Origin of the sequence: Streptomyces sp. NPDC048018, from assembly GCF_043202995.1 — a bacterium.
GTDB lineage: Bacteria > Actinomycetota > Actinomycetes > Streptomycetales > Streptomycetaceae > Streptomyces.
The window spans coordinates 618710-674124 of sequence record NZ_JBIDBK010000005.1 but is presented as its reverse complement, the minus strand read 5'-3'; the positions used below and the strand labels follow the sequence as shown (position 1 = coordinate 674124).

Annotated in this window: 52 protein-coding genes, 2 tRNA genes, 1 other RNA gene and 2 pseudogenes (2 of these 57 running past the window's edge); 33 read left to right on the top strand and 24 right to left on the bottom strand. The window is 74.0% G+C overall.

Features of this window, described 5'->3' with window-relative positions:
- From ACGF1Z_RS23030 to ffs, 4 genes are all read right to left on the bottom strand, one after another.
- Positions 1–1800, bottom strand: partial view of a hypothetical protein gene (locus ACGF1Z_RS23030; protein ID WP_393006802.1) — the 5' portion only. The gene continues 288 nt to the left of window position 1, outside the view; only the first 1800 of its 2088 coding nucleotides appear in the window; the start codon lies at positions 1798–1800; its stop codon lies beyond the left edge, outside the window.
- A gap of 273 nt (positions 1801–2073) precedes the next feature.
- On the bottom strand, positions 2074–3324 hold the full coding sequence (purD, locus tag ACGF1Z_RS23025; protein ID WP_393006800.1) for a phosphoribosylamine--glycine ligase: 1251 nt from the start codon (positions 3322–3324) through the stop codon (positions 2074–2076).
- A gap of 61 nt (positions 3325–3385) precedes the next feature.
- Positions 3386–5542 (bottom strand): DNA polymerase III subunit gamma and tau, encoded by a 2157-nt coding sequence (locus ACGF1Z_RS23020; protein ID WP_393006798.1) that lies wholly within the window; start codon positions 5540–5542, stop codon positions 3386–3388.
- 36 nt (positions 5543–5578) lie between these two features.
- Positions 5579–5677, bottom strand: an RNA gene (ffs, locus tag ACGF1Z_RS23015) — signal recognition particle sRNA small type.
- A 116-nt stretch (positions 5678–5793) separates the two neighbouring features.
- On the opposite strand from ffs, the gene ACGF1Z_RS23010 reads away from it, so the two are divergent.
- The 3 genes from ACGF1Z_RS23010 (at position 5794) to ACGF1Z_RS23000 (ending at position 10002) form a co-directional block, all read left to right on the top strand.
- Positions 5794–5881, top strand: a tRNA-Ser gene (locus ACGF1Z_RS23010).
- A gap of 382 nt (positions 5882–6263) precedes the next feature.
- On the top strand, positions 6264–7538 hold the full coding sequence (locus ACGF1Z_RS23005; RefSeq protein ID WP_393006796.1) for a M23 family metallopeptidase: 1275 nt from the start codon (positions 6264–6266) through the stop codon (positions 7536–7538).
- Between the two features lie 211 nt (positions 7539–7749).
- The gene (locus tag ACGF1Z_RS23000; protein WP_393006794.1) at positions 7750–10002 is read left to right on the top strand and encodes a protein kinase; all 2253 of its coding nucleotides are present in this window, start codon (positions 7750–7752) and stop codon (positions 10000–10002) included.
- Positions 10003–10066: 64 nt separating this feature from the next.
- Here the strand turns inward: ACGF1Z_RS23000 and ACGF1Z_RS22995 are convergent, their stop codons facing one another.
- Both ACGF1Z_RS22995 and ACGF1Z_RS22990 read right to left on the bottom strand, forming a co-directional pair.
- Positions 10067–10627, bottom strand: coding sequence for a hypothetical protein (locus ACGF1Z_RS22995; RefSeq protein ID WP_393006792.1), 561 nt, complete (start codon positions 10625–10627; stop codon positions 10067–10069).
- Between the two features lie 334 nt (positions 10628–10961).
- Positions 10962–11279 carry a hypothetical protein gene (locus tag ACGF1Z_RS22990; RefSeq protein WP_393006790.1) on the bottom strand — a complete coding sequence of 106 codons (318 nt, stop codon included), beginning with the start codon at positions 11277–11279 and terminating at the stop codon, positions 10962–10964.
- Positions 11280–11431: 152 nt separating this feature from the next.
- Here ACGF1Z_RS22990 and ACGF1Z_RS22985 point away from each other — a divergent pair, with 152 nt between their 5' ends.
- Positions 11432–12061 (top strand): GNAT family N-acetyltransferase, encoded by a 630-nt coding sequence (locus ACGF1Z_RS22985; protein WP_393006788.1) that lies wholly within the window; start codon positions 11432–11434, stop codon positions 12059–12061.
- Between the two features lie 421 nt (positions 12062–12482).
- Positions 12483–12710 (top strand): DUF4287 domain-containing protein, encoded by a 228-nt coding sequence (locus ACGF1Z_RS22980; protein WP_393006944.1) that lies wholly within the window; start codon positions 12483–12485, stop codon positions 12708–12710.
- Positions 12711–12857: 147 nt separating this feature from the next.
- On the opposite strand, the pseudogene ACGF1Z_RS22975 reads toward ACGF1Z_RS22980, so the two are convergent.
- Positions 12858–13877: pseudogene (locus ACGF1Z_RS22975) on the bottom strand (MFS transporter); the annotation flags it as partial.
- Positions 13878–14013: 136 nt separating this feature from the next.
- On the opposite strand from ACGF1Z_RS22975, the gene ACGF1Z_RS22970 reads away from it, so the two are divergent.
- The 6 genes from ACGF1Z_RS22970 (at position 14014) to ACGF1Z_RS22945 (ending at position 19223) form a co-directional block, all read left to right on the top strand.
- Positions 14014–14991: a DUF5937 family protein gene (locus ACGF1Z_RS22970; protein ID WP_393006786.1), complete on the top strand. Its 978-nt coding sequence runs from the start codon at positions 14014–14016 to the stop codon at positions 14989–14991.
- Between the two features lie 179 nt (positions 14992–15170).
- Positions 15171–15950 carry an alpha/beta fold hydrolase gene (locus ACGF1Z_RS22965; protein ID WP_393006942.1) on the top strand — a complete coding sequence of 260 codons (780 nt, stop codon included), beginning with the start codon at positions 15171–15173 and terminating at the stop codon, positions 15948–15950.
- 10 nt (positions 15951–15960) lie between these two features.
- Complete coding sequence (locus tag ACGF1Z_RS22960; protein WP_393006784.1) at positions 15961–17022, top strand: aldo/keto reductase; 1062 nt, start codon at positions 15961–15963, stop codon at positions 17020–17022.
- A 275-nt stretch (positions 17023–17297) separates the two neighbouring features.
- Positions 17298–18494, top strand: coding sequence for a winged helix DNA-binding domain-containing protein (locus ACGF1Z_RS22955; RefSeq protein ID WP_393006782.1), 1197 nt, complete (start codon positions 17298–17300; stop codon positions 18492–18494).
- The gene (locus tag ACGF1Z_RS22950; RefSeq protein WP_393006780.1) at positions 18491–18679 is read left to right on the top strand and encodes a hypothetical protein; all 189 of its coding nucleotides are present in this window, start codon (positions 18491–18493) and stop codon (positions 18677–18679) included. Before ACGF1Z_RS22955 ends, ACGF1Z_RS22950 begins: the two co-directional genes overlap by 4 nt.
- A gap of 109 nt (positions 18680–18788) precedes the next feature.
- Positions 18789–19223: a YciI family protein gene (locus ACGF1Z_RS22945; protein WP_393006778.1), complete on the top strand. Its 435-nt coding sequence runs from the start codon at positions 18789–18791 to the stop codon at positions 19221–19223.
- A gap of 119 nt (positions 19224–19342) precedes the next feature.
- Here ACGF1Z_RS22945 and ACGF1Z_RS22940 read toward each other — a convergent pair whose 3' ends face one another.
- A complete protein-coding gene (locus ACGF1Z_RS22940; RefSeq protein ID WP_393006776.1) occupies positions 19343–20770 on the bottom strand; it encodes a DHA2 family efflux MFS transporter permease subunit in 1428 nt (475 codons plus the stop codon).
- A 96-nt stretch (positions 20771–20866) separates the two neighbouring features.
- Between ACGF1Z_RS22940 and ACGF1Z_RS22935 the strand changes: the two genes are divergently transcribed.
- A complete protein-coding gene (locus tag ACGF1Z_RS22935; RefSeq protein WP_393006774.1) occupies positions 20867–21514 on the top strand; it encodes a TetR/AcrR family transcriptional regulator in 648 nt (215 codons plus the stop codon).
- Positions 21515–21585: 71 nt separating this feature from the next.
- Positions 21586–21873 carry a metal-sensitive transcriptional regulator gene (locus tag ACGF1Z_RS22930; RefSeq protein WP_393006772.1) on the top strand — a complete coding sequence of 96 codons (288 nt, stop codon included), beginning with the start codon at positions 21586–21588 and terminating at the stop codon, positions 21871–21873.
- 106 nt (positions 21874–21979) lie between these two features.
- Here ACGF1Z_RS22930 and wrbA read toward each other — a convergent pair whose 3' ends face one another.
- Positions 21980–22591 carry an NAD(P)H:quinone oxidoreductase gene (gene wrbA / locus ACGF1Z_RS22925; protein WP_393006770.1) on the bottom strand — a complete coding sequence of 204 codons (612 nt, stop codon included), beginning with the start codon at positions 22589–22591 and terminating at the stop codon, positions 21980–21982.
- A gap of 157 nt (positions 22592–22748) precedes the next feature.
- On the opposite strand from wrbA, the gene ACGF1Z_RS22920 reads away from it, so the two are divergent.
- The 5 genes from ACGF1Z_RS22920 to ACGF1Z_RS22900 all read left to right on the top strand — a co-directional run bounded on the left by ACGF1Z_RS22920 (position 22749) and on the right by ACGF1Z_RS22900 (position 27536).
- Positions 22749–23408: a TetR/AcrR family transcriptional regulator gene (locus ACGF1Z_RS22920; RefSeq protein WP_393006768.1), complete on the top strand. Its 660-nt coding sequence runs from the start codon at positions 22749–22751 to the stop codon at positions 23406–23408.
- Positions 23409–23668: 260 nt separating this feature from the next.
- Entirely contained in the window at positions 23669–24244 is a 576-nt protein-coding gene (locus tag ACGF1Z_RS22915; RefSeq protein ID WP_393006766.1) for an RBBP9/YdeN family alpha/beta hydrolase, read from the top strand.
- A 10-nt stretch (positions 24245–24254) separates the two neighbouring features.
- Complete coding sequence (gene pip, locus ACGF1Z_RS22910) at positions 24255–25214, top strand: prolyl aminopeptidase (protein ID WP_393006764.1); 960 nt, start codon at positions 24255–24257, stop codon at positions 25212–25214.
- Between the two features lie 41 nt (positions 25215–25255).
- Complete coding sequence (locus ACGF1Z_RS22905; RefSeq protein WP_393006762.1) at positions 25256–25867, top strand: HhH-GPD-type base excision DNA repair protein; 612 nt, start codon at positions 25256–25258, stop codon at positions 25865–25867.
- 115 nt (positions 25868–25982) lie between these two features.
- On the top strand, positions 25983–27536 hold the full coding sequence (locus ACGF1Z_RS22900) for a M28 family metallopeptidase (RefSeq protein WP_393006760.1): 1554 nt from the start codon (positions 25983–25985) through the stop codon (positions 27534–27536).
- Between the two features lie 9 nt (positions 27537–27545).
- On the opposite strand, the gene ACGF1Z_RS22895 is transcribed toward ACGF1Z_RS22900, so the two are convergent.
- Complete coding sequence (locus ACGF1Z_RS22895; RefSeq protein ID WP_393006758.1) at positions 27546–29147, bottom strand: helicase HerA-like domain-containing protein; 1602 nt, start codon at positions 29145–29147, stop codon at positions 27546–27548.
- A gap of 95 nt (positions 29148–29242) precedes the next feature.
- Between ACGF1Z_RS22895 and ACGF1Z_RS22890 the strand changes: the two genes are divergently transcribed.
- Both ACGF1Z_RS22890 and ACGF1Z_RS22885 read left to right on the top strand, forming a co-directional pair.
- Positions 29243–29539, top strand: coding sequence for a type II toxin-antitoxin system VapB family antitoxin (locus ACGF1Z_RS22890; RefSeq protein WP_003949502.1), 297 nt, complete (start codon positions 29243–29245; stop codon positions 29537–29539).
- Between the two features lie 336 nt (positions 29540–29875).
- A complete protein-coding gene (locus ACGF1Z_RS22885) occupies positions 29876–30505 on the top strand; it encodes a LytR C-terminal domain-containing protein (protein ID WP_393006755.1) in 630 nt (209 codons plus the stop codon).
- A 57-nt stretch (positions 30506–30562) separates the two neighbouring features.
- On the opposite strand, the gene upp is transcribed toward ACGF1Z_RS22885, so the two are convergent.
- Positions 30563–31198, bottom strand: coding sequence for a uracil phosphoribosyltransferase (upp, locus tag ACGF1Z_RS22880; protein ID WP_393006753.1), 636 nt, complete (start codon positions 31196–31198; stop codon positions 30563–30565).
- 89 nt (positions 31199–31287) lie between these two features.
- Here upp and ACGF1Z_RS22875 point away from each other — a divergent pair, with 89 nt between their 5' ends.
- The 4 genes from ACGF1Z_RS22875 (at position 31288) to ACGF1Z_RS22860 (ending at position 32866) form a co-directional block, all read left to right on the top strand.
- Positions 31288–31491 (top strand): hypothetical protein, encoded by a 204-nt coding sequence (locus ACGF1Z_RS22875; protein ID WP_393006751.1) that lies wholly within the window; start codon positions 31288–31290, stop codon positions 31489–31491.
- Positions 31492–31691: 200 nt separating this feature from the next.
- Positions 31692–32225, top strand: coding sequence for a hypothetical protein (locus ACGF1Z_RS22870; protein WP_393006749.1), 534 nt, complete (start codon positions 31692–31694; stop codon positions 32223–32225).
- A 68-nt stretch (positions 32226–32293) separates the two neighbouring features.
- Positions 32294–32722, top strand: coding sequence for a tRNA adenosine(34) deaminase TadA (tadA, locus tag ACGF1Z_RS22865; protein WP_393006940.1), 429 nt, complete (start codon positions 32294–32296; stop codon positions 32720–32722).
- A gap of 56 nt (positions 32723–32778) precedes the next feature.
- Positions 32779–32866, top strand: a tRNA-Ser gene (locus tag ACGF1Z_RS22860).
- 52 nt (positions 32867–32918) lie between these two features.
- On the opposite strand, the gene ACGF1Z_RS22855 is transcribed toward ACGF1Z_RS22860, so the two are convergent.
- Positions 32919–36638, bottom strand: coding sequence for a hypothetical protein (locus ACGF1Z_RS22855; RefSeq protein ID WP_393006747.1), 3720 nt, complete (start codon positions 36636–36638; stop codon positions 32919–32921).
- 433 nt (positions 36639–37071) lie between these two features.
- On the opposite strand from ACGF1Z_RS22855, the gene ACGF1Z_RS22850 reads away from it, so the two are divergent.
- From ACGF1Z_RS22850 to ACGF1Z_RS22830, 5 genes are all read left to right on the top strand, one after another.
- On the top strand, positions 37072–37236 hold the full coding sequence (locus ACGF1Z_RS22850; protein ID WP_164986384.1) for a hypothetical protein: 165 nt from the start codon (positions 37072–37074) through the stop codon (positions 37234–37236).
- 28 nt (positions 37237–37264) lie between these two features.
- Entirely contained in the window at positions 37265–37564 is a 300-nt protein-coding gene (locus tag ACGF1Z_RS22845) for a Dabb family protein (protein ID WP_393006745.1), read from the top strand.
- Positions 37565–37814: 250 nt separating this feature from the next.
- On the top strand, positions 37815–38660 hold the full coding sequence (locus ACGF1Z_RS22840; RefSeq protein WP_393006743.1) for an RNA polymerase sigma factor SigF: 846 nt from the start codon (positions 37815–37817) through the stop codon (positions 38658–38660).
- 236 nt (positions 38661–38896) lie between these two features.
- On the top strand, positions 38897–39877 hold the full coding sequence (locus ACGF1Z_RS22835; protein WP_393006741.1) for an RNA polymerase sigma factor SigF: 981 nt from the start codon (positions 38897–38899) through the stop codon (positions 39875–39877).
- Positions 39878–39999: 122 nt separating this feature from the next.
- Positions 40000–40758 (top strand): hypothetical protein, encoded by a 759-nt coding sequence (locus ACGF1Z_RS22830; RefSeq protein WP_393006739.1) that lies wholly within the window; start codon positions 40000–40002, stop codon positions 40756–40758.
- On the opposite strand, the gene ACGF1Z_RS22825 is transcribed toward ACGF1Z_RS22830, so the two are convergent.
- Genes ACGF1Z_RS22825 through ACGF1Z_RS22815 form a run of 3 tightly spaced genes read right to left on the bottom strand, consistent with a single transcriptional unit; the run spans position 40739 to position 42597 of the window.
- On the bottom strand, positions 40739–41590 hold the full coding sequence (locus tag ACGF1Z_RS22825; protein ID WP_393006737.1) for an alpha/beta fold hydrolase: 852 nt from the start codon (positions 41588–41590) through the stop codon (positions 40739–40741). The genes ACGF1Z_RS22830 and ACGF1Z_RS22825 overlap by 20 nt on opposite strands.
- Positions 41587–42159 carry a TetR/AcrR family transcriptional regulator gene (locus tag ACGF1Z_RS22820; protein ID WP_393006735.1) on the bottom strand — a complete coding sequence of 191 codons (573 nt, stop codon included), beginning with the start codon at positions 42157–42159 and terminating at the stop codon, positions 41587–41589. The genes ACGF1Z_RS22825 and ACGF1Z_RS22820 overlap by 4 nt, the downstream gene beginning before the upstream one ends.
- A 45-nt stretch (positions 42160–42204) precedes the next feature.
- A complete protein-coding gene (locus ACGF1Z_RS22815) occupies positions 42205–42597 on the bottom strand; it encodes a hypothetical protein (protein WP_393006733.1) in 393 nt (130 codons plus the stop codon).
- Positions 42598–42721: 124 nt separating this feature from the next.
- On the opposite strand from ACGF1Z_RS22815, the gene ACGF1Z_RS22810 reads away from it, so the two are divergent.
- Both ACGF1Z_RS22810 and ACGF1Z_RS22805 read left to right on the top strand, forming a co-directional pair.
- A complete protein-coding gene (locus ACGF1Z_RS22810) occupies positions 42722–43672 on the top strand; it encodes a Scr1 family TA system antitoxin-like transcriptional regulator (protein ID WP_393006731.1) in 951 nt (316 codons plus the stop codon).
- Positions 43647–43745, top strand: a pseudogene (locus ACGF1Z_RS22805) (DUF397 domain-containing protein); the annotation flags it as partial. The gene ACGF1Z_RS22810 and the pseudogene ACGF1Z_RS22805, both read left to right, overlap by 26 nt.
- A gap of 4 nt (positions 43746–43749) precedes the next feature.
- Here ACGF1Z_RS22805 and ACGF1Z_RS22800 read toward each other — a convergent pair.
- From ACGF1Z_RS22800 to ACGF1Z_RS22790, 3 genes are all read right to left on the bottom strand, one after another.
- Positions 43750–44091, bottom strand: a complete 342-nt coding sequence (locus ACGF1Z_RS22800) for a DoxX family protein (protein WP_393006729.1) — start codon at positions 44089–44091, stop codon at positions 43750–43752.
- Entirely contained in the window at positions 44067–44366 is a 300-nt protein-coding gene (locus tag ACGF1Z_RS22795) for a nucleotide disphospho-sugar-binding domain-containing protein (protein WP_393006727.1), read from the bottom strand. The genes ACGF1Z_RS22800 and ACGF1Z_RS22795 overlap by 25 nt, the downstream gene beginning before the upstream one ends.
- Positions 44367–44459: 93 nt before the next feature.
- The gene (locus tag ACGF1Z_RS22790) at positions 44460–44693 is read right to left on the bottom strand and encodes a hypothetical protein (RefSeq protein WP_393006725.1); all 234 of its coding nucleotides are present in this window, start codon (positions 44691–44693) and stop codon (positions 44460–44462) included.
- A 233-nt stretch (positions 44694–44926) separates the two neighbouring features.
- Here ACGF1Z_RS22790 and ACGF1Z_RS22785 point away from each other — a divergent pair, with 233 nt between their 5' ends.
- On the top strand, positions 44927–45370 hold the full coding sequence (locus tag ACGF1Z_RS22785; RefSeq protein WP_393006723.1) for a MarR family winged helix-turn-helix transcriptional regulator: 444 nt from the start codon (positions 44927–44929) through the stop codon (positions 45368–45370).
- 43 nt (positions 45371–45413) lie between these two features.
- Entirely contained in the window at positions 45414–47006 is a 1593-nt protein-coding gene (locus ACGF1Z_RS22780) for an MDR family MFS transporter (protein ID WP_393006721.1), read from the top strand.
- A gap of 215 nt (positions 47007–47221) precedes the next feature.
- Here ACGF1Z_RS22780 and ACGF1Z_RS22775 read toward each other — a convergent pair whose 3' ends face one another.
- From ACGF1Z_RS22775 to ACGF1Z_RS22750, 6 genes are all read right to left on the bottom strand, one after another.
- A complete protein-coding gene (locus ACGF1Z_RS22775) occupies positions 47222–48028 on the bottom strand; it encodes a TetR/AcrR family transcriptional regulator (RefSeq protein ID WP_393006719.1) in 807 nt (268 codons plus the stop codon).
- Between the two features lie 35 nt (positions 48029–48063).
- A complete protein-coding gene (locus tag ACGF1Z_RS22770) occupies positions 48064–49587 on the bottom strand; it encodes an MFS transporter (protein ID WP_393006717.1) in 1524 nt (507 codons plus the stop codon).
- A 96-nt stretch (positions 49588–49683) separates the two neighbouring features.
- Positions 49684–51861: an ArnT family glycosyltransferase gene (locus tag ACGF1Z_RS22765; protein WP_393006715.1), complete on the bottom strand. Its 2178-nt coding sequence runs from the start codon at positions 51859–51861 to the stop codon at positions 49684–49686.
- A complete protein-coding gene (locus ACGF1Z_RS22760; RefSeq protein WP_393006713.1) occupies positions 51858–53123 on the bottom strand; it encodes a glycosyltransferase in 1266 nt (421 codons plus the stop codon). The genes ACGF1Z_RS22765 and ACGF1Z_RS22760 overlap by 4 nt, the downstream gene beginning before the upstream one ends.
- A 62-nt stretch (positions 53124–53185) precedes the next feature.
- Positions 53186–54685 (bottom strand): sensor histidine kinase, encoded by a 1500-nt coding sequence (locus ACGF1Z_RS22755; RefSeq protein ID WP_393006711.1) that lies wholly within the window; start codon positions 54683–54685, stop codon positions 53186–53188.
- A gap of 6 nt (positions 54686–54691) precedes the next feature.
- Positions 54692–55415: the 3' portion of a response regulator transcription factor gene (locus ACGF1Z_RS22750; RefSeq protein WP_393006709.1), read on the bottom strand. It continues 14 nt past the right edge of the window; 724 of the gene's 738 nt are visible here — the last part of the coding sequence; the start codon falls outside the window, past its right edge; it ends in the stop codon at positions 54692–54694.

Sequence of the window (55415 nt, the reverse complement as noted above, 5' to 3'; positions counted from 1 at the left end):
CTCGGCCGCGGGCGCCGCCGGCCGCAGCCCCTCCTCGCGGGCCGCCTGGGCGGTGAGCGCGGCGGCGAGGGCGTCGGCCACTCCGCCGTCGCCGGCCTGCGGGGCGGCGAGGTGGGCCATGACGCGAGAGAGGGTGGGGGCGCCCGAGGCCGGATCGGCGGCGCTCCCGGCCGCCGGTGCGCGGGTGGCGCCGGCGGCGGTCCCGGCCGGGGCGGGGGCGGCGTCGGTCCCGGCCGGGGCGGGCGCGGTGGGGCTGTCGGGGGGTGCGGGGGCGGCGCTTCCGGCCGGGGCCGGGGCGGCGGGGCTGTCGGGGGGTGCGGGGGCGGCGCTTCCGGCCGGGGCCGGGGCGGCGGAGCTGTCTGGGGGTGCGGGGGCGGTGGGGCTGCCCTGGGGCGCAGGGGCGGCGGAGCTGTCGGGGGGTGCGTCGGCGGCGGTCCCGGCTGCCGGGGGGCGGGCGGCGTCTCCGGCGCTTCCTGCTGCCGGGGCGCGGGTGGCATCGGCGGCGCTTCCGGCGGAGGCGGAGGGGGCGCTGCCGGCGGAGGCGGGTGTGGCGGGGTCCGGGGCGGTGGGTGCTCCCGGCTCGTGGGCAGGGGTCCCCGGTTCCCGGGCGACCGTCGGGCCGAGGCGGTCCAGGACCTGGTGGAGGCGCGACGCGTCGGTGCGCCATTTGCGGTCCACGACCTCCTCCGCGTACTCGCTCCACTGCACGGGGGCCCAGTCCGCGCCCGGCTCGGCCGGGGCGCCGTGGAAGAGGCGGGCGGCCAGCAGGGAGGTGGCCTCGTCGACCGCGCCCGGCTCCTCCAGGAGGTCGCAGGCGGGGCGCTCGCCGAGGCGGGAGGTGAAGCCCTCGGCGAGGCGGTCGCGGCGGGACAGCTCGGTGAGCGCGGAGACCACGCCCGCGTCGAGGTGGGTGGGCCAGCGGCCCATCCGCCAGGCGGGCAGCGCCACTCGCGTCAGCAGCCGGTCCCAGCCCGCGTAGGCGAGGCCGACCTGCTCCTGGGCGACGATCCGTACGCCGTAGTCGACGGCCTGCGCCCGCTCGGAGCCGGCCGCCGCGACGCCCCGCTCCATCTCGGCCACGTGATCGCGGCAGCCCTTCAGCAGGATCGCGGCCAGCCGGCCCACGCCGGCGGCGCCGAGCCTGCGGACCGGGTCGAGGCCGGGCTGCCGGGGCACCGCCACCGCCGCGTCGAGACCGCGCACGAAGCGCCGGGCCGCGGCTATGTCGGGGTGCGCCGCCGGGCCGGTGCCGGCGACGACGGGGGCGAGGACGGCGCGCAGCTCGCCGACCCGCATCCACCACAGGAAGGGAGAGCCGATGACCAGGACGGGGGCCTCCCCGGCCTGGTGGCCCTGGTGCCGGGCGTGCGCCGGGTGCGAGCGGTCCTCCAGCCAGCTGTCGCAGTCCGGGGTGAGCGCTATCGCGGAGGGGGCGGGGACGCCGAGCCGGTCGGCGAGGTCGCGCACCAGCCGGTAGAGGTCGGGGGCGGAACTCTCCGCGAGCTCCACCGTCGGCGTCATGGCCGGCCGGGAACGCGCCACGACCAGGGCGACGGCGGCCGCCACGAGCAGCACGATCACGGCGATGACGGTCACCACCCAGCGCGCGGCGTCCCAGCCCGGGCCGGTGAAGTGGTCGGTGACGCCGCCCGCGTAGAGGACGACGGCGACGGCGGCGGGAAGGACCGCGAGACCGAGGGCCCTGCCCCGCACGCGGAGCACCGCGAGGGCCCGGGTGCGCGCGGCGCGCGCGCCGAGCTCCTCGCCGAGTGCGGTACCGGTGCCGGTCACGCCGTCCATCACCCCCTCCTGCCCTGTCCGGGACTGCCCGTGGCGGTGTTGCTCACTCCCCCACTGTGGCACCCGCCACCGACATCGCAATGTCGGTGGGCCAAGTGCCGGAGCACACCCGGAAGCTCACCGGGAACGCCTTCGCCGCACCCTAGTTGGGGCGTCGGCGGGCGTCATCCAGATGGGCGAGCCGTCACCCGATGGAATGGCTTTGGGCAAAGGTGATGACGTCGGCGCGGCCGTGCGCTTCACTGCACGACCGCGCCCTGGAGGCGCCGGGCGTCAGCCCCGGGCGGCCTTCTCGGCGATGTCCGTACGGTGCTGCGCACCGTCAAGACGGATACGGCCGACCGCCGCGTAGGCGCGCTCGCGGGCCTCGGTCAGGTCCGAACCGGTGGCGGTCACCGACAGCACCCGTCCGCCCGCGCTCACGACGGCGTCGCCGTCCCGCTGCGTACCGGCGTGGAGGACGTAGGCGTGCGGCGCGTCCTTCTCCGCGACCTCGGCGAGGCCCTCGATCGGGTCGCCGGTGCGCGGGGTGCCCGGGTAGTTGTGCGAGGCGACGACCACGGTGACGGCCGCCTCGTCGCGCCAGACGAGCGGAGCCTGGTCGGCGAGGGTGCCCTCGGCCGCGTGCAGCAGCAGTCCGGCCAGGGGGGTCTGCAGACGGGCGAGCACGACCTGGGTCTCGGGGTCGCCGAAGCGGGCGTTGAACTCGATGACCCGGATGCCGCGGCCGGTGATGGCCAGACCCGCGTAGAGCAGACCGGAGAACGGGGTGCCGCGGCGGCGCAGCTCGTCCACGGTGGGCTGCAGGACGGTCGCGAGGACCTCGTCGACCAGCTTCGGGTCGGCCCACGGCAGCGGCGAGTAGGCGCCCATGCCGCCGGTGTTCGGGCCCTCGTCGCCGTCGAGCGCGCGCTTGAAGTCCTGCGCGGGCTGCAGCGGGAGGACGGTGGTGCCGTCGGTCACGGCGAAGAGGGAGACCTCGGGGCCGTCGAGGAACTCCTCGATGACGACCCGGTCGCAGGCGAGGGCGTGCGCCCGGGCCTCCTGGACGTCGTCGGTCACCACGACGCCCTTGCCGGCGGCGAGGCCGTCGTCCTTGACGACGTACGGAGCGCCGAAGGCGTCGAGCGCCTCGTCGATCTCCTCCGGGGTGGTGCAGACGTAGCTGCGGGCGGTGGGCACACCGGCGCCGGCCATGACGTCCTTGGCGAAGGCCTTGGAGCCCTCCAGCTGTGCCGCCTCCCGAGAGGGGCCGAAGGCCGGGATGCCGGCCGCGCGGACGGCGTCGGCGACACCGGCGACGAGCGGAGCCTCCGGGCCGACGACGACCAGGTCGGCGCCGAGCTCGCCGGCGAGAGCGGCGACGGCGGCGCCGTCGAGCTGGTCGATGGGGTGGAGCTCGGCGACCTCGGCGATTCCGGCGTTGCCGGGCGCGCAGTGCAGAGCGGTGACGTCGGGATCGAGGGAGAGGGAGCGGCACAGGGCGTGTTCGCGGGCGCCGCCGCCGATGACGAGGACCTTCACGCCAGCCAGGGTAGCCCGAGGGGCGGGATGCCCCTTGTGCGGGCCACCGAGCGAGACGCGCCTACTCGTTCGTGTATTCCTCCAGGACCGTGGCGCCGAGCTCGCGCACGATGAGCTCGTGGCCGGACAGGGCGGAGTCCACGAGGTCCGGGTCGTCCTCCTCCGGGACGTCGTCCTCGGGCGCGACCGGCGGCGGCGCCTGCGGGGCGGGCGCGGCGGCCGGGGCCTGCACGGGAGCGGGAGCCGGCGCCGGGGCGGGCGCGGCGGCCTGCGGGGCGGACTGCGACGGCGCGGGGGCCGGGGCGGGCGCGTACGCGGGGGCCTGGGCGGGCGGGGCCGGCCGGCCGCCTCCGCCGAAGCCGCCACCGCCGCCGAAGCCACCTCCGCCGCCGCCACCGCCGGAGAAGCCGCCGGCGGCCGGGGGCGGGTTGGCGCCGCCCGAGGGGTCGATGATCGCCTCGATCCGCCACTGCACGTTGAACTGCTCGCCGAGGGCCGCCTTCAGGACGTCCTCGCTGCCGCTGCTCGCGAAGTTGTCGCGGGCGCCCGCGTTGAGGAAGCCGAGCTGGAGGGTGGTGCCGTCGAAGCCCGCGACCTGCGCGTTCTGCGAGAGCAGGATCCAGGTGAACCGGCGGCGGTTCTTGACCGCCTCCAGGATCTGCGGCCACATGTTGCGCACCTGGGCGGCACCCGCGGCCATGTTGCCGGAGCCGCCGGCCGCCGCGGCAGGGGCGGCCTGGGGCGCGGGGGCCTGCGGGGCGGGCGCATGCGACGCCGGGGCGGCCGCCGGGGCCGGTGCACCGGGCCAGGCGCCGGGCCCGCCGCCACCGGGCCGCGCGGCCCCGGGCCAGGCACCGGGCTGCGGCTGGGCGGCGGGGGCGGCAGGCGGGGGTGCCTGCTGGGGCGCGGGAGCCTGCTGGGGCGCGGGAGCGGGAACCTCCCGCACGGGGGCGGGCGCCGGCGCGGGAGCCGGCGGAGGGACGTGGGCGTCGGGCCCCGGCACGTACCCCATCTGCGGCGCGGGGGAGGTCGTCGTGAACACGGCCGGGGGCGCGTCGGCGGCGCCGCGCTCGAGCCGGTCCAGACGGGCCTGGACCGAACGCTCGTCGTCGAAGGCGCCGGGCAGCAGCACGCGGGCGCAGATCAGCTCCAGCTGGAGCCGGGGCGACGTGGCGCCGCGCATCTCCGTGAGACCGGCGTTGACGAGGTCGGCGGCGCGGCTGAGCTCGGCGGCACCGAAGACGGACGCCTGCGCCTGCATGCGCTCGATGACGTCGACGGGGGCGTCGACGAGCCCCTTCTCGGCGGCGTCGGGCACGGCCGCGAGGATCACCAGGTCGCGCAGCCGCTCCAGGAGGTCCGCGACGAAGCGCCGCGGGTCGTTGCCGCCCTCGACCACCCGGTCGACGACCTCGAAGGCGGCGGCGCCGTCGCCGGCGGCGAAGGCGTCCACCACGGAGTCGAGCAGGGATCCGTCGGTGTATCCCAGGAGCGACGTGGCCATGGCGTACGTCACACCGGCCTCGGTGGCGCCGGCGAGCAACTGGTCCATCACCGACATCGAGTCACGCACGGACCCCGCGCCGGCCCGGACGACCAGCGGCAGGACCCCGTCCTCGACCGGGATCCCCTCGCGGCCGCAGACCTCGCCCAGATAGTCCCGCAGCGTGCCGGGCGGGACGAGCCGGAAGGGGTAGTGGTGGGTGCGCGACCGGATGGTGCCGATGACCTTCTCGGGCTCGGTCGTCGCGAAGATGAACTTGAGGTGCTCCGGCGGCTCCTCCACCACCTTCAGCAGGGCGTTGAAGCCCGCCGAGGTGACCATGTGCGCCTCGTCGATGATGTAGATCTTGTAGCGGCTGGAGGCGGGCCCGAAGAAGGCCTTCTCCCGCAGGTCACGGGCGTCGTCCACACCACCGTGCGAGGCGGCGTCGATCTCGATGACGTCGATCGAGCCCGGCCCGTTCCGCGCGAGGTCCCGGCAGGACTGGCACTCGCCGCAGGGCGTGGGGGTGGGACCCTTCTCACAGTTCAGACACCGCGCGAGGATCCGGGCGCTGGTCGTCTTGCCGCAGCCGCGGGGCCCGCTGAACAGGTACGCGTGATTGACCCGGTTGTTCCGCAGCGCCTGCTGCAGCGGGTCGGTGACATGCTCCTGCCCGATGACCTCGGCGAAGGACTCGGGGCGGTAGCGGCGGTACAGCGCGAGAGACGACACGTATACGAGGTTATAGGCGCCCACTGACAACCCGGGAACGCAAGCGCCCCCCACGCACCCGCCAGAGCCGACCTACCCTTGCTGCCTTCCGGCCCTGGGGGAGTTCAGTCAGATAGCGCCACGTGAGGGGCTGCGCCCAGAGTACCCGATCCCGGCCCCGGCCCGTCCCCCCTCCTCGACCTGCACCCTTGGCCGCCCCCGCTCCACATCGTGTGCGCGAGCACCCTCTCCGGTCATGTAATGTTCTCCACGGAGGATTCGCCTAGAGGCCTAGGGCGCACGCTTGGAAAGCGTGTTGGGGGCAACCCCTCACGAGTTCGAATCTCGTATCCTCCGCCAGTGCCTCACCGGGCACGTTGTCGAAGGGCCCCACCGTTCGCGGTGGGGCCCTTCGACGTTTTCCGGGTCTGGGGGTACGCGCAGCAGCTGACGTATGCCGACGTGCGCCGGCTCGGTCACGCCCTCGACGCGGGCGCCCCCCGTCACGATCGCACCGCAGTGGCTCGCCGAGGTTCGTCGGGCCCGTGGGCGCGCGGGGAGCGCCCACGGCGCTGCCCGGAGGCGGGGCCGCCGGGCGGTGCGGCTGGACGGGTGTAGTTCGGCGCCCGGCTCCGGCGCCCTCCGCCAGGAGTGACGCGGCGCCGGATTACATGGGCCTGCGCCTCTGCGCGGGGCGTGCCGGCGTCGTTCGCGGCCCGGATCCGACGAACGAAAGAGCGCAATGGCAGAGCGCGACCCTCGCAAACGCACCGGCCGCAGCCCGCTACTTCGCGGGCTCGCCGCTGCCGTGCTCGCGGCCGGCATGCTGGTGGCCTCGGCGGAACCCGGATTCGGGGCCGGCGCGGCCCATCCGGCGCCCATCGCACAGTTCACGCCGCTGACGGCGGCGGTGATGACCGAACCGGCGCCCTTCGTCGCCACGGACGACAAGACGCACCTCTCGTACGAGCTGCTCACCACGAGCGCCCTGTCCACCCGCACGTCGCTGCGGCTCGACCGCGTCGAGGTGCGGGACGCCCGCACCCATCAGGTCGTCGGCTCGCTGAGCGGGCAGGCGCTGGCCGACGCCGCCAATCCCGTGGGCGACCCCCTGCCGGGCGCGGACGCCTACACTCCGGCTCCCCCGGCGCCCACGCCGACCGTCATCCCGGGCTCCCAGCAGTGGATCATCTGGATCGACCTGACCTTCGACCGCGGTCAGCGGGTACCGAGGGTGCTCGAACACCGTCTCTCCGGTGCCGTCCTGAGCCCTTCCGGTCCCTCCCCGTTCGAGGAGACGGTGCAGCCCACCAGGACCTCCGGCACCCCGCCGCTGAACCTGAACCCGCCGGTCCGCCCCGGCACCTGGTACTCCAGCGAGTCCTGCTGCGGCAACACCCACCACCGGCGCGGCCTCGCCCCCATCAACGGCCGCTTCTACGTGCCGCAGCGCTTCGCGATCGACTGGTACCGGGTCGGTGAGCAGGGGCAGACCTGGCAGGGCGACCCCGCGCTGCTCACCAGCTACCTGAGCTACGGTCAGCCGATCGTGGCCTCGGCCGGCGGCAGGGTGGTGCAGGTCCAGGACGGCGTCCCGGACAACACCCCGCCCCGGACGCCGCCCATCCCGCCGATCGAGGACACCGTCGGCAACCACGTCACCGTCGAGGTCGCCCCGGGCCGCTTCCTCCTCTACGCCCACATGAAGCCCGGCTCGCTGAGGGTCCGGGAAGGCGACCGGGTCGACCCCGGTCAGGTCCTCGGGCTGATCGGCAACAGCGGCAACTCGACCACGCCGCACCTGCACTTCCAGGTGATGACCACGCCCCAGTTCTTCCCGACCGACAGCCCGCCGTTCACCTTCCGGTGGTTCCGCGTCGTCGGCCACGTCGACCCCCGGATCTGGGACGACAACCTGGGCCTGCAGCCGACCGGCGTCCTGCCGATCACGCCCTCGCCGTACGACGGTCCGCACCGTGCGCGCTATCCGCTCGACCGCGAGGTGCTGGAGTTCTGACCGGACTCGCTCCGAGGCCCGGTCCGCATCGGCGGACCGGGCCTCCGCCGTTCCCCGCCCCCCGCCGGCTCCCGCGGTGACGGGTTCGCGGAGAGCAACGCGGTCGCCGTGATCGCGAACCCGTCCCGCGGACGGTCCCGGGCCGCTAGCGTCTGCTCGGGGCACGTGAAACGGGGACGGCCGCGCCGGGGCGCGGGGGGAGCGTGGGGGCATGCAGCCGCTGGCAGCGGACGATCCGCGGCAGGTGGGCGGGTACCGGTTGCTCCGGAGACTCGGCGCGGGCGGGATGGGGCGGGTCTACCTCGGGCGGACCCCGGGCGGCCGGACCGTCGCCGTCAAGGTGGTCCGTCGCGACCTGACCGAGGACTCCGAGTTCCGGGCCCGGTTCCGCCAGGAGGTGGCCGCCGCCCGGCGGGTGGGCGGCACCTGGACCGCGCCGGTCCTCGACGCGGACACCGACGGCGAGCTCCCCTGGGTGGCCACCGGCTACGTCGCCGGGCCCGCGCTCGGCGCCGCCGTACGGGAGTTCGGCCCCTTGCCCGAGCCGGCCGTGCGCACCCTCGGCATCGGCCTCGCCGAGGCGCTCGCCCAGGTGCACGGCCTCGGGCTGGTCCACCGGGACGTCAAGCCGTCGAACGTGCTGCTGACCCTGGACGGGCCGCGGCTGATCGACTTCGGCATCGCGCGGGCACTGGACGCCACCACCGGGCTCACCCGGTCCGGACAGGTGTTCGGCTCGCCGGGCTTCATGTCGCCGGAGCAGGCGAACGGCCTGCCCGCCGGGCCGCCCAGCGACGTCTTCTCCCTCGGCGCGGTGCTCGCGTACGCGGCGACGGGCACGATGCCGTTCGGCTCCGACGTGAGCGCGCCCGTCCTGCTCTACCGGGTGCTGTACGAGGAGCCCGACCTCTCCGGGCTGACCGGCCCGCTGCACGCCCTCGTCCGCGACTGCCTGGCCAAGGACCCGTCGGCCCGCCCCACACCCGGCGTGCTGCGGGAGCGCCTGGGCGACGACGGCGCCGCGGCCGCCCGGCTGGGGCACGGGGACTGGCTGCCCGCGGCGCTGGCCGCGGCGGTCGGCCGCAGCGCCGTGCAGCTGCTGGACCTGGAGGGGGAAGCCGGGGACGGGGAGAGGGAAGCCCGGAAGGGGGAGGGAGAAGCCGGGGACGGGGAGAGGGAGGCTCGGGAGGCGGAGCGGGAGGCCGGGGACAGGGGCCGGGAGGCACGGAAGGCGGAGCGGGAGGCCGGGGACAGGGGCCGGGAGGCACGGGAGGGTGCGGCCGCCGGGTACCCGGCTCCGGCCCCGGCGCCCGAGACGGCGGCCGGGAACCCGGCTCCCGCCGGGAACGAGGCCGCTCCCGGCGAGGATCCGGGCGCTGCCGTCGGCAGCCGGACCGCTGCTCCCGAGGGTGGAGCCGTACCTCCCGCGGGCGGAGCCGTACCTCCCGAGGGTGAGCCGTCCCCCGGGGGCGGAGCCGTTGCTCCCAGGGGGGCCGTTCCTCCCGGGGGCGGGGCCGTTCCTCCCGCGGGTGAGCCGTCCCCCGGGGGCGGAGCCGTACCTCCCGAGGGCGGGGCCGCTGCTCCCGGGGAGCCTGGGGGCGGCGGGGCGGCGGGGGGCGAGCGGGCGGACCAGGAGGCGAAGCCCCTGCCGGGCGGCGGTGTGCCCGCGACCCCCGGTGCGGACGGGACCCCCGGTGCGGACGGGACCCCCAGTGCGGACGGGACCCCCGGTGCGGACGGGACCCCCCGTACGCCCGGGTTCGGGCCGCCGGCCCCGGCGGGTTTCGGTCCGGCGACCGTGGGGCCCCTGGGGCCGTACGCGCCGGCTCCTCTCCCGACGCCGCCGGTACCGGACCGCGCGCCGTCCTCCCGGCGCCCCCGCGGCCGGCGGGGGTACGGGGTCCTGGCGGCCGTGCTGGCCGGCGTGCTGGTGCTGGGCGGCGGATACCTGCTGGTCGAGCAGCTGCGGAAGAACGACGGGCAGGACGCGGGGAAGGACCCCGGGCGGACGGCCCCGTCCGGGGGCGGGACGACATCCGCCGCCCCGCACGCGAGGACCCCCGGGCCGACCGACACCGGCCCCACGCCGAGTACGGCTCCCGGCGCGGGCGTCATCCCCGCGAAGTTCCTCGGTACCTGGGTCGGCGAGAGCAAGGGTGCCGACGGGGCCGTCACCACCGTCACCCTGACCCTCGTGCAGTCGGCGCCCAGCCAGGAGAAGAGCAGGATCCGCGTCGAGACGCCGAGGACCGGCACGTGGTGCGAAAGCGCGTGGACGCTCACCGACGCCGACCAGGGCCGGGTCACCTACGCGTCCCGTGTGACGGGGTCCTCGCCCGACGAGAAGTGCGTCGTCGGGGACGTGACCTACCCCCTGGTCAGGACGCTGGCGGACGGCGGCCTCCTGTACACCAGGGACCTCACCGAGCCGGGCGCGCTCATGACGCTGCGGAGGAAGGGTTGAGGCGGTCGGCACGGCCGTCGCCGCCGCGGGGGCGGCCCGGCCGCGGCGCCCCGTCGGGCCCCGGTCAGACCGGGCAGGGCCGGTACTCCAGGCTCAGTTCGCGATCGACCGCGTAGCTCGTGCGCATCGCCGCGGCCCCGACCTGCTCCCACGAGCCGTACTTCGCGTACAGCTGGTCGGCCGTCGGGCCCAGCGGGTTGCCGTACTTGGCCTGGTTGCGCTCCTCCAGGATCCGGACCTCTTCGGGGGTCATCCCGGCCCGGGTGATCTCCTTGGCCTGGTTGCGCATCTCGACCAGCTCGCGGGCGACCTCTTCCTCGGTGGCGCCCGCGGCCCGCATGTCCGCCTCGGTCCGGTGCATGTCCTCCAGGAGGCCGTGGTAGCGGATACGGGTCCGCTGGGCCTCGACCTTCTCGTCCATCGGCATCACCCGGATCCGGCACACGACCGGGTCCGTGCTGGGACAGGGCTCGTCGGCGGGGGCCGGCGGGGCGAGCGGGGCCGTGATGACCGAACCGCAGGCCTCGGCCGCCGTGGCCACCGAGGTGACCCCGGTGGCCAGCAGGGCGACGGCGGCCGCGAACGGCAGCAGGGCACGGCGCGACAAGGAGGGGGAAAGGCGCATGGGCGCATCCTCGGCAGCTGCACCGCGCCCTTCGCGCAGGCGCACCGGTGAACACCCCTCCGGGGTGATCGGCGCACCGCGGTGGCGAGGCCGGCCGCACTGTCATCCCGTCGGGGCGGGGCTGTCGCTCGGGGCGGCACCGGCCGCGACGACCCGCACGGCCCACCCCCGCGGCGCGGTACTCGCGGCGCTCGCGCGGCGCGGAGGAGGCGGCGCCCCGACGGGATGACAGTGCGGGCGGCGCCCCGGCGGTGCGGCGGCGCCCCGGCGATGCGGTGCAGGCGCCGGGTGGGGGGCGCGGGCCGGTCCGGGGCCGGGGAGCGGACGGCCCGGATCAGCCGTAGTTGTCGCTCGCCAGCCGCAGGGCCAGCTCCTGGAGGATCGACTCGGTGTCGGGCTGCGCGCCGGCGGCGTCATGGGCGTCGGCCACGGCGTCGAAGGCGAGGATGAAGCCGTTGACGAGGGCGCTCAGCGGGTCGGAGAGCTGCGCGAGCACCGACAGGCCGGCCTCCTCCGCGGTCGCCTCGGCCGGTACGGCGAACTGACCCGGGATCACCTCGCCCAGGAGGTCGGAGACGAGACTCTCCTCGACTCCCCCGCGCAGCGCCGTGAGTGCGGCGATGGCCTTGATTTTGATCTCGTTCTCCGTCACGTCCCGAGCCTAGGAGCAGGCGTGAGTCCCCGGGTGGAAATCGCGCGACACGCGGGAGGCGATCTGCGAGGCTGCGGGCGATCACGCGGGCCCGTGACGGGCCGTGGCACGGGCCACGGCGCGCGGACCGCGACGGGGAGGGTTGGCAGGCGATGACGTTCACGCTCGAAGGGCCGGTCCTGGAGGGCGATCTCGTCCGCCTGGAGCCGCTCGGCCACCGCCACGCCGCGGACCTCGCGGCCGCCGTGACGGAGAACCGCGACACGTACACGTACACGTGGGTGCCGACGGCCGCCGAGGTGGGCGCGTACATCGACACCCAGCACGGCCGCGCCGCGGCCGGCACGCTCGCGCCGTACGCCCAGATCCGGAAGTCCACCGGCCGCGCCGTCGGGGTCACCTCCTTCTGGGACCCGCGGCTGCGGCCCGGCGGCGGCGCGCTCCAGGCGGTCGAGGTCGGCTTCACCTGGCTGGCCGCTTCGGCGCAGGGCACCGGCGTGAACACCGAGGCCAAGTACCTGCTGTTCCAGCACGCCTTCGAGGTCTGGGGTGTCTCCCGCCTCGACCTCAAGACCGACGCCCGCAACGCGCGCTCCCGCGCCGCGATCGAGCGGACCGGCGCCCGCTTCGAGGGCGTCCTCCGCAACTGGTCGGCCTCCTGGGCCCCCGGTGAGGAGGGGCGCCTGCGCGACTCGGCGGTCTTCTCGGTGACGGACACGGAATGGCCGGAGTGCCGGGAGCGGCTGCGCGAGCGGCTGGCGGGGTACGCGGTGGCGCGCTAGGAGCGGGCGCCCGGGCACGTGCCCTGTCGGTCCGTCCCCACTGTCGGTCCGTCCTCACTGTCGGTCCGTCCTCACTGTCGGTCCGTCCTCGCTGTCGGCCCGTCCCCACGGCCGCCCCGGCCCCCACGGCCGCCCCTTGCGCGCGGTCTCCCCTTGCGCGCGGTCTCCCCTTGCGCGCGGTCTCCCCTTCCGCTCGGTGGACGCGTAGGCGAGTTCGGCACGTCCGCACGGTCTCCCCCTGCCCACGACCCCTCGTAAGCGGAGAAGATCGAAAGAGACCGGCGCCCCACCGATGAGTTCTCGGTGGGGCGCCGGTCTGCCCTCTCGTACGTCGTCGGTCCCTCCGCAGCGAGCGGTCCGGCGGTGTGCCGTCCGGTCGTCAGCAGCGCTCGGCCGCATCCCGCAGAGAAGAGGTCGCCTCATGTCCGCCACGCCCGCCACGGTCAAGGGTCCCGCCAGCTACTTCCCCTCCATCGAGAAGAAGTACGGCCGTCCCGTCGCCGAGTGGTTCGAGCTCATCGACGCCTCCCCGCTCACCCGGCACATGGAGCTCGTCTCCTGGCTCAAGTCCGAGCACGGGCTCGGCCACGGCCATGCCAACGCCCTCGTGGCCCACACCCTCGCCGGCCGGAACGGCGGCGGCCGCTAGGGCGGAGCGGGCGGTCACGCGGCGGGACAGCGTGAGGGTGACGGCCGCGGTGGTCAGGCCGGCGACGAGGGCCGTCCACCAGAGCGCGGCCGGGCCGGCGCCGGTGTAGACGGTCACGCCCAGGGTGAGGGCGCCGAAGCGGGCGACGCCCCAGGTCCAGCTGTACGCGCCCTGGTAGCGGCCGCGGGCGTGGGCGGGCGCCAGGTCGGCGACGACGGCGGCCGCGATGCCCGCGACGACCACCTCGCCCAGGGACCAGATCACGACCGAGAGCGTGAACGCGAGGATCCCGTCGGCCACCCCGGTCAGGGCGACGCCGACCGCGATCAGCGCGCTGCCCGCGGCCTGCACCGGGATCTGCGGCAGGCGGGCCAGGCGGGCCGTCGCGAAGGGCTGGACGGCGACCACCAGGACCGCGTTGACGGCCGCCATCGCGCCGTACACGGCGGGTGAGAGACCGCTGTCGTGGATCGCGAGCGGCAGGGCGACCTCGGTGAGCGAGTAGACGAAGAGCTGCACGCCGTAGAGCGGGAGCAGGAGCATCGCCAGCCGGTCGCGGAGGACGACGCCGTAGCCGAGGCCGTCGCCCGCCGCGCGCGGCCCGCGGGGCGGCTCCGTCAGACGGGTCACGACGATGCCCGCGTAGATGAGCATGGTGCCGGCGTCGACCGCGAAGAGCAGCCAGTAGCCGTGGGCGGCGAGCAGGCCGCCGAGGACACCGGAGACGGCCGTGCCGATGTTGACGCCCCAGCCGAAGAGCGCGTACGCCCGCTGCCGGCGTTCGGCCTCGACGGCGTCGGCCATCAGCGCGTACGCGGCCGGCGGGACGACCGTCCCGGCGGCGCTGATCAGCAGCGCGGCCGCGGCCATCGTCCACACCCCGGGCGCCACGAACAGCGCGCCCTGCGCCGCCGCGGCCCCGATCAGGCCGATGAGCATCGTGGGGCGCCGGCCGAGGCGGTCGGCGAGGACGCCGCCGACGGCCGGGCCGAGGAGGTTGCCGGCGCCGAGCGCGCCGAGCACGTACGAGGTGTCGGTGCCGGTGACGCCGCGCGAGGCGAGGAAGAACACCAGGAACGGGGTGACCATGTGGCCGAGGCGATTGACGATCGTGCCGCCGAACACGGTCCAGACGGTGGCCGGAAGGCCGGTGAAGGAGGAGGGCATGCGCCGAGACTGCGCCCCTGCCCCCACCGCCCTCCAATGATTAAGCTCAGGCCGAATCCGGATGCTCGTCCGGCCCGCGGCCTCAGGTCGGCTCCGCGGCCGGGCGCGTCCCGACCGCGGCTCGTCAGGGGGACCCATGGAGTCCGAACTCAGCTTTTCCGCCGCCGATCTGGCCCAGACCCGCTTCGCCGTCTCCCCCATGTGGGAGGTCGTCACCAGCTTCCGTCTCCTCCGGGAGGACGTCGACCCGCCCCTGCACCGGCGCTGGGCCGCGCAGGTACGCCCCCGGGTCGCCCGGGCCGGGCTGGACCGCGGGCTGCTCGCCAGGCTGGTGCCCGGCGGGACCTTCCTCGCCGACTTCCTCACCCCCACCCCCACCGGGCCCTTCCCCACCCTCGCCGGGGAACTCGACGCCATCCGCGGGGCCTCCCCCGAGCTGATCCGCCGCGACGCCGGCAAACTCCCCGTCGCGGAGGGGGACATCGACCTCGACCGGCTCTGCGCCGAGATCGAGACGTACTGGGAGCTCGCGCTCGCCCCCTACTGGGCCCGGATCCGCAGCCTCCTGGAGGCAGACGTCTTCCACCGCGCCCGTCAGGTCGCCGAGCACGGCTCCGCCCGCGTCCTGGGCGAACTCCACGAGACCGTGCGGTGGGACGACGGGACGCTCAAGCTGGTCCGGCGCTCCTGCTCGCTCACCCGCGACAAGGCCGGCTCCGGACTGCTGCTCATCCCGTCCGCGTTCGCCTGGCCCAAGGTCCTGACCCGTTCCGTGGCCCCGGACCCGCCCCAACTCGCCTATCCCGCGCGCGGGATCGGCAATCTGTGGGAGCCCCGCACCACCGGCTCCGCGACCGAGGCCGTCGCCGCCGTCATCGGGCGCTCGCGCGCCCTCCTCCTCGCCGAACTCGACACCCCCGCCTCGACCACCCAACTCGCCGCGACGACGGGCCTGTCGGCCGCCGCCGTGTCCCAGCACCTCATCGCCCTCAAGCACGCCGGCCTGGTCAGCGCCCACCGCAGCGGCCGGTCCGTGCTCTACGCCCGTACGGCCGTCGCCGACGCGCTGCTCTGCCCCGGCAGCCACGCCGACCGCCAGCTGGAGACCCTGTGACCGCCGTCCCGCCCGCCCACGACCCGGCGCAGGCACCGGCCTCCCGCCAACCCTCCCGCGAGCCCTCCCAGGAACCGGCCCGGGAGCCCTCCCAGGAACCGGCCGGGGATCCGGCCCAGACGCCGGCCCCGTGCCCCTGGACCGAGCGCACCCTCGTACGCGACGGGGTACGCCTCTCCCTGCGCGACTGGGGCGGCGACGGCCGGCCGCTCCTCCTGCTCCACGGGCTCGCCGGGCACGTCGGCGAGTGGGACGCCCTCGCGCACCGGCTCCGCGCCGACGGCCACCGGGTCGTCGCCCTCGACCAGCGCGGCCACGGCGCCAGTGAGCGGCGCCCGGCCGACGTCTCCCGGACCGCCTACGTCGACGACGTCCTGGCCGTCCTGGACGCACTCGGCCTGAGGGCGCCGGTGCTCGTCGGGCAGTCCTACGGCGGGCACGCCGCCCTCCTCACCGCCGCGCGCCACCCCGCCCGCCTGTCCGGCGCCGTCCTGGTCGAGGCCGGCCCCGGCGGCATCGGCCCGCAGGCGCTGGCAGACGTCGGGGACTGGCTGCGGGCCTGGCCGGTGCCGTTCCCGTCCCGGGAGGCGGCCGTCGCCCACCTCGGCGGCGGGCCCGTGGGCGAAGGCTGGGCGGACGGCCTGGAGGAGCGGGACGGCGGACTGCGGCCGCGCTTCGACCCCGAGGTGATGACCGCCTCGCTGGCCGAGAACGCCGGGCGGAGCTGGTGGGAGGAGTGGGCGGCGATCCGCGTGCCGGTCCTCGCCGTGGTCGGACAGCACGGTTTCCTCGCGCGGGAGGAGTACGACGGGATGGCCCGGCGGCTCCCCGCGCTGCGCGGCGCCTGCCTGCCGGGCGCCGGGCACGACCTGCACCTGGAGCGGCCCGAGGTGCTGCACCGTCTGGTGGCGGGGTTCCTCGCCGAAACCCCTTGCCCTGGAGCGGACTCCAGGTCCTAGGGTGCGGCCCATGCGCTATCGGATACTCGGCGGGACCGGGATCGAAGTCAGTACGTACTGCCTCGGCACGATGATGTTCGGGGCGGTCGGCAACCCCGATCATGAGGACGCCGTACGGATCATCCATGCCGCCCTCGACCGGGGCGTGAACTTCGTCGACACCGCCGACATGTACTCGGCGGGCGAGTCCGAGGAGATCGTCGGCAAGGCACTGCGCGACCCGCGGCGGCGCGAGGAGACCGTGCTGGCCACGAAGGTGTACTTCCCGGTCGGCGGCGAGGGCCCCAACCGGGGCGGCTCGTCGAGGCGTTGGATCGTCCGGGCCGTCGAGAACAGCCTCAAGCGGCTGGGCACGGAGTGGATCGACCTCTACCAGGTGCACCGGCCCGACCACCGCACCGACATCGAGGAGACCCTCGACGTCCTCGGCGACCTCGTCTCCCAGGGCAAGATCCGCGCCTTCGGCTGCTCGGCCTTCCCCGCCGAGCAGATCGTCGAGGCGCACGCCGTCGCCGAGCGGCGCGGTCTGCGCCGCTTCCGCAGCGAGCAGCCGCCGTACTCGCTGCTCGCGCGCGGCGTCGAGACCTCGGTCCTGCCGGTCGCGCAGCGGTCCGGGATGGGGGTGCTGACCTGGGCGCCGCTGGCTTCCGGCTTCCTCAGCGGCAAGTACCGCAAGGGCCGGCCCGTCGACCTCACCAGCGGGCGGGCCGCGCTCACCCCGCACCGCTTCGACCCGGCGCTGCCGGGGAACGCGGCCAAGCTCGACGCGGTCGAGCAGTTCGCCGCGCTCGCCGACGAGATCGGCTGCACGCTGCCCGAGCTGGCGGTCGCGTTCGTCGCCGCGCACCCGGCGGTGACGTCGGTGATCCTCGGACCGCGCACGCGGGAGCAGTTGGAGGGCCTGCTGAAGGGCGCCTCGGTGGTCCTGACCGACGAGGTCCTGGACCGCATCGACGCGATCGTGCCGCCGGGCACCGATCTCTATCGCGCGGACGGCGTCTGGCAGCCGGCCGCCCTGACCGACCCGGGTCTGCGACGCCGGCCGGTGGGGGAGCGCGCGGCCGCGGACTGAGCCGCGCGAGGCGGGCCGCCGGCCGGGGTGCCCGCCCCCGTCCCGGCCTGCCGCCGTCCCGGCCCGCCGCCGTCCCGGCCCGCCGCCGTCGCGCCCCGCTCCTAGCCCACCCCTCCGAGCCCACCCCACCGGGCGGCGCGACGCGTCCGCCCGTCTCCCGTGCCCGGCGGCGGGGTGCGCCGGTCCGGGGCGGTCCCGGTCGACTCTTCGGCAAGAAGGACGAGTTCGTGAGAACGGTGACGGACTTCCCGGCCCCCCGAGGCCATCCTGGGGCCATGAGCGAGAAGAGCACGGGGACGACGAGAACGATCGGCGCCGGGGAGCGCCGGGCCAGGCTCGCGCTACGGCACCGACTGGCCGGGGCGGCACGGGTGTCGACGGCGGAGGAGGTCGCCGGCGCCCTGGTGGCGCTGCACGCGACGGACCCGGCGACGGTGTTCCTGGCGGTGGGGGCGCGGCTCACCGCGGACCGTGACCCGGTGGCGGAGGTCGAGCGGGCGCTCTACGAGGACCGGACGCTGACGCGCATGCACGGGATGCGGCACACGGTCTTCGTCGTCCCGACCGCGCTGGCGGCGGCCGTGCACTCCTCCTCGTCGGAGGCGGCCGCCATGCGCGAACGCGCGTCGCTGGTGCGGCAGTTGGCGGCGGGCAGCGACTACGACGAGGCATGGCTGGCCGAGACCGAGCGGCAGGTGCTCGCGGAGCTGACGGACCGGGGCGAGGCGACGGGGACGGAACTCGGCGCCGCGGTGCCCCGGTTGCGGGCGCAGTACGTGTACGGGGTGGGCACCAACCAGGAGGGCCCGCAGTCGGTGTCCAGCCGGATCCTGCGGCTCCTCGGCATGGAGGGCCGGATCGCCCGGGGCCGCCCGCAGGGCGGCTGGACGTCGAGCCGCTTCCCCTGGGCGCTCGTCCCGCCGCACAGCGACCTCCCGGCCGCCGAGGCGCAGGCGGAGCTCGTACGGCACTGGCTGGCCGCGTACGGGCCGGCGACCGAGGCCGACCTGAAGTGGTGGACGGGCTGGAAGGTCACCGACGTACGCCGCGCGCTGTCGGCCCTCGGCACGCGACGGGTCGCGCTCGACGAGGGCGTCGGGCACGTCCTGCCGGCCGACCTCGACCCCGTACCCGACCCGCCCGAGCCGTGGGCGGCGCTGCTCCCGGCCCTGGACCCGACGCCGATGGGCCGGCAGGCGCGCGACTGGTACCTGGACCCGGATCACCGCCCCGCCCTCTTCGACCGCAGCGGCAACATCGGCCCGACGGTCTGGTGGAACGGCCGCGTCGTCGGCGGCTGGGCGCAGCGCCCGGACGGCGAGGTGGTCTGGCGCCTCCTGGCGGACGTGGGCGAGGAGGCCGTGGCGGCGATCCGGGCGGAGGCGGCGCGCCTGACCGCCTGGGTCGGCGACGTGCGGGTCACCCCGCGTTTCCGTACGCCCCTGGAGCGGGAACTGGCGGCGGGCGCGTGACCGGCGACGTCCTGCCGATATCGGCCCGGCGCACCTCCACCGCCCTCCTGCTCGCCGGGCCGGCCGCGCACCGCGGTCTGACCGCGCGGGTGGCGGTCCTCGACGTGGTGCTGCGCTCCGCGGGCCCGCGCGGACGGGTCGCGGAACGGGACCGTTCGTACCTGAGGGCCCGCCCGAACAGGTGACCTCCGGCGAGGTGCCGGGAAACGCGCACCGGCTCCGACGTCTCCTGTGAAGGGACCGCGGCAGGCGACCCACCCACCGCGCGAGCCCCGGCAACCGAAGGAGAACGTCATGAAGTACCTGGTGATGGTGCAGGGCGCACAGGCCGACTACCTCGCCATGAAGGGCAGGGCCTCGGACCACAGCCCGGCCTGGAGCGAGCAGGATCTGAGGGCGATGTTCGCCTACATGAACTCGGTCAGCGACGACCTGGCCGAGACGGGGGAGCTCGTCGACGCCCAGGGCCTCGTCGAGCCCGCCAGGACCCGGTTCGTGACCGCCGACGCCGAGGGCCGCCCGGTCGTCACGGACGGCCCGTACGGCGAGACGCAGGAGGTCCTCGCCGGCTACTGGGTCCTCGACTGCGCGAGCCTGGACCGCGTGACGGAGATCGCCGCCCGCGTCGCCCAGTGCCCGGCCCCGCCCGGGTCCCCCGTCTACCCGGTGGTGATCCGCGCGATCGACGAGGGCGGCGGCAGCGACCTGGGCGACGCCGCGACCGCCTGAGGCCTTGCCCGCCCACGGAGAGGACCTGCCACGCACAGGTCCTCTCGGGCGTGCTCCCGGGCCGGGCGGGTGCGGGTGCGCGTGCGGGTGGCTACTCGTGGGCGGGCGGGCGGCTTCGTTCAGTGCGCGTGCGGGCCGCCCGTCAGGTGGGGGGTGCCCTTCGGGACGAGGAGGGGGGTGAGGAGGGCCGTCAGGGCGGCCGCGGCCGTGAGGAGGGTGAAGGCGGTCGTGAAGGCGGCCGGGTCCGGGCCGTCCAGGGCGGTGGCCGCCACGGTGGAGACGGCGGCCACGCCGAGGGAGCCGCCGAGTTCGTGGCTGGTGTTGACGATGCCGGAGGCGAGGCCGGCCTCGTGGGGGGTGATCAGGCCGAGGGCGGTCGTGGTCGCCGTGACGAAGACGGCGCCCAGGCCGAGCGCGGCGACGGTCAGGGAGGGCAGCAGGGTGGACCAGGGGCCCGCGTCGGCCGGGAGGAGGGCCTGGGGCAGGAGGGCGAGCGCGGTCAGGGCCGTGCCCGCCGTCGCCAGGGCGCGGGGGCCGGCCGTGGCCACCAGGCGGGAGCCGAGGTGGGCGCCGAGGGCGGTGGCGACGGCGACCGGCAGGAAGAACAGGCCGGTGCGCAGGGCGGACAGGTGGTGGACGTGCTGGAGCAGCACCGAGCCGAGGAAGAAGAAGGAGATCAGCAGCCCGGTCGCGACCAGCATGAGCAGGGAGCCCGCGAGGACCGGGCGGCGGGTGAGCATCCCCGGGTCCATCAGGGGGGCGGGGCTCGTCCTCTCGGCGGCGAGGAAGAGGGCGTAGAGGACCGGGGCGGCCAGGAGCGGCAGCAGGGCCGGGGGCGAGGTCCAGCCCGTGTCGCCCGCGCGGATCAGGCCGTAGACGAGGGAGCCCGTCGCGGCGGTGACCAGCAGCGCGCCCGGGAGGTCGAGTCGGGCGGGGTGCCGGGGCGGGGCCGGCAGGACGCGGGGCAGGGCGGCGAGGAGGGCCGCGCCGACCGGGACGTTGAGGAAGAAGATCCACGGCCAGCCGGGGCCGTCCGTCAGCGCGCCGCCGAGGAGGACGCCGACGGCCGAGCCGCTGCCGCCGACGGCCGCCCAGACGCCGAGGGCGCGGGAGCGTTCGGGGCCGGGGAAGAGGGTGGTGACGAGGGCGAGCGCCGCCGGGGAGAGCAGCGCCGCGCCGGCGCCCTGCGCGATCCGGCCGCCGATGAGCAGGGGCGCGTCCGGTGCCAGGCCGCAGAGCAGGGACGCGGCGGTGAAGAGGGCGAGGCCGGCGAGCAGGACGCGGCGGGCGCCGAGCGCGTCGGCGAGCCGGCCGCCGAGCAGCATCAGGCCGCCGAAGCACAGGGTGTAGGCGGTGACCACCCAGGTCAGGGCGGTGCGGTCGAGGTGGAGGTCGGCGGCGACGGCGGGCAGCGCCACGTTCACGACGGTGACGTCGAGGACCAGCATGAACTGGGCGGCGCACAGCAGGGCGAGAGCCGCTCGGCGTCCCGCGGGGGCGGGGGCGCGGACGGGGGCGTGGGTGTGGACATCCGGGTGAGGCCTCATAACTGAACTGTACGGGACAGTTCAGTTATGAGGGAGGGGGCAGAGCGGGTTTTATGAACTCGACCGTTCAGTTCAGTCCGTGCCTAGGGTGGACCCATGAAAACCGCACCCACCGGAGCCCGCGCCGCCCGCAAGCGCCAGGCCATCGTGCGGGCCGCCCGCACCCTCTTCCTCCGCGAGGGCTTCGGCGTCGGCATGGACGCCATCGCCGCCGAGGCCGGCGTCTCCAAGGTGACCGTCTACAACCACTTCGGCAGCAAGGAGGCCCTCTTCACCGCCGTCGTCGCGAACGCCCTCGACGAGCCCCTCGGCGGCGACCGGGAGGGCGGCCCCGACCTGCGACGCCTCGCCGAGGCCGGACCCGGGAGGGCCGAGCTCGCCGCCGCCCTCACCGAGGCGGGCCGCGCCTGGGTCCGCGCCGTGCGCGAGGACGGCGAGGGGCGCGCCCTGCGCACCCTCGTCGCCACCGAACTGCACCGCTTCCCCGGACTCGGCGACGCCTGGCGCACGCACGGCCCGGCCGGCCACCACCCCGCCGTCGCCGACGCCCTGCGCACCCTCGCCGAACGCGGCCTCCTCGACATCCCCGACCTGGAGGTCGCGGTCCTGCAGCTCTACTCGCTGCTGGTCTTCCCGCAGATGGTCTTCGACCAGTACGGGGCGGAGCTCGACGCCGGCCTCGGCGAGCGGCTCCTCACGGACGGGGTCGAGATGTTCCTCCGGCGGTACGCACCCGCGGGCTGATGTCATCCTTGGTCCTCATGGGTCCCCGTCACGGCCGTCGTCACGGGGAAGCGGATGTTCGAGGAGTGGTCGTGGAACTGGATCTCGCCGGCGCGGAGCTGAAGGCCGTGCTGAACCGGCTGCGCCGTGCACAGGGACAGATCTCCGGCGTCATCCGCATGATCGAGGAGGGCCGGGACTGCGAGGAGGTCGTCACGCAGCTGGCCGCCGCCTCCCGCGCGCTGGACCGGGCCGGCTTCGCGATCATCGCGACCGGGCTGCAGCAGTGCCTCGTCGACATGGAGAACGGGCGCAGGACGGGCGAGGACCCGGAGAAGATGCGCGCCCGCCTGGAGAAGCTCTTCCTGTCGCTGGCCTGACCGGCAGGCGCGCGCCCGCGTACGCGTACACGGGGAGATGCCCCTGGGGACAGGTCCCCAGGGGCATCTCGTCGCGCTCCGGCGCGATGCGCGCGGCGCGGGAGGGTCAGTCGACCGCCAGGCCCTTGAGGCGCTTCGCGATCGTCGTCAGGCGCTGCCCCTGGTAGCGGGCCGCGGCGAGGACCTTCTCGTCCGGTGCGCCGTTGGCACCCGGGTGGGCGGTGCCGTACGGGTTGCCGCCGGCCGCGTAGACGGACGGGTCGGTGTAGCCGGGGGAGACGATGACCGAGCCCCAGTGGTGGAACGTGTTGTAGAGGGCGAGCAGCGTCGACTCGTTGCCGCCGTGGACGTTGTACGCGCTGGTGAAGGCGGTGGCCGGCTTGTCGGCCAGGACGCCCCGGTTCCACAGGCCGCCGGAGGTGTCGACGAACTGCTTCAGCTGGGCGGCGACGTTGCCGAAGCGGGTCGGCGAGCCGAGCGCGTAGGCGTCGGCCCACTCCAGGTCGTCGAGCGTGGCGATCTCGACGTCGCCGGCGGTGGCGTCGACGTGGGCGCGCCAGGCCGGGTTGGCGTCGATGGCGGTGTCGGGCGCGAGCTCGGGCACCCGGCGGAGCCGGACCTCGGCGCCGGCCTTCTCGGCGCCCTCGGCGACGGCCTGGGCGAGCTGGTGGACGTTCCCCGTGGCCGAGTAGTAGATGACGGCGACCTTGACGGACATGACGTGCCCTCCTGAAAACCGGATCACTTTCCGTTTCAACGGGGAAAGCGTAAGCGGACATCTATCCGCTTCGCAAGGGGGCCAGGTATGCTCGGGTCGGGGCCGGACCGAGGAGACGGCCCCGAGGGGGTAGCGCGCGAAAGGCAGGCGACAGGAGATGGGCACGAGGAAACCGGGCACCGGCAGCGGACCGGCGGACGCGCCCGCGCCGAAGCCGCTGCTCAGCCTGCTTCCGACGGTCGGCGGCCCCGCCCCGGAACGCGCCGACGCGGCCCGCAACCGGCGCAAGATCCTCGACGCCGCCGCCCGGATCGTGGCCGAACAGGGCCCCGAGTGCGTCACGATGAACCAGGTCGCGCATGCGAGCGGCATAGGCGTGGGGACGGTCTACCGTCGCTTCGGGGACGTCTCCCAGCTGCTGTGGGCCCTGCTCGACGACCGGGAGCGCCAGTTCCAGGAGGCGTACATGAGCGGCCCGCCGCCGCTCGGGCCGGGTGCCCCCGCCGCGCAGCGCCTCGACGCCTTCCTCGACGCGCTCGTCGACCGCGTGGTCGAGCAGCGCGAGATCCTGCTCGCCGCCCAGACGGCCGCCCCCACCGCGCGCTACACCAGCGGCGCGTACCTCGCGATGCACGCCCACCTGACCCTCCTGGCCGGCCAGGCCCGCCCCGGCGCCAACGCCCCTCTCCTCGCCCATCTCCTGCTCGCCCCGTTCTCGCCCAGCCTGATGCACCACCTCTCCCAGGAGCAGCGCCTGTCCGCCGACGAGCTGAAGGCGGGCATACGGCAGCTCCTGAGCCTGCAGCAGTCCCCCTGAGACGCCCGGAGGCACCCGGAGCGGCGCGCCCACCGGCCCCCTCGGCCCGCACGCACCGTCCAACCCCGGCCCGCGCGCACCGCCCCCCTCGGCCCGCACGCACCGCCCACCCCTCGGCCCGCGCGCACCGCCCCCCTCGGCCCGCACGCACCGCCCACCCCTCGGCCCGCGCGCACCGCCCCCCTCGGCCCGTGCCGCGTACCGTCCACTCCTCGGAACCGGGTGGACCGCTCCCCCGCACCCGCCCCACGATCAGCCCCATGACGACGTTCCTGATCCTCCACGGCTTCCAGAACCACCGCCCCGCCGGCCACTGGCAGCACTGGCTCGCCGGTGAGCTGCGCGGCCGGGGGCACGAGGTGCGCTATCCGCAGCTGCCGGAGCCGGACGCGCCCGTGCTCGGGGACTGGCTGGACGCGCTGGAGGAGCACGGCGAGCGGCCCGCGGACGGCTCCGGGCTCGTCGTCCTCGCGCACAGCCTCGGCGTCCTGCTGTGGCTGCGGGCGGTGGGCGCCGGGCGGGCGCCCGCGGCGGACCGGGTGCTGCTCGTCGCACCGCCGTCGCCGCCGGTGACCGCCTCGATCCCGGAGATCGCGGGGTTCGCGGACGGGCTGCCCCCCGGGCCGCTCGGCGGAGCGCCCGCGCGGCTCGTGTACGGCGACGGCGACCCGTACTGCCCCGAGGGCGCCGACGTGCACTACGGCACCCCCCTCGGCCTCGACACCGACCGGGTGCCCGGCGGCGGGCACCTGAACCCCGACCACGGCTACGGCGCCTGGGGCTCGGTCCTGGAGTGGTGCGAAAACCCGGCGACGCGGGTGCGCGGCAACGACTAGCGTCGGCCGGATGCCCACGGACTCCTCTCCTCAGCGCTTCCCCGAACTCGCCCCGTACGCCGAGGGCCTGCTGGACGTCGGCGACGGCAACCACGTGTACTGGTCCGTCGCCGGCAACCCCGAGGGCCGACCCGCCCTGGTGGTGCACGGCGGGCCCGGGTCGGGCTCCTCCCCCGGGGCCCGGCGGGTCTTCGACCCGGCGCGCTACCGGATCGTCCAGTTCGACCAGCGCGGCTGCGGACGCTCCACCCCGCACGCGAGCGACCCCGCCACCGACATGTCGGTCAACACCACGGCCCACCTCGTCGCCGACATGGAACGGCTGCGCGAGCACCTCGGGATCGACCGCTGGCTGCTCCACGGCGGGTCCTGGGGATCCACGCTGATCCTGGCCTACGCCGAGGCGCACCCCGAGCGGGTCGACGCGATCGTCATCGCGGCCGTGACGACCACCCGCCGCTCCGAGACCGCCTGGCTGTACGAAGGCGTCGGCCGCTTCTTCCCCGAGGCGCACGAGCGCTTCCGGGCGGGCGCCGACCACGCCGGGGACCTGCTCGCCGCCTACGCCGCCCGCATGGACCACCCCGACCGCGCCGTGCGCGAGCGGGCCGCGGCCGACTGGTGCGCCTGGGAGGACGCCGTCCTGTCGCCGGAGGGTCAGGGCACCCCGTACACGGACCGGGTCGACGACACCCGGCTCGGCTTCGTCCGCATCTGCTCGCACTACTTCGCCCACGGCGCCTTCCTGGAGGAGGGCGCCCTGATCCGCGACGCGCACCGGCTCGCCGGGATCCCCGGTGTGCTGATCCACGGCCGGCTCGACATGGGCGGGCCGCTCACCACCGCCTGGGAGCTCGCCCGCGCCTGGCCGGACGCCGAGCTGCACGTCGTGGAGAACGCCGGGCACCTGGGCGGTGACGAGACGCTCCGTCTCGTCCTGAAGGCCCTGGAACGTCTCGCGGAAGGGTGATCCGCCGGGCGGGAGACCGCGCCCGGCGGGATGATCGTGACATGAGCCCCGTGATCCACCTCGCCCAGCAGCCGGAGGCCGACGCGCTCCTCGGCCGTTCCCCGCTCGCCGCGCTGGTCGGCATGCTGCTCGACCAGCAGGTACCGATGGAGTGGGCGTTCTCCGGCCCGTACACGATCGCGACCCGCATGGGCCGCGACGACCTCGACGCCCACGAGATCGCCGCCCAGGACCCGGAGGCGTTCACCGCGCTCCTCTCCGAGAAGCCGGCCGTGCACCGCTACCCGGGCTCCATGGCCAAGCGGATCCAGCAGCTGTGCCGCTTCCTCGCCGACGAGTACGGGGGCGAGGCCGAGGCCGTCTGGCGGGACGCCGCCACGGGTGCGGAGCTGCGCGCCCGGCTGGAGGCGCTGCCGGGCTTCGGGAAGCAGAAGGCGCAGATCTTCCTGGCCCTGCTCGGCAAGCAGTACGGTGTGCGCCCCACGGGCTGGCAGGAGGCGGCCGGCCCGTACGGCGAGACGGCCTGCTACCGCTCGGCCGCCGACATCACCGGGCCGGACTCCCTGGCCAGGGTACGCGCCCACAAGCAGGAGATGAAGGCCGCGGCCAAAGCGGCCAAGGCGTCGAAATCGCCCGAGGACAAGGGGAATTGATAATTCCCCATGTCAATCCTGTTCAACCTGACAGGAATTATGTGAGATGTGTTCACAGAATCCCCTGGCGATCGCTAACTTCCCCTCAACCACGTAGGAACCGGGAAGGACTTCTGTGAACGCATCGCAGCGCAGAGCCGCCGCCGTTCTGGCCGCAGCAGCACTCGCCACCCCGCTGGTGCTCGCCGCGCCCGCCACCGCCACCCCCGACCCCGGGGCGGCGCCGGCCCGCGACGCGGCCAGGCTGGCCAGGAAACTGGTCCGCGAGACGACCGCGCAGGACGCCTTCGAACACCTGCAGAAGTTCCAGGCGATAGCCGACTCGGCCGGCGGTCACCGCGCGGCCGGCTCCCTCGGGCACGACGCCTCGGCCGCCTACGTGTACACGCAGCTGAAGAAGGCCGGCTACGCCGTCACCTACCAGAAGTTCGACTTCCAGTACACCGAGACGCTGGCCGAGAAGGCCGCCGTCCTGTCGCCCACCGCGCGCGACCTGCCGATCAAGGCGATGACCTACACCAAGTCGACCCCGGTCGGCGGCATCAAGGCCGGCCTGGCCGCCGCCCCGGTCGACGCGGACGGCAGCAACGGCTGCGAGCCGGGCGACTTCGCCGCCGGCGCCTTCACCGGGAAGATCGCCCTCGTCAAGCGCGGCGGCTGCACCTTCGCCGCCAAGCAGGAGAACGCCGCCGCGGCCGGTGCCGTCGGCGCGATCATCTACAACAACACCGACGGCGCCCTGTCCGGCACCCTCGGCGACGCGGCCGCCGCGAAGGTCCCGACCGGCGGCGTCACGAAGGAGGAGGGCGAGAAGCTCGCCGCCGAACTCGCCGCGGGCCCGGTGAACCTCTCCTTCGAGATCCGCCAGCTCCAGGAGAAGCGTTCCACCAACAACGTCATCGCGGAGACCCCCGGCGGCAACGCCGCCAACACGGTGATGCTCGGCTCCCACCTCGACTCCGTCACCGCCGGCCCCGGCATCAACGACAACGGCTCCGGATCCGCCGGTCTCCTCCAGACCGCCCTCGAACTCGCCAAGTCGAAGGACAAGGTCCGCAACAAGATCCGCTTCGCCTGGTGGTCCGCCGAGGAGAACGGCCTGCTCGGCTCCGAGCACTACGTGACCAGCCTGAGCTCCCTCGGCAAGAAGGAGATCAAGCTCTACCTGAACTTCGACATGATCGCCTCGCCGAACTACGGCCTCTTCGTCTACGACGGCGACAACTCCGACGGCGTCGGCGCGGGCCCCGGCCCCGAGGGCTCCGCCCAGCTCGAGCGCGACATCAACGCCTTCATGGACAAGAGCGGGGCGCCGCACGAGGGCACCGACTTCACCGGGCGCTCCGACTACGGCCCGTTCATCGAGGTGGGCATCCCCTCCGGCGGCACCTTCACCGGCGCCGAGGGCATCAAGACCGCGGGCCAGGCCGAGAAGTTCGGCGGCGAGGCGGGAGTCGCGTACGACGTGAACTACCACGCCAAGGGCGACGACATCCACAACATCGACATGACGGCCTTCGACGTCAACATCGACGTCATCGCCAACGCCGTGGGCACCTACGCCCACGACATCAGCTCCCTGAAGCGGCCGGTCGCCTTCGTCCCGACCACCGGCGACGCGGGCAGCGGCGGCGGTCTGCACGCCGACCACGACGAGCTGACGCGGTAGGCCCGCGCGTCATCTCCTCCGGCGCGCCGTCCCGAAGACCGACCGGCTGATCTCCCGGCCCAGCTGGGTGCCGACCGACCGCACGAGGGACGTGAACAGGCCGCTTCCGACGACCTGTTCGGCGAGCGAGGGCTCCTCCTCCGGCTGCCGCCGGGGAGCCCTCGCCGCCTCCTGCTCCGCCTTCTCCGTCTTCTCCGCCTTCTCCGCCGCGGCCTCCCCGGCCGCGCGCAGCGCCTCCGCCTCGGCAGCCCGCTGCTCGGCCGTCAGCTTCTCGTACGCCGACTCCCGGTCCACCGCCTCCGCGTAACGCCCGTACAGCGGCGAGCCCTTCACCGCGGCCTCCAGATCGGGCGCCGGGACCGGGCCCATCAGCGACCGCGGGGCCCGTAGCCGGGTCGCCGCCACCGGGGTCGGGGCGCCCTTCTCGCTCAGCACGGTGACCACCGCCTCGCCCGTGCCGAGCCCGGTCAGCACCTCCTCCAGGTCGTACGCGGACTTCGGGAAGGTCCGCACGGTCGCCTTGAGGGCCTTGGCGTCGTCCGGGGTGAAGGCGCGCAGCGCGTGCTGCACCCGGTTGCCGAGCTGGGCGAGCACGTCCGAGGGCACGTCCTTCGGCGTCTGCGTCACGAAGAAGACCCCCACGCCCTTGGAGCGAATCAGCCGCACCGTCTGGGTGACCGCCTCCAGGAACGCCTTCGAGGCCCCGCTGAAGAGCAGATGCGCCTCGTCGAAGAAGAAGACCAGCTTCGGCCTGTCGAGGTCGCCGACCTCCGGCAGATCGCCGTACAGGTCCGCGAGCAGCCACATCAGGAAGGTCGAGAACAGCTGCGGCTTGTCCTGCACGGCCGACAGCTCCAGTACGGAGACCAGGCCGCGCCCGTCGGGCGCCGTGCGCAGGAACTCGGCCGTGTCGAACTCCGGCTCCCCGAAGAAGCCGCCCGCGCCCTGCTGCTCGAAGGCCGTGATCGCCCGCAGGATCACCCCCGCCGTCATCGTCGACAGACCGCCGATGTCCTTCAGCTCGGCCCTGCCGACGTCCGAGACGAGGAACGCCACCACCGCCCGCAGGTCCTTCAGGTCGACCAGTTCGAGACCCTTGGCGTCGGCGTAGTGGAAGATCAGGCCGAGCGACTGCTCCTGGGTCCGGTTGAGCTGGAGCACCTTGGACAGCAGCACGGGGCCGAAACCGCTCACGGTGGCGCGGATCGGGATGCCCGGGCCGGTGCCGCCGAGCCCGTAGAACTCGCAGGGGAAGCCGGCCGCCTCCCACTCCTGGCCGACCTGCCCGGCGCGCTCGCGCACCTTCTCGCCGTCCCGGCCGGGTGCGGAGACGCCGGAGACGTCACCCTTGATGTCGGCGAGGAAGACCGGCACCCCGTGGGCGGACAGCTGCTCGGCGATCAGCTGGAGGGTCTTGGTCTTGCCGGTGCCGGTCGCTCCGGCGACCAGTCCGTGGCGGTTGAGCATGGGCAGCGGGATGCGGACCTGCGCCTCCGGGTGACACGTCCCGTCCCAGAGCAGGGCCCCCAGATCGAGTGCCGCGCCGTCGAAGGCGTACCCGGCCGCGATCTGCGCCCACGGTTCGGCGGACGGCTGCTCGCTCTCGCTCATGACGGACCCCTGTCCCTTTAGCGCATGATTTGTCCCAGCTTCGCACCGGGCCCGCCTGGCTGCGCCGGGAGCCGCTCGCCCGGTAGGCTTTCCGCGTGATCTTCAAGCGCATCGGAAACGGCCGGCCGTATCCCGACCACGGCCGGGAAAGCACCCGGCAGTGGGCGGACGTGGCACCGCGCCCGGTCCGCCTCGATCAGCTGGTGACCACCAAGGGCCAGCTGGACCTGGAGACGCTGCTCGCCGAGGACTCCACGTTCTACGGCGACCTCTTCGCGCACGTCGTGAAGTGGCGCGGCGATCTCTACCTGGAGGACGGACTGCACCGCGCGGTCCGCGCCGCGCTCCAGCAGCGCCAGGTGCTGCACGCCCGCGTGCTCGAACTGGACTGACCGGCGGCCGGCACGCGCCCCGGGGTCCGCCTGCCGTCCTCCGGGACCTGCGGGCACCGCGGAGCCGCGACCCCTGCGGGCCCTGTCGAGCCCGTCGCCCCTCCGCCGGGCCTTCGGCCGACCCCCTCGGGGGAGCTCCCCCGGCCCTCCGCCGACCCGTTCGGCCCTCCAGCGGCCCCTCCGGTCCCCGCGGACGTCCTCGGGTCCACAGGGACCGCCTCCAGGCTCCGGTGCGGCCCCGCCCACTGATCCTTTCGGGGCCAGTTCACCCCCATCCGGACGCGATCACATGATCATCCAGTAGGCATCCCCGGCGGGCCGCATTACGCTGCGTTCATGAGCATGCTCACTCCCCCCGGAATGGGCGGAAAGTACCGCATCACGGGGGATGTCTACCCCCGCATGCGCCGCCCCCACCGCCGGCGCAGGATCGTCCTCGGGGCGGCGGCCGCCGCGCTCGTGCTCGGCGCGGCCGGCTGGGGGACGTTGCAGCTCGTCGACGTCTTCTCCGGCGACGGCGAGACGAAGACGACCGCCGGCAAGCAGGCCGACTGCAAGCCCGCCGCCACGCCGAGCCCGCAGCCCGCCGCGGCCGCGCTGCCCAAGCCCGCCCAGATCACGGTCAACGTCTACAACGCGACCCCGCGCAGCGGCCTCGCGAAGACGACCGCGGACGAGCTGAAGAAGCGCGGCTTCGTCATCGGCAAGGTCGGCAACGCGCCCGCCGCGTACGACAAGAAGGTCACCGGCACCGGACTGCTGCTCGGCGCCCCCGGGGCCGTCAAGGGCACGTTCCCGGTCGTCGGCACCCAGCTGAAGGGCACGACGACGAAGGTCGACACCCGCAGCACGGCGGACGTCGACCTGATCATCGGTACGGCCTTCAAGACGCTCGACCCGAAGGCCGCGGCGGACGCGGCGCTGGTCGCGCTCAACAAGCCGAAGCCGGTACCGGGCCGCTGCTGAGAGCGGCCTCGATACCGGCTTCGACCGGGAATCCGGGTCCTGCGGGGTCCTCCGCGCCTACTCGGCGGCGCCGTACATGCGGTCGCCCGCGTCGCCGAGGCCCGGCACGATGTAGCCGCTCTCGTTGAGGCGCTCGTCGACCGACGCCGTCACGACGGTCACCGGCGTGCCCGCCAGCTCGCGCTCCATGACCTCGACGCCCTCCGGGGCGGCGAGCAGCACGACCGCGGTCACGTCGTCCGCACCGCGCCTGATCAGCTCCTGGATCGCCGCGACGAGCGTGCCGCCGGTCGCGAGCATCGGGTCCAGGACGTACACCTGGCGGCCGGACAGGTCCTCCGGCATCCGCGTGGCGTAGGTCGACGCCTCCAGCGTCTCCTCGTTGCGGATCATGCCGAGGAAGCCGACCTCGGCCGTCGGCAGCAGCCGCACCATGCCGTCCAGCATGCCGAGACCGGCCCGCAGGATCGGCACCACCAGCGGACGCGGGTAGGACAGCTTCACACCGGTCGTCGGCGTCACCGGGGTCTCGATGTCGACCTGCTCGGTCCGCACGTCCCTGGTCGCCTCGTAGGCGAGCAGGGTGACCAGCTCGTCGGCGAGCCGGCGGAAGGTCGGGGAGTCCGTGCGCTTGTCGCGCAACGTGGTGAGCTTGTGGGCGACCAGCGGGTGATCGACGACGTGGAGACGCATGCCCCCACAGTAGCCGGGACTGGCATCAACCCACGCCGGCGAGGGAAGGTGGGGGGCACAGGGAACCCAGTGATGGGGTGGTGTCGCCTATGCCCGACCTGGAGAGCAAGCGCGGCGGCAAGGCTCCCGAGGAGGAGCCCCGCCAGGAGACCGACGCCGAGCGCCGCAGACGCCGGGCGCAGTTCCTGCGCGAACTGAACGAGGCCAAGGCGCTCCGCGATCGCGTCCAGCCGCGGCGCGCCCGGGCGGCCCGGATGAGACAGGCGATGCGCATGCGGACCTTCCGATGGTGAGCCCCGCACGGGCGGGGCCGTGCGCCCCCTCCGTGCGCCGGGGTCGTACGCCCGCCCGATCGCGGTGACGTTCAGACTGATGCACGACGCAAGAGCAGAAGACCTCTCCTGAAGCCGAGCTTTCTGTCACGATGCCGATTGGGCGGGGCATCAGGAGCGCGCCGCCGGATCATCACACCTCTGATCAGTGGGAGAGTCAGGTGTACTTCGCCGCACTGCTCGCGCGCACCGAAGACGGGTGGGAAGCGAGCGATACGGAGCTCGACAACGTGGAGACGCTGGCGGACCTGGCCGATCTGGCCCGGGAGTCCGCAGGCGACGACGGGGAAACGGTGATCGTCTTCATCGAGCAGGAGGACGTGTGGTTCGGCATCGTGCGGGTCGACGGCGAGGACGACCCCCGGGTCTTCGTCTCGAACGCGACGGCCGCGGCCCGCTTCTCCTACGGGGAGATCCTCACCTCGGAACTCCTCGGCGGCGACGACGACCCGGACAGCGCGCTCGACGAACTGGACCTGGACGGCACCGAGGACGGTGAGCCGGAGGCGGAGGCCGACGACACGGCGGACGAGACGGACGGCAAGGTGCTCCCGGCGGGGCCGCTCGGCGACGGGCGCATCCTGGAGGACCTGGGCGTGACCGAGCGGGAACTGCTCGACCTCGAGTCCGGCGACGCGCTCACCGAGATCGCGGAGGCGATCGGCGTGAGCGAGATCCTGGAGGCCGTGCGCTAGTGCCTCCGCTCGCAGCACCCGGCCCGGTCGCGGGCGCCGATCCCGTACGGGACCCCTGGCGGGACCCCATGCGGCGCGCCCTCGCCGAGGCCGACCTGGCCGCGCTGGCCGGTGACGTACCGGTCGGCGCGGTCGTGCTCTCCCCCGCCGGGGCGGTCCTCGCCACCGGCCACAACGAACGCGAGGCCGTCGGCGACCCGACCGCCCACGCCGAGATCCTGGCCCTGCGCCGGGCCGCCGCGGCCACCGGCGAATGGCGGCTCGGCGGCTGCACGCTCGTCGTGACGCTCGAACCGTGCGTGATGTGCGCGGGGGCGCTCGTCCAGGCGCGGGTCGAACGGGTGGTCTTCGGCGCTTGGGACGAGAAGGCGGGCGCGACCGGCTCCCTCTGGGACCTGGTCCGCGACCGGCGCCTCAACCACCGCCCCGAGGTGATCCAGGGCGTCCTGGAGCAGGAGTGCTCGGCCCGGCTCACCAGCTTCTTCCGGGACCGCTGACCTGCGACGGAGAACGGATTTCAGTCCACGGGCACCTTTGGGCTAAGCTCTCTCTCGGTAGCGTGTCCGAGCGGCCGAAGGAGCTCGCCTCGAAAGCGAGTGTGGGGAAACTCACCGAGGGTTCAAATCCCTCCGCTACCGCCAGAAAACCTCCCCGACCTGCGGAAACGCGGGTCGGGGAGGTTTTTTCATGCGCTCAGTCCCGGTCCTCGCAGGGCGGGTCGTAGGGCAATCCGGGGACATGCCTGGCCCATTGGGCCGGGGTGAGGGCGTTGCCGGTGGCCCGGCAGATCCAACGGGCGGCGGCGTCAGGGTCGGTGGACCAGAGCCGTACGGGCTGGTCGACGCCCGCCGCCGCGAGGAGACGCCCGTCCGGGGAGAAGGCGAGATCGGTGACCTCGTCGGCGCCGTCGGCGAGCGGCCGGCTCAGGGCGCTCGCGTCCGCCGGATCGGCGAGGCGGACGGTGCCGTCCTCGTTCCCCTCGGCCAGCACGTCGGCGCCCGGGGCGAAGGCGAGCGACTCGACGACGCTGCTCCCGGTCACGGCGCCCCGGGCCGCCGGCTCGGCACGGTCGGAGAGGTCCCAGGCGGTGAGTGTGGCCCGGTCCGCCTTGGCCAGCGCGCGCCCGTCGGAGGAGAACGTCACCACCTGAGGGGCCAGGCCGCCGGGATACACCCCGGTCGCCCGCACGAGGGGGCCCGATCCCGCCGGATCCCACAGTGTGAAGTCGCCGGAGTCGTGGCCGGCGGCGATCACGCGCCCGTCGGAACTGACGGCCAGTGAGCCGACCCCGTCCGCTCCGGTCTTCAGGAGAACGTCGGCCCGCTCGGGCCCGGCCGTACCGGCGAGGTCCCACACGTGGACCCCGTCCTCCCCGACGACCGCGGCGGTGCGCCCGTCGGCGCCCAGGGCGGGTGGGGGCCCGCTGTGGTCGAGCGCCCGCTCGTCGATGCGCCGCGGGCGGCCGGGGTCGCCGAGGTCCCACAGACCGGCCCGTCGGTCCTTGCCGTCCCAGGAACCCACCGCGAGCGTGCGCCCGTCCGGACCGAACGCGAGGGTGGTCACCTCGCCCTTCGCGGCGTCCACCGTGCCGACGGGACGGGGGCGGGCGGGGTCGGCGAGGCTCCACAGGCGGACCCTGCCGTCCCGTTCCCCGGTGGCGAGCGTCCGTCCGTCCCGGGTGAAGGCCAGGGACCGGGAGTCGTACGCGGCGACGGGCAGCCGTCGGTCCGGGAGGCTCCACACCTTGACCGCACCACGGTCGGTGCCGCCGACCAGAGCGCGCCCGTCGGGGCTGAACGCCAGCCCCCGCACCTCGTCCACGGCGTTGGGGGCGGCGGGCCGGCCCTTGGGGGCGTCCGGGTCGGTGACGTTCCACAGGCGGATCGTCCGGCCCGCGTCGGCGACGGCCAGGGTCTGTCCGTCCCGGCTGAACGCCAGCGCGGTCACGTCCCCGACCGCGGGGAGGGAGAAGCGGCGCAGGGCGGGCCGGGCGGGATCCGTGAGGTTCCAGAGCCACACCCGCGCGTCGTTGGCCGCCACCAGGGTCCGGCCGTCCGGGCTGTACGCCGTTCGGTAATGCCTGCGGGCCGGGTTCGGCGGCCGGAGCACGGAGGGCGGGCTCGTCGGCCGGGCGAGGTCCCAGACGCGTACGGTGTCGTCGTTCGCGGCGGCGGTGAGGGTGCGGCCGTCAGGGCCGAAGGCGAGGCTCAGCGGAAAGCCGGTCGAGCCGGTCAGTGACCGGGGCAGCGGCGTCGGCCGCTGCCGGTCGGCGAGGTCCCACAGGAGGATCCGCCCCTTCGGTCCGTTACCGGCGAGCAGGCGCCCGTCGGGGCTGAAGGCCACGGTCTGGACCCTGCTCCCCTGCCCGTCGAGCGACGGGGCGAGGCGGACGGGCCGGGCGGGGTCCGCGAGGTCCCACAGCATCGCCGTGGTGTTGTAGCCGCCGATGGCCAGCGTGCGGCCGTCGGGGGCGAAGGCGAGATACGTGGCGAGTGCGCTGCCCTCCAGGGGTTTGCCGACCGGCCTCGGACGGGTCGGGTCCGTGGTGTTCCACAGCCGGATCGTGCCGTCCTCGCCCGCGGTGGCGAGGAGCCGCCCGTCGGGCCGGTACGCCGTGAGATACAGCATGAGCCGGTGTGCGGGGAACGTCCTCGGCAGCATGGCGTTGCCGTCCACCAGCAGGTTCAGCCGCGTGTCGCGCCGGGGCGCCAGCCGGTGGGCGACCAGGTTGAGCTGGGCCGCGAGGGCCGGCTCGACGGCGCGGACGCTGTCGGCCCGGGTGACGAGGCGCGCGGCGAGCGCGGCCCGCTGTTCCGCCTGGGCCGAGCCGCTCTGCCGGTAGGCGACCACGCCCGTCACGGCGGCGACCAGCGCCAGGGCGACCACGACCGCGACGACCCTCCGCCGGTCGCGGACCACGCGCTTGCGCAGCCGCAGCGACGCGTCCAGGAAGTCCCGGCGCAGCGGGTCCTCCGTGGGCGGGTCCGCGGCCGCGGCGAGGGCCCGGTCCAGCCGCTTGCCGCGGTGGAGGGCGTCCGGCTCGCGGCCCGTGGCGTGCCAGGCGCGGGCCGCGGTGTCGAGGTCCTGGAGGACGAGGTTGCGGGGGCGGTCGTCGTTGATCCAGTCGTGCAGCCGCTGCCAGGCGGTCAGCAGGGCCTCGTGGGTGAGGGAGACGGTGTCCCGTTCCTGGACGAGGAGCCGTTTCGCGGTGAAGGCGGCGAGGACGGCCTCCGCGGCCGCCTTGTCCGGGAAGGACGCCAGCAGGTGCTCGCGGCGGATCCGGCGGCGACTGTCGGCCGTGTCCTCGCCGATGGTGACCATGGCGAGGAAGAGGCGTCTGGCGATGCCCCGGCCCGCCGGGTCGAGCTGGTCGTGGACCCGGTCCGCGCTGTTGCCCAGGGCGTGGGCGACGCCGCCGGTGCCGGTGTAGCCGGCGACGGTGAGGAGCCTTCCCTGGCGGTTCTGCCAGGTGGCGCGCAGCGCGTGGGCGAGCAGCGGCAGCGCGCCGGGCTCGGCGAAGCCGTGGGTGGCGCCGAAGTCGGCGACCAGGACCTCGGCGAGGCCCGGTTCCAGCCGTAGCCCGGCCGCTCTGGCCGGGAGGCGGATCGCGTCGAGGAGTTCGTCCCGCGTCATCGGCGGGAGCAGGAGCTGGTTGTCCTGCACGGCTGCCCGCAGCCAGGGAAGTTCCGCGCAGCGGGCGTAGAAGTCGGCGCGCAGGGAGAGGACCACCAGCGCCACGGCCCCGTCCGCCAGCCACTCCAGGATCCGCACGAACGCCCGCCGCTCCTCCTCGTCCGCGCACAGCGTGAAGAGCTCCTCCGCCTGGTCCACCACGACGAGCACCCGTCCGGACCCCTCCGCCGTCCGCCGCAGCCGGTCCGCGAAGCCGGCCCGGTCGGTGGTCCACCAGTCGGCCGTCGGGTCCGCCTCCCCCGCCAGTTCGGCGAGGCGGGCGGTGAGCTCGCGCAGGGGGTGGGCGGTGGGGGTGAGCAGAAGGCGGGGCCAGTGGCGCGAGCCGGGAACGGGGATCCGGCCGCGGTCGAGGTCCTGCGAGAGACCCGCCTGGAGCAGGGAGGTCTTGCCGGCGCCGGAGGGGGCGACGACGACGAGGGGCCTGTGGTCGGCGTGGCAGTCGGCCAGCCGTTCGCCGAGTTCGGTGAGGAGGCGGCGGCGGCCGTGGAAGCGGTCGGCCTGGCCCGCGGTGAAGGGCGCGAGGCCGGGGTACGGGCAGTCGTCGGTGACCGGGCCGACCGTGCGGTGCTCTCGGTCGCCCTCGGGGTTCTCGATGTAGAGGTGGACGTCGCCCTGCTCGGCGACGTACATGTCACGTCCGGAGGCGTAGGAGCGCGAGGAGGGGTCCTCCTCGTCCGCCTCCTCGCTCCGGCCCTCGCCGTCGTCGTCCACCGTGCTCACCACTCGGACCCCCTTCGGGAACGTCCTTCACGTGCGTCACGGACGCGAAGCGTAGCCATGCGCATGCCATGGATGAAGGGGGCGTCGCGGGGTGGGGGCGTCGCGGAGAGGCGGCGTCGCGGAGAGGGGGCGTCGCGGGGGCTCGGACGGGGGGAGCGGCATCGGGGGGACAAGCCGCTCCCCCCGATGAGAACCGGCCCTGCAAGTCCGGCGCCGCAGTCAGGGGGGAAGCTTGCGGCGCGGACCCCGCAGTGAGGGCCGGTTCCACAGCCCCGCGGATTCCTGCCAGATCCGCCGGGCTCGACATCCATCCTGCGCGCCCGTCACCCGTTCGGCGGGCGGCGAAAGACCCCGATCGCCGGGCCCTTGGTCCATAAGGGCTCGGTTAGACTCGCGCGACCGAGGGGGTACGAGGCCAGGGGAGGGCAGGCGGATGGCGCAGGCGAAGAAGATCGCGCTCTACGCGGTGGTGGTCTTTGTTCTGTACACGATCATCACGTCCCCCGCCCGGGCGGCCGACCTCGTCCAGGTAGGGTTCGAGGGCATATCGAGCGCCGCTCAAGGCGTCGGCCAGTTCATGACCGAGCTCGTCAACTAGGACGATCCAGGACTACCGGGAGTACGCCGTGATCCGCCATCTGGTCCTCTTCAAGCTCAACGACGGCGTGAAGCGCGACGAGCCGCGGGTGGTCGCGGGCGTCGAGGCCTTCCGGGCCCTCGGTTCGCAGATCCCGGAGGTGAAGTTCTGGGAGTGCGACTGGAACATCACCGACCGCCCGATCGCGTACGACTTCGCGATCAACTCGGCCGTCGAGGACACCGCCGCGCTCCAGCGCTACCTGGACCACCCGGCGCACCAGGCGGGCGTCGCCCAGTGGCGCGAGTTCGCGACCTGGGTGATCGCCGACTACGCCTTCGAGGGCTGAGCCCGACCGGCCGCCCCGCCCTCCCCCCGGCCGCGCCGCGCCCCGTCCGGCCGGCCGCAGCGGGCGCCTCACCCCCTTCGTCCTCCGGGCCCCTCGCCGTCCATCGGCGGGGGGCCCGAGTTTGTACCCGCCCAACTTGCCTTCAACACGTGCTTATACGGTGCTTGCACACAGTGGACATGTCTTGTGATGCTATGACCGCTTTTGACGGATGAGTCGACCGATGTTGACATGAAGGGGTGGCGTGAACGTGCCGGCCAGTGCAGCGCCCCAAGTCCCGCCCCAGAACGAGGCCGGGGCCCCTGACACCCCGCGCCCCCGGCCCCAGAGCACCCGCGGCGCCGACACCCGCGCCCTGACCCAGGTGCTCTTCGGGCAGCTCAAGAACCTGGAGCCCGGCACCCCCGAGCACCACCGCGTCCGCGGGGCCCTGATCGAGGCCAACCTGCCGCTCGTGCGCTACGCCGCCGCCCGCTTCCGCAGCCGCAACGAGCCGATGGAGGACGTCGTCCAGGTCGGCACCATCGGCCTGATCAACGCCATCGACCGCTTCGACCCGGACCGCGGCGTCCAGTTCCCGACCTTCGCCATGCCGACCGTCGTCGGCGAGATCAAGCGCTACTTCCGCGACAACGTCCGCACCGTCCACGTCCCCCGCCGCCTCCACGAGCTGTGGGTGCAGGTCAACGGCGCCACCGAGGACCTCACCACCGCCCACGGCCGCTCCCCCACCACGGCCGAGATCGCCGAGCGCCTCAAGATCGGCGAGGACGAGGTGCTCGCCTGCATCGAGGCCGGCCGCTCCTACCACGCCACCTCACTGGAGGCCGCCCAGGAGGGCGACGGCCTGCCCGGCCTGCTCGACCGGCTCGGCTACGAGGACCCGGCGCTCGCCGGCGTCGAGCACCGCGATCTCGTCCGGCACCTGCTCGTCCAGCTCCCCGAGCGCGAACAGCGGATCCTGATGCTGCGCTACTACAGCAACTTGACGCAATCTCAGATCAGCCAGGAACTCGGCGTCTCGCAGATGCATGTGTCAAGGCTCCTCGCCCGCAGCTTCGCCCGCTTGAGATCCGCAAACAGGATCGAAGCGTAACCAGAACGGGTAGACCGTTTCGGAGCAGTTCTTCGGCAGGCCAAATGCCGCACACCCCTTGTTTCCTGCGGATATTCACCGCCACCATGTCGACAAGTCACTACAGCGTGTTGCCGACATGTGACATTCTGCAGGAACCGCGTTTGCCACAGCCTCGCCTCCGGTATTCAGGTGGAGGCTGCGTTCCTCAGATGGTCGTGGCCGCCACGACCGTCCGCGACCTCAAAGGGGGTGGCATGTCCGCAGAACAGGGCAGCTCGAAGGTGCTCACGCTCACGCCCGTGCCCGCGTCCATGCAGACGCCCGTGCCCGCGCAGAAGACGGCACCCACCGCCGTCGACTCCACGGCCACGGAGCCGTCGACGGTCACCGCCACAGCCACGGCCACGGCCCCGGAGCCCGAGGAGACCCTCCTCGCCCCGCCGGCCGTCGTGCCGGAGGCCCTCGACACCCGCACCCTCTCCCGCTCCCTCTTCCTGCGCCTGCGCGCGCTGGACGAGGAGGGGGTCTCCGCGGACAGCCCCGAGCGGACCTACGTCCGCGACACCCTCATCCAGCTCAACCTCCCCCTCGTGCGCTACGCGGCGGCCCGCTTCCGCTCCCGCAACGAGCCGATGGAGGACATCGTCCAGGTCGGCACCATCGGCCTGATCAAGGCGATCGACCGCTTCGACTGCGAACGCGGCGTCGAGTTCCCCACGTTCGCGATGCCGACCGTCGTCGGCGAGATCAAGCGCTTCTTCCGCGACACCTCCTGGTCGGTGCGCGTGCCGCGCCGCCTCCAGGAGCTCCGCCTGGCCCTCACCAAGGCCAGCGACGAGCTCGCCCAGAAGCTCGACCGCTCGCCGACCGTGCCCGAACTCGCCGCGGTGCTCGGGGTGTCGGAGGAGGACGTGGTCGACGGACTCGCCGTCGGCAACGCGTACACCGCCTCCTCGCTGGACTCGCCCTCCCCCGAGGACGACGGCGGCGAGGGCTCGCTGGCGGACCGCCTCGGCTACGAGGACACCGCCCTGGAAGGCGTCGAGTACCGCGAGTCGCTCAAGCCGCTGCTCGCCAAACTCCCGCCCCGCGAGCGGCAGATCATCATGCTCCGCTTCTTCGCGAACATGACCCAGTCGCAGATCGGCGAGGAGGTCGGCATCTCCCAGATGCACGTGTCCCGGCTGCTCACCCGGACGCTGGCCCAGCTGCGCGAGGGCCTGATCGCCGACTGATCACCCGGCCGGGTCACCGGCCGGTCCGACGGACCGGCCGCGAGCCGGCCTCCATACCCGGCCGGGGACCGAGTTCCCCTGCTCCCCTTCCGTCCTGACACACCGTCAGTCAGACTGCCGCCATGGCGGTCATGCGGCGAAGGAAGCGCCCGGGACTCGCGGTGGTCGCGCTCTGCCTCGGCGGAGCGCTGACCGCGTGCGGCGCGGGCGGCGACGGCGAGGGGTACGCGGCGGTCGGCACCGGCTCCTCGCCGAAGAGCGCGGTCCCGCCGTCCGGATCGGTCACCCTGGTCCCCCTGGACCCGGCCCCCACGACGGACCCGGGACTCACCTCCAGCACCTCGTCCCCGTCCCCGAGGCCGCCGGGGGCGCCCGGCACGGACCCGGGCACGCGTACGGGCACTGCACCCGGCGGTACGGCCACCGCGCCGCCGGCCGTACCGGGTGGACCACCACCCCGTACGCCGGACCGGCCCACGGCCCCGGGCACGACGCCCACGCGCCCGTCGACACCGGCGCCCTCGACACCAGGGACATCGCCCACCACCCCGCCGCCGTCCCCGGAGCCCCCGGCGCCGGCCGCCCTCACGCTCTCCGCCCCGGTGCTCACCGACACCGACCGGCGCTGGTGCGAGAACGTCACCGTGACCTTCCGCAACACCGGTGGCACCGCGGTCCGTTCCGGCACGGTGAGCTTCGCGACCCACGTCATCGGCTCGCTCGGGGTCGACTGGGCGACCGTCAGGTCGAGCCAGTCGCTGCCCTCGCCCATCGCGGCCGGGGCGACACAGACCCACACCTACTCCGTCTGCCTGGAGTCCTGGCGGGTGCCGCTCGGCATGCACGTCGACACCCGGGAGGTCACCGCCGCATGGCGGTGAGCAGCAGCTCCGCGAACTCCTCCGGGTGCTCGACGCAGCCCAGGTGCCCGCCGGGGAACTCGACGAGTGCGGCCCCGGTCAGCTCCGCGATCCGCCGGGACGGACCTGCCAGCGCCTCCTGATCGGCGGACTCCCGGCCGACGCCCAGGACCAGCTTGTCCGCGGCGGAGCGCAGCCCGTCGAGGTCGGGGGCGGAGGAGGAGAAGGGGCACAGCACGTGCTCCAGGAAGACCGGCATGTTGGCGGCCATGCGCGCCGCCATCGGCCGGATGGACGACGGCAGTTCGCCGTGCCCCTGTCCCGGCGCGGGCTCCGGCCTCCGGCCGTCCGGCGTCTCGGAGAACCGCGCCATGGCGGGCCCGAGCCCCCGAGTGCGGTGCAGTTCGCGCACCTCGGCGAAGTGGGCCCGGTACGGGGCCGGGTCGGCGAGGAGCTCCACCAGGGGCGGCTCGTGCGCGACGAGACGGCGCACCCGGTCCGGGCGGGCGGCGAGCAGGGCGAGGGCGACGATGCCGCCGGAGCTGCTGCCGAAGACGTCCGCGGGCCCGTCCGGTGAGACCGCGTCCAGGACGGCGAGGGCATCCGCTCCCCACGCGGCGACCTGCTGGTCGGCGAGCGGTCCGTCGAGCGGACTGCGCGAGAGGCCGCGCTGGTCGTACGAGACCACCGTGTGCCCGGCGGCCGCGAGCAGGTCCGCCATCCCCTCGAACAGCCCGGCGTCCCCCGCGCCACCCGGCACGAGCAGCAGGACGGGCCCGCTGCCACGCGCCTCGTAGCGGAGGGTGGCCCCGGGGACCTTCACCGTGCCGACCGTGATGCCGCTGATCTTCATGCCGCGTTCCCCCAGTTCTCCAACGTGCGGTGCAGGGCGTCGAGCGAGCGCGCCCAGGACGCGGCGACCGGCCGCGCGTGCGCGAAGCCGCCGCCCAGCTCGAGGTGGATGTAGCCGTGAAAGGTGCTGCGGAGCAGCCGCCCGGCGTCGGTGAGGTCGGGCTCGGTCAGGCCGTAGCCGCGGAGCATGCCGTACGTCAGCTCGACGGCACGGCGGAACACGGCGGTGTCGGCGACCTCGTCGAGCTCGATCCTCTGCTGGGTGGCCGCGTAGCGCCCGGGGTGGGCGAGCGCGTAGTCGCGGTAGGCGTCCGCGAAGGCGACGAGCGCGTCCCGGCCCGACCGGCCGGCCACGGCGGCGCCGATGGCGTCGTTCATCTCGCCGGAGGCGAGCAGAGCGAGCCGGACCCGCAGCTCGCGCAGGTTCTTGACGTGCGAGTAGAGACTCGCGTCCTTCACCCCGAACCGGCGGGCGAGGGCGGAGACGGTGACCTTGTCGAAGCCCTCCTCGTCGGCCAGCTCGGCGGCGGCCAGGACGAGACGGTCGACGGTGATGCCGGCACGGACCATGCCCCGCACCCCTTCCTAGAGACCCTAGGAAAAAAGCTAGCACTCCTAGGAAAGGCCCACACCTTCTTTTCCGGGGTGGTTCTCCGCCTGATGCCGGCGCATCAGCACGTTCGCGTCCGTCTCCGCGCTCCAGTCGAATCCCGCCCGCGCAGCGGCGCGGGCGGCCGCGAGTTCGCCGCACTCGGCGCAGTGCGGGACCGGCACGGGCGGCCGGCTCAGGTCGTACGTGGCGGCCGTCCGCTCGTTCGCCGCCCTGACCCCGGCGCTCAGCCGCTCGGCCGGCGTCGCCGGACGCACCCGCCCCGGGTCCGCCTGCCACTCCCGCCCGCCACCGATCGGCCGCAGCATCGCGTACGGCCCCGCCTGCCCCCGGTACTCGCCGACCTTCTCCGCCGCCGGGTCGTACAGATAGGCCCCGCACTCCGTGTGCCCTGCCATGACGCGTTCCCTCCACGCTCACCCGATCGGGCGATTACTCTCTGTGCCCCCAGCGTTGCTCAATGGGGAAGGTGCCCACAACGCTCAGCGCGTGCCAAGGGCCACTGTCACGAGGGGGGTTCGGGTGACCCAGCGGAACGCGCGGGCGGCCGGCACGGAGGCGGCGACGACGGCGGAGGTCTTCGGCGAGCTCCTCCGCCACTACCGGGAGTCAGCGGGCCTGACCCAGGAGGCACTGGCCCGCCTCATCCCCTGCGACCGCTCGATGGTGGCGCGGGTGGAGGCGGCGAAGCGGGTGCCGCAGGAGGCGTTCGCGAAGGCCTGCGACGACGTCCTGGGGACGGGTGGGGTGTTACCGAGGCTGTGGCAGCGGATCGACTGGTATCCGGAGGTCGAGCATCCGGACTGGTTCGAGCGCCGGGCGCGGATGGACGCGGAGGCGGCGACCTTACGGGAGTACCAGACGCAGGTGGTCCCAGGTCTGCTACAGACCCCGGAATACGCCCAGGCGATCTTCTCGCGAGTCACCGACGGAGACGAGCTGGACGAACGGGTGCGGGCGCGTTTGAGCCGACAACAACGGTTCCTGGCAAAGAACGGCCCGCTGTACGTCGTCGTGCTGGACGAGAGCTGCCTGCGCAACGTGGTCGGGGGCGCGGAGGTCATGCGTGGCCAGTGCGCACACCTGCTGGAGGTGGGTCGGTATCCCAACATCCGGATCCAGGTCGCACCGGCGGGCCCCACAGAGCTGGTCCGCCCCAAAACGTCGTTGTCCCTGATCACACTGCCCGACGGAGCGGATTGGCTCTACACGGAATCGCTGAACAGCGGCCATTTCTACGGTGATCCATCCGTCCTCGCCAGATACGGCCAGACCTATGATGTGCTCAGGGCGGACGCTCTGTCAGCCCAAGCGTCGGCGGCCCTGATCGGCGAGGCGATGAAGGGGTTCGAGCAGCATGCAGAGGCACCAGCTCAGCGCGGCGATCTGGATCAAGAGCAGCTACAGCGACAGCGACGGCGGAAACTGCCTCGAAGTCGCCCCCGGATTCCCCGGCCTCGTCCCCGTACGTGACAGCAAGGCCCCGGAGGGCCCTGCTGTCGTCTTCGGGCGTTCGGCCTGGGAGTCGTTCGTCCACAGCCTGTGAATCGTCACGCCGCCAGGACCAGGACGGCGACCGCCGGGGCCATGTAGAGCAGCGGGAACGGGGCGTGCGCGTAGGCACGGGCGCGGATCACGGTGATCACCGCGCCGGCGAAGTACAGGACCAGGCCGAGCGCGGCGGCGACGCCGATCGCCGGGACGGCGTAGCCGACCAGGAGGCCGATCGCGCCGGCCAGCTTGGCGGCACCGAGCAGGTTCCAGATGCGGCGCGGGACGCCGTACTCGGCGAGCGGCTCGACGACGAACTTGGCGCGGGCGAAGACCGACACCCCGGAGAAGCCCGCCATGAAGGCGGCGACGGCGGTTACGACGATGGCGGTGGTGGACATCTCGGGCTCCTCTTCGGGCGGTTGCCGTCGCGGTGACGGTCTCGGTGCACTGACACCGCCCGTCGGGGACGTGTGACACGGCCGCCGAATTTTTTTCCCGGGACCTGGTACCCGAGGCGTACCGGCCCTCGTGGGCCGGCGCCGATGCCCGGCTCGGCCACCCGGCCGGCCCCGTACGCCTGGTCCGCCGTCTGCGCCAGCACGACCTGCGGCGCGCCCGCCCGGGCGGCTGTGGTGGTCGTGCCCGGCCCGCTGCGGTGCACGACGGCCGCCACCTGCCCGAAAAAAGGGCGGCCGCGCCCGACGTCTCGGGGACGTCCGGTGCGGCCGCCCTCTGGCGGGTGCGGCTTCGGGGTGGGGGCGCCGGGTCAGCCCAGCGCCAGCCAGGCCACGCCCGCCAGGACGGCGATCGCGACGATCACGCCGACGATCAGGCCGACGCGGGGGCCGGAGGACGGGGCGACGGCCTGGTGCTGCTGCTGTCGCTGCGGGGTGCCCTCGTCGACGAAGGCGCGGAACATCTGGGTGTTGCCGGCGGGGTCGTAGGAGCCCTCGGGGCCCTGGGCGCCCTGGCCGTACGGTGCTTGGGGGTTGTGTGCCATGGCCCGGACCCTAGCGAAGTCGGGCTCGCCGTCCCAAGCCCTGGTCATGTCCCCTTCCCGGGACCTGCACCTTCCCTCCCCGCCGGAGCCCCCGGCGCCCCCTCCGCACAGCCTCCCGAGGCGCTCTCCGGACCGCTTTACCGATTCTTTAGCGTGCTTTGACCGATTTAGTTTGCCTGAAGCAACCATCCATCTCTATCGTTGCCCTAAGCAACAAGATGTTGGGGAGCTCGATGGAGACACGGAACCGGTACGAGGACCTCGCCCGAGCGGTGAGCGCCATCGGCGCCGTGAAGCGCGGTGTCGCCCGCGTGCTGCCCGCCCACTGCCAGGGCGGCGCGGCCGCCGTGCTCACCCTCGTCCAGCACCACGGCGACATGCGGATGAGCCGGCTGGCCGAGTTGATGGCCGTCGACATGTCCGTGTGCAGCCGGCACGTGGCGCACACCGTGGAGCACGGCTGGATCGAGCGACTGCCCGACCCGGACGACCGGCGCTCCCGGATCCTGCGGCTCACCACCGAGGGCCGCGCGATGCTCGACGAGCTCGACCGCCGGGTCACCGAAGCGTTCACCCGCCACCTCGCGGAGTGGTCCGACGACGACGTCGCACTGCTCACCACCCTGCTCGGCCGCCTCCGCGACTCCTTCGGGGACTGCCGCGCCCAGCACGCCTGACCGACGCCGGCTTCACACAGCAGACTTCACGCAAAGGAAATTCATGGCTACCACCGCGCCTGCCACAGGTGCTCGGGAAGGCAGCACCGACGCCCCCGGTGCCCCGATGACGCACCGGCAGATCATGGAGGCGCTGTCCGGGCTCCTGCTCGGCATGTTCGTCGCCATCCTGTCCTCGACGATCGTCTCCAACGCCCTCCCCCAGATCATCAGCGACCTCGGCGGCGGCCAGTCCGCCTACACCTGGGTCGTCACCGCCGCCCTCCTCTCGATGACGGCGACCACCCCGCTCTGGGGCAAGCTCGCGGACCTCTTCTCCAAGAAGCTGCTGGTCCAGATAGCCCTGGTCATCTACGTCGCGGGCTCGGTCGTCGCGGGTCTCTCGCAGAACACCGGCATGCTCATCGCCTGCCGCGTCGTGCAGGGCATCGGCGTCGGCGGTCTCACCGCCCTCTCCCAGATCATCCTCGCCGCGATGATCGCCCCGCGGGAGCGCGGCCGCTACAGCGGCTACCTCGGCGCCGTCTTCGCCGTCGCCACCGTCGGCGGCCCGCTGCTCGGCGGCGTCATCACCGACACCGAGTGGCTCGGCTGGCGCTGGTGCTTCTACGTCGGCGTGCCCTTCGCGCTCATCGCGCTGCTCGTCCTGCAGAAGACCCTCAAGCTCCCCGTCGTGAAGCGCGAGGTCAAGGTCGACTGGGCCGGCGCCTTCTTCATCAGCGCCGCCGTCTCCCTGCTCCTCGTGTGGGTCACCTTCGCCGGCGACAAGTACGACTGGATGTCCTGGCAGACCGCCGCCATGGTGGGCGGCTCGATCCTGCTCGGCGCGGTCTTCGTCCTCGTCGAGTCCAGGGCCGCCGAGCCGATCATCCCGCTGCGCCTCTTCCGCAACCGCACGATCGCGCTCGCCTCGACGGCCTCGCTCTTCGTCGGTGTCGCGATGTTCGCCGGCACGGTCTTCTTCAGCCAGTACTTCCAGCTGGCCCGCAACGAGTCGCCGACGATGTCCGGTGTCCTCACCATCCCGATGATCGGCGGCCTGTTCGTCTCCTCGACGGTCTCCGGCATGATCATCACCAAGACCGGCCGCTGGAAGGCCTGGCTGGTCAGCGGCGGCGCCCTCGCCGCCGGCGGTCTCGGTCTGCTCGGCACCATCCGTTACGACACGGAGTACTGGCACATCGCGATCTTCATGGCGGTCCTCGGCCTCGGCCTCGGCATGATGATGCAGAACCTGGTGCTGTGCACCCAGAACCAGGTGGCCCCCGCCGACCTCGGCGCCGCCTCCTCCGTCGTCACCTTCTTCCGTTCCCTGGGTGGTGCGATCGGCGTCTCGGCGCTCGGGGCGGTCATGGCCCACCGGGTCACCGACTACGTGAAGGAGGGCCTGACCGAGCTCGGCCCGAAGGCCGCCGCGGCCATGGGCAAGGGCGGCGGTGGCATCCCCGACATGGACAAGCTGCCCGCCCCGATCCGCACGGTCATGGAGAGCGCCTACGGGCACGGCGTCGGCGACGTCTTCCTCTACTCGGCGCCCTTCGCGCTGCTCGCCTTCCTGGTGACGCTGTTCATCAAGGAGGTCGCGCTGAAGAGCAACACCGTGAAGGCGGACGACAAGCAGGCCGTCGAGGCCTGACGAAAAGCTCCCGGCCGCGCTTCGAGCGGAGGCGCGGCCGGGCGGAATACGGAGCGGCGGGCAGGGGACGGCCCGCCGCTCCGTCATGTCACGGGCAGGACGGGAACCCTGCCGCGTGATGTCACGGGCGGAAGGGCCTCCCCTGCCGCCTCAGGTCACGGGCGGCGGAACGGTCTCCCCTGCCGCGTCACGGGCGGCCCGGGAACCCTGCCGCGTCAGGTCCTGCCGGGCTCTCGGCGCTCCTCCGCGCCCGTGTCGCCGGCGTGCCGGGCGACCATCACCTCGATGCCGGCGACCAGGACGTCCAGCGCGTAGTCGAAGTCGCGGTCCCAGATCGCGTCGACGCTGCCGTGGGACTGCCGCTCGTCGAGGAGGTCGCTCATCCCGTCCAGGGCCTGCGAGAACTTCTCGTCCTCGCGGAAGGCCTTCAGTGAGTCCAGGTAGAAGTCGTCCTGCGACATCCCCGCCTGCTGGGCCACCCGCCGGAACTGGCCCTCGATCGTCCCGTAACCGTAGACGAACTGGAAGACGGACGCGATCGCGCTCGGCTGGCGGGAGACGGGCAGACCGGTGTCCCGGACCGCCTCCTGCATCGCGGAGCCCACGGCGATCGCGTGCGGACCGATGTTGAGGTACTGGCCGGCGCACGCCGACATCCACGGGTGGCGCACCAGCATCAGGCGGTACGCCAGGGCGAGCAACCGGATCCGTTCCCGCCACCCGCCGGCTGCCGCGACCGCGGCCAGGTCGACCTCTCCGTAGCAACTGTCGACGGCGTACTCGATGATGTCGTCCTTGGTGTCCACGTACCAGTACAGGGACATCGCGGTGACGTTCAGCTCGCTCGCGAGCTTGCGCATCGAGAGTTTGGACAGGCCCTCCTCGTCGAGCATCCGCACCGCCGTCGCGACGATCCGCTCCCGGTCGAGCCCGGCCGGGCCGCCCCCGCTGCGGGCGGCCCGGTTCTCCAGCCAGACGCTGGAACGCGCCGGGTTGCCGGCCCTGTCGGCTGCCTTGACCATCGCGCGCCTCCGTCTGTCAGTGTTCCGAGACCATGCTAGGCAGCCATCTCGTGCTCCTTCGCCCGCTCCTCGGCGCGTTCCGCCCGCTTCAGCAGGAAGGCGGCCAGGAGACCGCCCGCGAAGACCGCGACCGCGCCGACCAGCTGACTGGTCTGGAGGCCGGAGGCGAAGGCGTCGGAGATCTGCCGGCGCTCGGCGTCCGTGCCCGCCGCGGCCAGGGCGGCCGGCAGCGAGGTCGCGGTGACGGTGACGAGGGCGGCGAAGCGGGCGTTGAGGACGGCGCCGAGGATCGCGACGCCCAGGCCGTTGCCGAACTCGGCGAGCGTGCCGTTGACGCCCGCGCCGACGCCGGCCTTCTCCGGCGGGATCGCGCTCATGATCGCGTTGGCCATGGCCGGGTTGGAGAGCGCGATGCCCGCGCCCATCAGGACCAGGCCGAGCAGCATGCCGCCGTACGTGCCGTGGGAGCCGCCGCCGAGCACGGCGATCGAAGTGAGACCGCCGGCGACCAGGCCCAGGCCGAGGGCGACGGACGGGGGCGTGCCGATCCTCATGACGATCTTCGGGCCGATGCCGGACAGGTTGAGCACGACGATCGTCAGCGCCAGCGGCGCCATCCGCAGACCCGCCTCCAGCGGCTCGTAGCCCAGGACGAACTGCAGGTGCTGGGTGAGCAGGAAGAGCGAGCCGCCCATGCCGAGCATCACGAGGATCGCGCCGGCGACGGCGCCCACGAACATCTGGTTGCGGAAGAAGTGCATGTCGAGCATCGGGTGGGGGATGCGGAGCTCCCACCCGACGAAAGCGGCGAGGACCGCGAGACCGAGCGCCGCCGGGACCAGGACCTGTGCCGAGGTCCAGCCGTGCTCGGGGCCGGTGATGATCGCGTAGACGACCGAGGACATGCCGACCGTGGAGAGCAGCGCGCCGAGCAGGTCGGGGCGGTCGCCCTGCGGGTTCTTGGACTCCGGGACCAGTTTGAGGACGGCGACCAGGCCGATCGCGGCGACCGGGATGTTGATCAGGAAGATCATCCCCCACCAGAAGTGGTTGAGGATCACGCCGCCGATCAGCGGTCCCGCGGCGAAGCCGAGGGAGCTGACGGTGGCCCAGATGGCGATCGCCCTGACCCGCTGGGAGTCGTCGAAGATCTGCATGACGACGGCCAGGGTCGTGGTCATCAGCAGCGCCCCGCCGACGCCCATGCCCGCGCGGGCGGCGATCAGCTGCCCGGTGGAGTCGGCGAGTCCGGCGGTGAGCGAGCCGAGGCCGAAGAGCGCGAGGCCGACGGCCAGGAGCCGCTTGCGGCCGTAGCGGTCAGCGGCGTTGCCCGCGGTGAGCAGGAGGCCGGACTGCACGAGCGAGTAGGCGTTGATCATCCACTGGATGTCGCTGGTGGACGCGTGGAGCTCGGTGGTCAGCGAGGGGATGGCGACGCTGAGCACGGTGTTGTCGAGCAGCACGGTGAGCTGGGCGAGGCAGATGACGCCGAGGATCAGCCAGCGCTGCGGGTGGCCGCCGCCGGCGGCCCGTTCGTTCGCGGCGGTCGTCGCCGTCATGAGAACTCCTTATACGGTGTACGAGGACATGGCTCGTACACCGTACAGGAGTCTCTCGTACGCCGTACAGGAGATGTCGGGGGGTCCTCCGGCGGGCTACCTGACCTGGGTCAGGTCGTAGAAGGCGGCCCCGCCGACGGTGGTCTTCTCGAAGGTGTCCGCCACCCACGACGTGATCGCGCCGCCGCCCGCGCCCCCGCCGAGCCCGCCGCCGGACGCGATGAAGTAGTGGATCCTCCCCTCGGCCACGTACTGCTTGAACTGCGCGAGCGTCGGCGACGGGTCGCTGCCGTTGAAGCCGCCGATCGCCATCACCGGCTTCTCGGTGGCGAGTTGGTAGCTCGCCGCGTTCTGGGCGCCGATGGCGGCGGCGACCCAGGTGTAGGAGTCGGCGTCGGCCAGGAGCGTCCGCTCGGCCTCGGCGCCGACGTCCGCGCCGTCGAGGAGACCGCCCATGCCGCCCGGGCCGCCCGGCCGGTTCTCGCCGGGCGCCGCGGGCGTCTGCCCGGCGCCCTGACCACCGCCCGGGAAGCCACCGGGGCCACCGCCGGGGAACTGCCCCTGGCCGCCGCCCGGCATCCCACCGGGGCCCTGCCCCTGGCCCTGCGGCGTCCCCTGCCCCATGCCCGGTCCGCCGCCGGGCAGTTGACCGCCCGGGCCGAACACCCGTCCTTCGCCGAAGCCGCCCACCGGACCGCCCCGGCCGCCGCCGAAGCCGCCCCGGGCCGCACCGGCCGGGCCCGCCGTGACGATCGAGCCCCGGTGGGCCTCGGACAGCGTGGCCAGCGTGTACGCGCAGGGGCCCGCGAGGCCCGCCGCGAGGCCGAGGCCCGCCGCCACCAGGCCGAACCGGCGGTCGACACGGCCCGCGAACAGCAGCGCGAGGGCCGCGGCGCAGCCCGCCACGAGGACCGCCCAGCGCAGCCACGGCAGCCAGTCGGGCGTGCGCCCCAGCAGGGTCCAGCCCCACACCGCCGTCACCGCGACGGCCGCGGCGAGGGCCGCCGAGGCGAGGAGGTGGGCCCGCTCCTCCCACAGCACCGCCGCGCCCATGCCGATCAGCGCCGCGATGTACGGGGCCATGGCCACCGTGTAGTACTCGTGGAAGATGCCGGCCATGAAGCTGAAGACGCCCGTCGTGAGCAGCAACGAGCCGCCCCACACCAGGAACGCCGAACGGGCCGTGTCCGTGCGCGGGGCCCGCCAGGTCACCACGAGACCGGCGACGAGAAGCAGCAGCGCCGCCGGGAGCAGCCACGAGATCTGGCCGCCGATCTGGTCGTTGACCATGCGGCCGATGCCCGTCTCGCCCCAGCCGCCGCCCCGGCCACCCCCGGGACCGCCCGGACCGCCCGCGAACTCGGCGCCCGCGGGCAGCCGCGTGCCGCCCGGGAGCTCCATCGGGCCGCCGCGACCCCCGCCCCCGACGCTGCCGACCTCGTCGCCGCTGAGCCGGCCGAGGCCGTTGTAGCCGAAGGTCAGCTCCAGGAAACTGTTGTGCTGCGAGCCCCCGACGTACGGCCGCGAGGACGCCGGCCAGAGCTCGACCAGCGCCACCCACCAGCCCGCCGACCCGACGAGCGCGAGCCCGCCCAGGCCGAGCCGGCCGAGGCGCCGCGCCAGGCCGCCCGGCGCGCACACCAGGTACACGAGCGCGAGCACCGGCAGGATCAGGAAGGCCTGCAGGGTCTTCGCCAGGAAGGCGAGACCGAGCGCGACCCCGGCCCACACCAGCCAGCGCGCCGCGCCCCCGTCCAGCTCCAGGGCGCGCAGCACGCAGGCGACCGCGACCGTCATGAGCAGGGCCAGCAGCGCGTCCGGGTTGTTGAAGCGGAACATCAGCGCGGCGACCGGGGTGAGCGCGAGGACCGCGCCCGCGATCAGGCCCGCGCCCGCTCCGAAGCGGCGCCGGACGGCCGCGTACAGGACGCCGACCGTGGCGACCCCCATCAGCACCTCGGGCACCAGGATCTGCCAGGAGCCCAGACCGAAGAGGCGCACGGACAGGGCCATCGGCCACAGCGCGGCCGGCGGCTTGTCGACGGTGATGGCGTTCGCCGCGTCGAGCGAGCCGAAGAGGAAGGCCTTCCAGCTCTGGCTGCCGGCCTGGACGGCCGCGGAGTAGAAGGAGTTGGCGTAGCCGCTCGCGCTCAGGTTCCAGAGGTAGAGGGCGGTGGTGACGACGAGCAGGCCGTAGAAGGCGGGCCGCACCCAGGGCGCGTCGTCGGGCCGCCCGCGCCAGAGGCGCCGTGCGAGCGAGTTCGGGGAGGTCATCGATCGGTCCTTGGGGCAGTGGCGCGCTCCGGGAAGACCCAGAGCCGGAAGAGGAGGAAACGCACGACGGTCGCGGCGAGGTTGGCGACGACCAGCACGGCGAGCTCGGTCGCGTGCGCCGGATCTCCGGTCGCGGCACCGAGCGCGGCCAGCGAACCGCTGGTCAGCGCCAGGCCGATGCCGAAGACCACCAGGCCCTGCGCCTGATGGCGGGCGGCCCGGTCCCGGCCCCGTACGCCGAAGGTGAGCCGGCGGTTGGCGGCCGTGTTGGCGACGGCGGAGAGCAGGAGGGCGCCCGCGTTGGCGAGTTGCGGTCCGGCACCGAGCCGGAAGAGGGAGTAGAGGGCGAGGTAGAAGAGCGTCGACAGCACCCCGACCACGCAGAAGCCGACCAGCTGGCGGGCCAGGCCGCCCGGCACACCGCTGAGTTCACGGTCGCGCGGGTCGTCACCGAAGGGCCGGGCGAGCCGGTCGAGCGGCAGCGACCCGGTCGCGAGGGCCCGGCCCACCCGCCAGACGCCCCTCAGGTCGTCGGCGGCGGTCCGCACGATGTGCACGGACGAGTCGGGGTCGTCGACCCAGTCGACCGGCACCTCGTGGATGCGCAGCCCGGCCCGCTCGGCGAGCACCAGCATCTCGGTGTCGAAGAACCAGCCCGTGTCCTCGACCATCGGCAGCAGCCGCTCGGCGACCTCCCGCCGGATCGCCTTGAAGCCGCACTGGGCGTCCGAGAAGCGGGCGGCGAGCGAGCCGCGCAGGATCAGGTTGTAGGCGCGCGAGACGAACTCCCGCTTCGGCCCGCGCACCACCCGCGAGGAACGCGCCAGCCGCGAGCCGATCGCCAGGTCGGAGTGGCCCGAGATGAGCGGCGCGACGAGCGGCAGCAGCGCGTTCAGGTCGGTGGACAGATCGACGTCCATGTACGCGAGCACCGGCGCCTCGGACGCCGACCACACGGTCCGCAGCGCCCGGCCGCGGCCCTTCTCCTCGAGCCGTACGAAACGCACCGCGTCCGGCAGCCGGGTGGCGAGCCCGCGGGCCAGGTCCGGGGTGGCGTCGGTGGAGGCGTTGTCGGCGACGGTGATGCGGAAGGCGTACGGGAAGGTGCGGCGGAGGTGCTCGTGGAGCCGCAGCACGCACGGCTCCAGGTCGCCCTCCTCGTTGTGGACGGGGATCACCACGTCGAGGACGGGCCGGCCGGCCGCGCCCACGGGGAGGTGCTCCCGGGCGGGAAGGGTTTCGGCGGACACTGTCGTTTGCATGTCCCGACCGTCGCCGGGCCCGCTGTCACGCCGGTGTGGTCAGCCTGTGCCCAGCCTGTGAGTCAGCGCTGCCGCGGCAGACGCACGGCGAACAGGGTGCGGCCGGGAGCGCTGGCGACGGTCACCTCACCGCCGTGGGCGAGCGTGACGGCCCGGACGATGGCGAGCCCGAGCCCGGTGCTGCCCGCGTGCCGGGACCGCGAGGCGTCGCCGCGGGCGAAGCGCTCGAAGACGGACGGCAGCAGCTCGCCCGGGACACCGGGCCCGTCGTCCTCGACCTCCACGACGGCGTGGCCCGGCGTCGTGCGGACCCGGGCGGTGACGGTCGTGCCCGGCGGGGTGTGAACGCGCGCGTTGGCGAGCAGGTTGACGAGCACCTGGTGCAGCCGGGCGCCGTCGGCGGGGATCTTCACCGCGGCCTCCCCGTCGGGGAGTTCGAGCCGCCAGCGGTGCGCCGGCCCGGCCGCCCGGGCGTCGGAGAGGGCGTCCACGACGAGCAGGGAGAGATCGGTGCTCTCGTACGAGAGCGGCCGTCCGGTGTCGAGCCGCGCGAGCAGCAGCAGGTCCTCCACCAGTCCCGTCATCCGGGTCGCCTCGGACTCGATGCGCCCGAGGGCGTGCCGGGTGTCGGGACCGCACTCCTCCCGGCCGCGCCGGGTCAGCTCCGCGTAGCCCCGGATCGAGGCGAGCGGGGTGCGCAGCTCGTGACTGGCGTCCGCGACGAACTGACGCACCCGTGTCTCGCTCTGCTGCCGGGCGTCGAGCGCCGAATGCACGTGGTCCAGCATGCGGTTGATCGCCGCGCCGACCTGCCCGACCTCCGTCCGCGGATCGGCCTGCGCCTCCGGCACCCGGTGGTCGAGCGCCACCTCACCGCTGTGCAGCGGCAGCCGGGACACCTGCGCGGCGGTCGCGGCCACCCGGCGCAGCGGCCGCAGCGCGACCCCCACCAGCACCGTCCCGGCGAGCGAGGCGGCGACGAGGCCGGCGCCGGTGACGCTCAGCTCGACGACGACCAGGGTGGACAGCGCGTCCTCGACCTCGGACAGCGGGATGCCGATGAAGTAGGCGCCGTTCTTGCCGGTGGCGTACTGGACCCGGTAGTCGCCGAGCCCGCCGGGCAACGACACGGTGTGCGGCCCGCCGTCCCGGGACACGCCGCCGAGCGCGGCGGTCTGCGCCGAATCCAGCGGATTCGTACGGTACTTCGGCCCGTACACCCCCTCCGGCGGCGACACGGACACCTCGGCCGAGGCCACCGCCCCGTCCACCACCCGCGCACCGACCGTCCCGAGCGGCGCGCCGGGCCCGATGACGAAGCCCAGGGGCGTGTCGAAGCCGCCGGGCGACGGCAGGACGGCGTCCGGCGGCGGGCCGGCCGCCCGGTGCGCGACCTCCTGCAGCCGCGCGTCCGCCTGGTCGTGGAGATAGGACCGGAAGGCGATCGTCGTCACCGTCCCGATCACCGCGCAGACGACGGCGATCAGCGCGACGGCGGAGACGACCAGCCTGGTGCGCAGCGACCAGGGGCGCCCGCCCCGGCGCCCTTCGGGCAGACCCACGCCGGACTACTCCCCCGGCTTGATGAGATAGCCGGCCCCCCGCCGGGTGTGGATCATGGGGCTGCGCCCGGCGTCGATCTTCCGCCGCAGGTACGAGATGTAGAGCTCGACGACATTGGCCTGACCGCCGAAGTCGTACGACCAGACCCGGTCGAGGATCTGCGCCTTGCTCAGCACCCGCCGCGGGTTGCGCATGAGGAAGCGCAGCAGCTCGAACTCGGTGGCGGTGAGGTGGATGGCCACACCGCCCCGGGTCACCTCGTGACTGTCCTCGTCGAGGGTGAGGTCCCCGACGGTGAGCAGCGACTCGGCGCGCGCCTGCGCGGCCCCGGACCGGCGGATGAGCCCGCGCAGCCGGGCCACCACCTCCTCCAGGCTGAAGGGCTTGGTGACGTAGTCGTCGCCGCCCGCCGTGAGCCCCGCGATCCGGTCCTCGACGGCGTCCTTCGCCGTCAGGAACAGCACCGGCACGTCCGGCAGTTCGCGCCGCAGCCGCCCGAGCACGGAGAGCCCGTCCATGTCCGGCAGCATCATGTCGAGCACCACGGCGTCGGGCCGGAAGTCACGCGCGGTGCGCAGCGCCCCCGCCCCGTCGCCCGCACTGTGCACCTGCCAGCCCTCGTAGCGCAGGGCCATCGAGAGCAGCTCGGCGAGCGAGGCCTCGTCGTCGACGACGAGGACCCGGACGGCGGAACCGTCGGCGCGCAGCAGACCGGCGCGCGAGCGGGAA

Bases quoted from the DNA above. Each gene is read 5' to 3' on its own strand.
- ACGF1Z_RS23005 (WP_393006796.1), top strand. From the start codon at position 6,264: ATGGCAGAGCGCGACCCTCGCAAACGCACCGGCCGCAGCCCGCTACTT.
- ACGF1Z_RS23000 (WP_393006794.1), top strand. From the start codon at position 7,750: ATGCAGCCGCTGGCAGCGGACGATCCGCGGCAGGTGGGCGGGTACCGG.
- ACGF1Z_RS22995 (WP_393006792.1), bottom strand. From the start codon at position 10,627: ATGCGCCTTTCCCCCTCCTTGTCGCGCCGTGCCCTGCTGCCGTTCGCG.
- ACGF1Z_RS22985 (WP_393006788.1), top strand. From the start codon at position 11,432: ATGACGTTCACGCTCGAAGGGCCGGTCCTGGAGGGCGATCTCGTCCGC.
- ACGF1Z_RS22980 (WP_393006944.1), top strand. From the start codon at position 12,483: ATGTCCGCCACGCCCGCCACGGTCAAGGGTCCCGCCAGCTACTTCCCC.
- ACGF1Z_RS22970 (WP_393006786.1), top strand. From the start codon at position 14,014: ATGGAGTCCGAACTCAGCTTTTCCGCCGCCGATCTGGCCCAGACCCGC.
- ACGF1Z_RS22960 (WP_393006784.1), top strand. From the start codon at position 15,961: ATGCGCTATCGGATACTCGGCGGGACCGGGATCGAAGTCAGTACGTAC.
- ACGF1Z_RS22955 (WP_393006782.1), top strand. From the start codon at position 17,298: ATGAGCGAGAAGAGCACGGGGACGACGAGAACGATCGGCGCCGGGGAG.
- ACGF1Z_RS22945 (WP_393006778.1), top strand. From the start codon at position 18,789: ATGAAGTACCTGGTGATGGTGCAGGGCGCACAGGCCGACTACCTCGCC.
- ACGF1Z_RS22940 (WP_393006776.1), bottom strand. From the start codon at position 20,770: ATGAGGCCTCACCCGGATGTCCACACCCACGCCCCCGTCCGCGCCCCC.
- ACGF1Z_RS22935 (WP_393006774.1), top strand. From the start codon at position 20,867: ATGAAAACCGCACCCACCGGAGCCCGCGCCGCCCGCAAGCGCCAGGCC.
- wrbA (WP_393006770.1), bottom strand. From the start codon at position 22,591: ATGTCCGTCAAGGTCGCCGTCATCTACTACTCGGCCACGGGGAACGTC.
- ACGF1Z_RS22920 (WP_393006768.1), top strand. From the start codon at position 22,749: ATGGGCACGAGGAAACCGGGCACCGGCAGCGGACCGGCGGACGCGCCC.
- ACGF1Z_RS22915 (WP_393006766.1), top strand. From the start codon at position 23,669: ATGACGACGTTCCTGATCCTCCACGGCTTCCAGAACCACCGCCCCGCC.
- pip (WP_393006764.1), top strand. From the start codon at position 24,255: ATGCCCACGGACTCCTCTCCTCAGCGCTTCCCCGAACTCGCCCCGTAC.
- ACGF1Z_RS22905 (WP_393006762.1), top strand. From the start codon at position 25,256: ATGAGCCCCGTGATCCACCTCGCCCAGCAGCCGGAGGCCGACGCGCTC.
- ACGF1Z_RS22895 (WP_393006758.1), bottom strand. From the start codon at position 29,147: ATGAGCGAGAGCGAGCAGCCGTCCGCCGAACCGTGGGCGCAGATCGCG.
- ACGF1Z_RS22885 (WP_393006755.1), top strand. From the start codon at position 29,876: ATGAGCATGCTCACTCCCCCCGGAATGGGCGGAAAGTACCGCATCACG.
- upp (WP_393006753.1), bottom strand. From the start codon at position 31,198: ATGCGTCTCCACGTCGTCGATCACCCGCTGGTCGCCCACAAGCTCACC.
- ACGF1Z_RS22875 (WP_393006751.1), top strand. From the start codon at position 31,288: ATGCCCGACCTGGAGAGCAAGCGCGGCGGCAAGGCTCCCGAGGAGGAG.
- tadA (WP_393006940.1), top strand. From the start codon at position 32,294: ATGCGGCGCGCCCTCGCCGAGGCCGACCTGGCCGCGCTGGCCGGTGAC.
- ACGF1Z_RS22850 (WP_164986384.1), top strand. From the start codon at position 37,072: ATGGCGCAGGCGAAGAAGATCGCGCTCTACGCGGTGGTGGTCTTTGTT.
- ACGF1Z_RS22835 (WP_393006741.1), top strand. From the start codon at position 38,897: ATGTCCGCAGAACAGGGCAGCTCGAAGGTGCTCACGCTCACGCCCGTG.
- ACGF1Z_RS22830 (WP_393006739.1), top strand. From the start codon at position 40,000: ATGGCGGTCATGCGGCGAAGGAAGCGCCCGGGACTCGCGGTGGTCGCG.
- ACGF1Z_RS22825 (WP_393006737.1), bottom strand. From the start codon at position 41,590: ATGAAGATCAGCGGCATCACGGTCGGCACGGTGAAGGTCCCCGGGGCC.
- ACGF1Z_RS22820 (WP_393006735.1), bottom strand. From the start codon at position 42,159: ATGGTCCGTGCCGGCATCACCGTCGACCGTCTCGTCCTGGCCGCCGCC.
- ACGF1Z_RS22815 (WP_393006733.1), bottom strand. From the start codon at position 42,597: ATGGCAGGGCACACGGAGTGCGGGGCCTATCTGTACGACCCGGCGGCG.
- ACGF1Z_RS22800 (WP_393006729.1), bottom strand. From the start codon at position 44,091: ATGTCCACCACCGCCATCGTCGTAACCGCCGTCGCCGCCTTCATGGCG.
- ACGF1Z_RS22790 (WP_393006725.1), bottom strand. From the start codon at position 44,693: ATGGCACACAACCCCCAAGCACCGTACGGCCAGGGCGCCCAGGGCCCC.
- ACGF1Z_RS22785 (WP_393006723.1), top strand. From the start codon at position 44,927: ATGGAGACACGGAACCGGTACGAGGACCTCGCCCGAGCGGTGAGCGCC.
- ACGF1Z_RS22780 (WP_393006721.1), top strand. From the start codon at position 45,414: ATGGCTACCACCGCGCCTGCCACAGGTGCTCGGGAAGGCAGCACCGAC.
- ACGF1Z_RS22775 (WP_393006719.1), bottom strand. From the start codon at position 48,028: ATGGTCAAGGCAGCCGACAGGGCCGGCAACCCGGCGCGTTCCAGCGTC.
- ACGF1Z_RS22770 (WP_393006717.1), bottom strand. From the start codon at position 49,587: ATGACGGCGACGACCGCCGCGAACGAACGGGCCGCCGGCGGCGGCCAC.
- ACGF1Z_RS22765 (WP_393006715.1), bottom strand. From the start codon at position 51,861: ATGACCTCCCCGAACTCGCTCGCACGGCGCCTCTGGCGCGGGCGGCCC.
- ACGF1Z_RS22760 (WP_393006713.1), bottom strand. From the start codon at position 53,123: ATGCAAACGACAGTGTCCGCCGAAACCCTTCCCGCCCGGGAGCACCTC.